Source organism: Streptomyces sp. NPDC018947, assembly GCF_044390505.1.
GTDB lineage: Bacteria > Actinomycetota > Actinomycetes > Streptomycetales > Streptomycetaceae > Streptomyces.
On sequence record NZ_JBIRZD010000006.1, the window covers coordinates 1 to 56740 of the forward strand.

A 56740-nucleotide genomic window follows, 5' to 3' on the forward strand; every position below is an offset into this window, starting at 1 on the left:
CGGTCCGGGAGCAACGGCTCGATCCGCGCCCACTGCGCATCAGTCAACGGCACACACGGACCAACGACCGGCTGATCCAAACGAAACTGCCTAGGCCAGGGCGCTGAGATCAATGCCGGTGGCTTTGGCGTACTGCCGGGACCAGTACGCGACAGCAGGCCGGACTCAGAAGACTAGACCACGTCGTCCGGGAAGGTGAGGACCGTGGTGCTGCCGGCCCTGAGCGCCAGTTCGTTCGCCGAGTAGCGCTGGCCGTCGGCCGAGTAGGAGACGTCCCACGTACCGCGCTCCGGAGTGACGAGATAGGTCGCGGTGTCGCTCGGGGTGAGCTGACGCGAGAGTCCGACCGTCGGACCGGTCGTCGGCTGCACGTCGAGGAAGCCGGTCCGTGTGGCGCGGACCTTCAGGGTGGCCAGCTCCTTCGGCGCCGGCCGCAGGGTGAGGCCGGTCAGAGCGCGGTCGCCGGTGACCGTGCGGCCCAGACCGTAGTCGGCCGTCGCGCCCTCCCAGTATGCGTCGTACCACTGCTTCACCGAGTCCGGCTCGGCCGTAGGGCCCAGGTGGGCGACCCGCAACGTGGGAGCGGCCACGATCCGGTTGAGCAGGCGCTCCGCGCCGCCGTGCGTGACCTTGACGAACATCGCGCTGTGCAGGAAGCGCGCCGAGTCGTCAGGCGGGCGGACGTCGACGGGCCGCGCTGTCCGCGCGTCGACCGTGATGGTGGTGTCGCGGTCGAGGTCGAGCCGCGGCTGGACGATCCAGTCGGTGCCGCCGTCCGCGCTCCCGGTCACCGCGCTGTCCAGCACGTACCGGCCGCGCGGCAGCTGCACGGTCGTCGTGCCGTCGGTGTCGTGAGGTTGGACGACCTCGTCCGCGCCCGCGCCGGAGAGGCCGGTGACGGTGGTCTCGTAATCCCCGGTTGCGCGGCCGGCCCGGTCGAGGTGCTTGATCGTGAGCGTGTAGGTCTCGGACTGGGGAGACACGGCGACCGCGGGTGTCCCGGCCACGCCGAGAACGACGGCGGCGGCGACGGCGAGCGTCCCGAGGACGCTGCGGCGGCGGAGTGAGGAAGTGTTCATGTACCTGCTCTGCCTCCGGCGCGCCCCGGGTTCCAGTGACGTACATCACCGGAACCCGGACAACTGGCGTGGCAGAGCCAAGTGTGGATTCACTCATGAGGGATCGCTTCCGCCGCGGAGACACCGACGCCCTGGCAGAGCTCTACGACGAGCACGCCCAAGTGCTCTACCGCTACGCGCTGCGTGTAACAGGGAACTGGGCGGAGGCCGAGGACGTCGTCTCGGCGACTTTCCTGGAGGCCTGGCGCGGCCGGGAGAAGCTGCGCCCCGAGGGGGACGGGCTGCGCCCGTGGCTGCTCGGCATCGCCACCAACGTCATACGCCGCAACGCCCGCACCCGCCGGCTCCGCGACATCGCGCACGCCCGGATTCCTGAGCGCGACTCGGTGCCGGACTTCGCCGACGACCTGGTCGCGCATCTCGCCGACGCCGAGCAACTGCGCGCCGCGCACGCGGCGCTTGCCTGTCTGCGGCGGCGGGACCGGGAGGTCTTCACGCTGGTCGTGTGGACGGGCCTGGACTACGCCGCCGCGGCCGAGGCGCTCGGCATACCCGTCGGCACCGTCCGCTCCCGCCTGTCCCGCGCCCGCACCCGCCTCCGCGAACTCGCCGGCGCCAAGACCCGCCGCGCCGTCCCTCGCTGCGCCCCCCGCGCCCTCCCCCAGGAGAACCACGGATGAACGACGACCGTCTCAGGGACCCCGACCTTCTGCCTGCGCCGACGGTGCCCGGGCTGGCCCGGGACCGGGAACTGCTGTTGAAGCAGGCGTTGCTGCACAAGATCTCCCAACCGGAGAAGGCCGCCCGCCCGCTTCTCGGCCGGCTCATCGCGCCCGCGCTCGCCTGCGCCCTTGCCGCAGGCGGCGTCGTAGCGGTGAACCTCGCCGGCATGGATGCTCCGCGCACGCACAAGCAGACGGCCGTCGCCCCCGACGCGACCCGGCTCCTGGACCGGATCGCGCTCGCCGCTGCGGACGGGCGGCCTCCCGCCGTCCGGGGGAACCAATTCGTGTACGTCGAGAGCAAGGTCGCCTACGCCGGTCAGAGCGCCGACGGCGGCCCGGTCGTCCTCACCCCCGTACGCACCCGCCAGGTCTGGTTCTCCGCCGACGGCAGCCGTCCCGGCCTCGTCCGCCAGTCCGGCGAGGCCGACTCGACCGTCGTTGCACTGCGCTCCGACGCCCCGTCCGTCTCCCACCCGACCCACACCTACGTCGCGTCGCTGCCCACCGACCCCGACGCCCTGCTGGCCCTGATCCGCGAGCAGACCCGCGGCCAGGGGCAAGACCCGGACCAGCGGGCCTTCACCGCGATCGGCGAGCTGCTGACCGAGACCTGGGCCCCGCCGCAGGTGTCCGCAGCGCTCTACCGGGCGGCGGCGAAGATCCCGGGTGTGACGGTCGCCGGCACGGCTAAGGACGCCGTGGGCCGCGAGGGCGTCACCGTCGCCCGTACCATGCACGGTCAGCAGACCCAGTGGATCTTCGACCACGCCACATACGCATTCCTCGGCGAACGCACCGTCATCGTCGAGACGACCGACGCCGGCCCAGTTGGCACGGTGACCAGCGCCTCCGCGATCCTTACCACGGCCGCCGCCGACCGCGCGGGCGAAACCCCCGGCAGCCGACGCCAATCGCGGCGCTCGGGGATGGAGAAGTCCCAGGCGCCCGGGTCGCCGATGTAGACGTACGGCTGCGGAGGCGGAGCGCGGACGGTGTCCAGCAGGCCGCCCTGCAAATGCAGCCCGAGTCGGCGGCATTGATCTGCTTCGGCTTCCGTTGCCACCTGCTGCCCGCTCCCCCACCGGCATCTCCTCGCTCGCTCCTTCTGCGGCGGATATCGGGGGGACTGGTGGTCGGCGAGAGCGTCGACGAGCCGGTGGAGCGGTACGAGGACGGGGTCGTGGGCGGAGGTGGAGCGCGACCGAGTGGTCTTTGCAGACGATCTCTGGTCTCCTGAGTCAGGAATACGCTTCAGACGTGAGGCGAGGCGTTCGAGGATCTCGTCGGCGGGCTTCACCCAGACATACGGTCTGGGGTCTTCGTTCCAGGTCTTGACGGCCGCAGTCTTGTGGGTGGCGTAGTTGTCCAGCACCAAGTGCACCTGCAGCCCGGCCGGCACCTCGCGGTCGAGCTTGGCCAGAACCGCTCGCATTCTGCGGTGCGGTGCGGGCGGTGCACGGAGCCCATCACCTTCCCCGTGGCCACCTCCAGCGGCGAACAAGATGGTGGTTCCCACCCGCACGTAGTCGGTGGGTGAGGCGCTGCGGGACATCCGGCATCATCGGCAGCACCGGCTGGGGCCGTTCAGGGCCTGGATCTGCGACTTCTCCTCCAAACAGCACACCAGCGCCTGCCCGGGCGGGTCCAGAAACTGTCCGACGACGTCGGGGACCTTGTCGATGAAGTACGGGTCCGTGGTCGCTTCAACGTCTCGGTGCGGGGCGTCTGGAGGCCGAAGGCCCGCCAGATCCGCGACACGGTCGACTGCGACAGACCCATCTCCTTCGCCATCGCCCGCGTCGACCAGTGCGTGGCGCTCTTCGGAGCCGACTCCAGTGGACGGCAACGGTGCTTGCCGTGACTGATAGGCGAGCCGGCGAGGAAAGCCAGCCCGGTGCCGGCCTCGACGGCGAGGCGTGGGAGTACCTGGGCGGAGGACAGAGGCCGGGGACGGTGACGCGCCGGATCACGCGGGCTCCGATCTGGTCGGCAAGGTGAGATGGAGAGGTACGGACAACCCTCCGGTCCTTCCACCACGGTCTCGCGTCCGCCGCATCCGCATTCACACGGGCGTGCGCGACCGTGAGACCGCCCCGGGAGTCGGGGGCAAAGACGAGCCCGTCCCGCGTCGGACGCGGGACGGGCCGTGGTGCTCAGTGCCGGGTACCGACAACGAAAGACCGGGTCACGAAAGGTCGGGGCGTTCGGTGACACGGATGGCGTTCACCAGCGTCTTGCCCGAGTCCGCGACGAAGCGGACGTTGAGCTCGCCGTCGGTGACCGTCACCCTGTACGTTCGCTGCAGAGCCTTGTACGTGCCGGCTTCCCGGGCGATGTCCAGACTCGGCTCGACCTCCGTGCCCTCGGCGATCACGTCGAAGACCCGGGAGGTCGGCTTCGTGGAGGACAGCTCCGCGAAGTCCAGCTCCACGGTGTACACGCCGTCCGGTACGTTGCCGAAGCGGTACTCGTACATGCCCTCGCGGGCCGTCGAGAACCGCTGGGGGTCCTGGGTACCGGCGATCGCGTTCTTGGTGGACGTCGTCTTCGTGGTGCCGAGGAACCCGAACGGCCCGTCGCCGTAGGCCCGGTCCGGCTGCCAGCTGTCGCCGCGGGCGTCCGTCGACGAGGAGCCGCTGCCGCTGTCGAGTGCCTGCTGGTAGCCGGGGACGACCAGCGTTACCGGAACGGTGACCTCCGGGGCGCGCCCGCTGTCCGAGCGCACCAGCAGTTCCGCCGAGAGCACGGTGCCGGGTTCGTGGCCCGTCGTGTCGAAGCCGAGCGTCGCCTTCTGCTCGGTGCCCTTGCCGAGGTCGCCCTCGGTGGGCGAGACCGTGAGCCACGGCACGTCCCGCGCCGCGCCGTCGACGGCCTCGACGATCGTGTACGGCGTCGCGGAACCGGTGTTGGTCAGGGTCACCGACCGTTCACGTGTCTGGCCGCCGGGGGCGACGACCGTGACCCGGTTCTGGTCGAGCGTGACCCGGCCGGTGGCCAGGGCGGTGCTCGCGTCGGCCACCCGGCCCGCCTCCACGGTGACGGCCTTCTCCTCGCCGGTGTAACCCGTGGCGGAGTACGCCAGCGTGTGCGTGCCCGTGCCCAGCTGCAGCGCGTACCTGCCGTCGGCGTCCGTCGTGGTGCTCGCCGAGCCCGTGGTCACCTCGACGCCGGACACCGGTCCGTTGTCGTTGTCGTCCGTGACCGTGCCGAGCACGACACCGGACTTCGTGGTGCGGAAGGCGACGCTGAGACCGTCCCAGATCACCTCGGAGTTGAGGGAGTACTGCAGAGCGTCCGTACCGGTGGCGTTCTCGACGCCCACGGTGGCGCTCCTGCCGGTGGAGTAACCGCCGGAGGTGTCGGTGATGTCCTTGTAGCGGTAGGTGACGGAGCCGTCCTCGCCGATCTCGGCGGAGAAGGAGAACGGGACGCCCTGGTCGTACCAGCTCACGACGTCCCGCCACTCGACGACGAGCGACCGGTTCGGGTACTCGCCCCGGACCGCGGTGTAGACGCCGCCGGCGTCGGCGCGGACGAGCAGGTCGTCCCAGAACGGGTAGAGAGCCGCGTTCGGGGCCGTAGTGCCGGGCAGCGCGCCGTTGGAGTTGCTGGAGTTGGCGGCGAGGAAGTTCAGGTAGCCGTTGGTGCTGACCCAGGCCGACTGGTAGGTCTTGCCGTAGAACGGGACGGGGAACGGCAGGTCAATCTTGACGTTGCCGGAGTCGCCGCTCAGGTTCAGCTTGTCGGTGCCTGCCGCCCAGGACTCGGATCCGGTGGCGCACGCCGTGCCGAAGGCGTCGAGGCGGTCGGGCAGGCGCACGTCGGCGACCGTGTCACCGGACACCGACACCTCCGCGCTCCCCGGCGACACGCAGCGCGAGGCGTGTGTGGCGTTCACCGTGTACGTACCGTGCGGCAGGGTCGCCTCGTAGCGGCCCTGGGCGTCGGCGGTGGCGGTCACCGGCGTGCCGGCGAAGGACAGTTCGGCACCGCCCGCGGGCCCCGCCGAGGAGGTGACGGTGCCTGACACCTTGGCGGACGGAGCGGCGACGAGAGAGAAGTCCCGCACTGTGTTCTGGTCCTCGCCGACGGCTGCGGTGCCGGTCGCGTCGGTGTGGCCGAACTTCTTGACCGTCAGGGCGTAGTCGCCCACCGACAGGGCGGGGAAGCTGTAGTCGCCGTCGGCGTCGGTGACGACGGTACGGTCGATCGGTCCGTCGGCGACGACCTGGGCGCCCGCGACGGCGTCGCCGCCGGCGGTCACGGTGCCGCTCAGGGAGCCGGTCGCGCCGCGCGGGGCATCGCTCACCGCGGCGTAGGCGTCGAGCCGGCCCTCACCGAAGACGTTGTTGTCGTCTTCGGTGCCTCCGCAGGTCAGCGCGGACACGTTGATCGCGCTGTCGTCGAGGAGCGCTTCGGTGGCCGAGACGTCGCCGTGGAGGGAGGCCGACGCGGACCAGATCAGGGCGACGGTGCCCGCGGTGTGCGGGGACGCCATCGACGTACCGCTGAGCGAGCTGTAGCCGCCACCGGTGTAGGCGGAGCGGACGTTCACGCCGGGGGCGGCCAGGTTCGGCTTGATGGTGCCGTTCTCGCCCGTTCCGCGTGAGGAGAAGCTCGCGATGGTGTTGCTGCTGTCGAACGCGCCGCTCGCGTAGCTGCTGATGTAGGAGCCGGGAGAGCCCGCCGTGTTGCAGCCGGGACCGTTGTTGCCGTTGGAGAAGGCGGGGAAGATGCCCGCCGTCCGCCAGGAGGCCACCACTTCCTGGTACCAGGGGTCCTGGGCGCTCGAGCCCCAGGAGTTGTTCACGATGTCGGGGGCGAGGTCGGGCCGGGGGTTGGCGCCGCTCGCGTCGGTCGGCGCGACCACCCACTGCCCGGAGGCGAGCAGGGACTCGCGTGAGCAGCTGCTGCTCTCGCAGCCCTTGGCGGCTATCCAGGTGGCGCCGGGTGCCGCACCGATCTGGTTGCCGTTGCCGTCGTCGCCGACCATGGTGCCCATGGTGTGGGTGCCGTGGCCGTTGTTGTCGCACGGGTTGTCACCCGCGCACACGTCGGCCGGGTCGAACCAGTTGTAGGCGTGCGAGAAGGAGCCGTCGGCGTTGCGGCCCCGGTACTGGTTGACGAGGGCCGGGTGGTTGTACTGGACGCCACTGTCGATGTTGGCGATGACGATGCCCTCGCCGCGGACGCCGTAAGTGCTCCACACCTGAGGGGCGTTGATCCGGTCGACGCCCCACTCGACGCCGTCGACGGTCGGCTCGCTGCCGCCCTCGACCGGGGCGTCGAGCTTGATCGTCTGGTCGGCCTCGATCGCCTCCACCTCGGGCAGCTCGGCGATCTTCGTGGCGAGTTCGATGTCGCCGACGACCTTGACGGAGTTGTCGATCCAGTACGAGACGGCGTCGGATCCGGCTGCTCTGGCCGTCGCGAGGACGCGTGACTGGGTTTCCTGTGCGACCTTTTTCTTGGCCGTGATCACTGCCGTGGCCTTGGCCGTCTTGTCCGGTGCTCGCTCGGCGGAGGACAGGTCGGCTTCCTTGCTCATGACGACCCAGAAGGACGTCTTGTCCTTCTCGTCGAACTGCTTCATCAGCGTCTGTTCGGCCTTGTCGCTCAGTAACTCCTGTGCCGTCGGCGCGGCCGGCCCGGCGGCCGCCGCGGTTCCGGCGCCCCAGGGCAGCAGCACCACGGCCGTCAGGGAAGCCAGAGCGATCCGGCGTGGAGATCTTCGAGAGGGTGCCACGGGTCTCCTTGGTCTGGGGGTGGGGTTCTCCCACCGGGGCCTGCAAGGACTTCGCGGTATGCCGCCCGGTACGACGCATCACTCACGGGTGATGGGTGATGCGCGGAACGTGACGACGCCTAAGGTGACCATGTTGCGTCGTTCATGACAAGAGCACCCTTTACCGTCGAGACTGGAAGGTGACGTGCGTGCCAACCCCCGCATCGGGCGATGCGCGGTGTCACGCCCCGCTCCCCCGCCCGGAATGCGAGGCGGCCGGCAGGCACCCCGCCGCGTCGTGCCGCCGTGACATATCCCGTTCGACCGTGCGCAATTGTCCCCGAACCGTGTTCACGGACCGGCTCGCCGCCCTGCCCGCCATCCGGGCCGTCGCCCTCGGCGGCCCCCGGCTGGCTGGACGAGAACCGGATGCTGCTGGAACGTGTCCGAGCGGCCCAGGTGGGGATGTCGTACTCGAAACGCCTGCTCGGCTCTCATCCGGACCGGCCCACAGCAATACCGGCGTGCTTCTGGTGCCGGAGACTCAGGACTTGGCCGCAGCCCTCCCGCTCTTCGGGACGAAGGTCGTCTCTGCGGTCGCTTTCAAGTTCGGCACGCTTCGGATGGTGTTCCAGGATGGCACGCATCTGACGTGTCCAACCGATGCGGCGTTCGAGGTACGGCAGATCACAGGACCTGGAGGATGGCGGTTCGTGTCCCTGCCGGGAGGCGACCTCGGCGTCTGGTCCGTCTCGGCGGCAAATGAGAATCCGCAAGGTTGGTCTGCAGAGCATTGAGAACCTGCCAACTGGAATACGGCGGGACAGCGCCCGTGAAGGCCCTGTACTCCCGAAGCTGTGGCGAAGTGACAGCGCCGTCGAGTTCATGGTGCTCACGGACGGGGACGGCCTGAAGCATGCGAACCTCAATCTACTTGGCCGCGACAGCATCCGTCCTTCGGTCCCCCGACGGGCGGCCGGCGCCCACCGGGCGACCCGGTCGCGACCGGCTCGACGACGAGGAACAGCGCGGAGGGCTGACGGGCCTTCTGCTCAGGCCTTTAGGCTCTCCTCCAGCCAGGTCGGGTCCTCGATGAAAGCCTGCAACTCGTTGACCAGCCGTGTCGAGTGAAACCCGTCTGCGACGCCGTGGTGCACCTGCACTGCCAGAGGGAGCAGGACCCGGCCGTCTCGCTCGGTGTAGCGGCCGAGCGTGAAAATGGGCGCGAGGTGGTCCCAGGCGTTGCCGCCGATGTTGAGGTTGAACCCGGTGAAGGACCCCCAGGGCAGGCTCGACACGTCGAACACGTTGGCCGGCAGCTCACCCTGCGGGAAGAAGTCGGTGGCCCGACTGTGCTCTGCAAGCAGAGGGGCGGCCACGTCGTGGAACGCGCCGAAGTCGGAATCGTAGGGAGCCCACACGCACGCGAACGTCTCACGTTCGGGGTTGAACACCGTGAAAGCAGGGTGCACGACAGGCCAGACGGCCGGCTCACCCGACGCGGTGAGACACATCCTGAACTCATCATGACGGTTGACAACCGTGGAGATCGCCCATACCTGCGCGATGTAGGACTTGCGCTGCGATCGACGCAGTGCCGCAGCGAACGCGGTGACGTCCAACTCCATCGTCATCGAGTACGTACACGGAACGAGCCGACGGTAGTGCTCGAAGTGCTGGCGGCGCGGCCACGTGTCGAGGTCGATCGGGGTAGGAGCGTCCATCCGCTCATCATGTCAGCCATCGGGATTCGGCCCCAACCGATTGCCGAGACCGCCGGTTCGGACAGAGGGCCGGAAGTGGATCAGCGCCTCCCCTCGCGAGCGTCGGCCACGACCTGACACCAGGTCACTGTCAGAAACGACCCCTTCCCGAGTCGAACGACTCGCCCATCCCCTCGCTGTCCCCCTCTTCGGTCGCGGCGCAAGCGGCGGTGTAGGCCTCCCAGCCCTCCCGGGCCTCCCAAAGGCGTCCGAGTCACCGGTCAGCCGCTCAGACGCCCTCGATGACACAAAATGGAGGTTCTCATCGAAGATGACGTCCTGGTCCCCGGCGGCCGCCGCGATACGCACGGCAGGATGATCAGCGAGTGCGTCAGGGCACGCAGCGGCCCGTTGGCACCACTCACGTCCGAGCGCCACAAGACCCGCCGTGAAGTCGCTGAACCGGTCATGGGAGCAGCCCCCGCCGATGCGGTAGGCGGCCGCCCAGACGTTCCAGCGGTAGACCACGTCGCGTAGACGGGAGAAGCGGTGTTCGAAGGCGAGGATCTCTTCTGCGGGCAGGGCCGACAGATGGTCGTCGACAGCAACGTCGAGCGGCTTGGCACTGTCCTTAGCGGCGTCGAGCACGTGCCAGAACGCTTCGGTGCCCATGGCGGGCAGTCCGCCAGGGGCTACGACAGCCTCCTCCGCGCGGGCGCGGAGGTTGGAACTCAAGCTAAGAGGTCATCGCGTTTGGGGCCGTCCTTGCCAGTGGTGCCAGAGCCTCACATGCCTCGGTCTGGGCCGTACCAAGGCTCGGGACGTTCGCTGGCAGACATCGGGAGGTGCTGCAGTTTCACAGGGCCTGGATGGAAAGCTGAGCTGTTGGGGCCGGTCATGTCTTCGCCGATCAGGTAGCGGTAGAGCCATTCGGTGAAGCGCATGCGGTGCTCTGCCCAGGTCTCGTTAAAGTTGACCACGAGCCTGGTGGCATCGGCGGCTGCGTCAAGGAAGACCGTCTCTCCTCGGTCGGTGCTCGCGAGGGGCCACAGGCCGTTGCGAGTGCCGAACCTCAGCTCCTCGAGTCCGAGGAGTTGCCGGGGGTCCTCGTCCGCGTCGAGGTCGAGCTCATCCCAGGGCACTTCTGACCACGCCTGGATGGTGGCTCGGATCTCCTGACCCAGGTTCCACCGCTCGGTCGCGGGGTGGCCCAAGCGAAGATGCCCGTTGAGTTGTACCGGGGCGTATGCGTCGACGATCAACTGGTAGTCGGCCGGCAGCCGTATGCCGAGATCGGCGTGGAGGCGGTCCCATGCCGAGGGCTCTGCGTAGCGGTTCTGGGCCGGTCCGAGCATTGCCATGGTGGCAGCCAGGTAGTCGGTCATGGGTTACCTCGTCGGTATGGATCGCTGCTGGGCAGCAGGCCAGCGGCAGGGCGGGATCGTCCGAATGCGTTATGGATCATGCCAGCCTGCCGTCCTCGCCGGTCAGGTCGCCATCCTGCGGTAGCAGATCAGGGCGGCGGCAATCCCGGCGAAGGCCAGGAAGTGGTCCGCCGTGCGTTCGTAGCGACGGTGCAGGCGGCGGCACCCGGCCAGCCATGCCACCGTCCGCTCCACGGTCCAGCGGTGGCGGCCCAGCCGCTGGGAGGACTCGATGCCCTTGCGAGCGATGCGCGGGACGGTGTGTCGGGTGCGGAGCCATCGGCGCAGGTGGTCGTAGTCGTAGCCGTGATCAAGTGGATCTTTGAGCCCTTCTTGCCGCGATCTACGGGATTCGGGCTCGTCAGGTCCCCCCTTTCATCGCCCTCATGTTCACCGAGTCGATCGCGCACCGCGACCAGTCCAACTCGCCGCGGGCGCCGAGCTCGTCCAGCACCAGGCGGTGAAGCTATCCCCACACCCGGGCCCGACTCCACTCGGTGAACCGTCGGTGCGCGGTCGGTCCGGAGGGGCCGAAACCCGTCGGCAGCTGGCGCCACGTACAGCCCGTCGTGGCCACGAAGATGATCGACCCGGTAGTCGGAGGGGCTGATCTCTCGGGTACGGGAGTCATGGTCGTGCTCGTCGTGGTGTTGAGGCCGCGCGGTGGGGTGGTCAGCGGGTCGGAGGCCGGTGGCCTGGGCGGTGCACGTCGGGGCCGGCACGGTGGTGGTGGCGCCGGTAGTCGCCGATGGCGGTGAGGAGCCGGGTGTAGGTGCTGCTGCTCGTCCTCGTCGTCCTCGCCGGGCGCGGTGATCTCCTCCGTCCAGGATTCGGGCAGGGCTTCCCAGGCGAGGACGGTGACTTCGTGGGTGAGCGCGGCGATGCTGTGCCGGGCGGCGTCCGACAGCGGGGTCTGCCTGTCTGGGCGCGGCGGATTTGCGGACGGGCGTGGGCCAGTTGGGCGGCGAGTGCGCTGCGGGAGAGGTCCCCCATCGGGCACTGGTCCCAGGCGGGGTGGGTGTGACCAGCACGGGTGGTGACGTCGGCGGGCAGGTGGGTGAAAGCGGCGTCGGCGGCCTTGAGCGCCTCGCGGGCCGCGGCTCGGTGGATGGCAGCGAGCCGGTTCAGCGTGTGGAGTTGCGTCAGTGTGACGCTTCGCCGTCGAGTACGGCGCCGACGATGTCGCCTGGCCCGGCGACCTGCTGCCGCCGGACGGTGACCATGTCGCCGTCGCGGATGGCTGCCTCGATCATGCTTTCCCCGGACACCTTCAGGGCGAAGAGCTCGCCTTCACCGACCATCTGGCGAGGCAGAACATAGGTGTCTTCAACCGTCTCCTCGGCGAGGATCGGTGTGCCGGCCGCGATCCGGCCGACCACGGGACTTCCGCCGCCTCGGGCTCGCTCTCCGGCAGCTCGTCTCCAGGGGACTCGGGGCCGCACGGGCACGGCCGACGAGGTCGCGCCGCTGGTCGTGTTCCTGCTGTCGGACGAGTCCTCCTTCATCGGTCCCGTGGCGGATCGGGGGGAGCCGGCAGAGGCAGCGTGGGAGCGGATGGTGCCCCAGCACGCCGCCGGCGCCCGCGCGAAGTGGCGACGCCGGGCGGACTGACTGGCAGAGCCCGCATGTGCGATACCGGCCGACCGCTTCACCGGCCCCGCCGCGGGCTGACCACCCACCTCACCTCGCCTGCGTCGTACGGGGCCCACCTCCGGTCGTCGTCGCAGGTGCCGGATACTCGATGTTCACGATCTGCTCCGCCCGGAATTGCGTGCGTCGTGGATCGCCGTCCTCCGGTGCGAGCATCAGGCGCGCGGACAGAGGCTTCGCCCACCGTGCCGACAGGGCCGCCATGTCCTCGATCATGGCGACGACCTCCTGCTGCGGGGTCGAACCGGGCAGGGGAATGGTGTCCATTCCGGCCCCGCAGACCGACGAGTACGCAAGTACCGAGTCGGCGCCGATCCGGCCCTCCTGCCAGGCACGCGCCAGCACCCAGTCCTCGAGCACCGGAAGCATGAGGCCCGCGTAGCCGACGGTGGGACGCCCCACCGACCGGATGCCGGCCGTCACCGCGGCGCAGGTCGCCAGCGTGCCGGGGCGGCCGAACCGGATCCCTCCGGCGATCTCCAGGAACTCCCCGATACTGACGTCCGGGGCGCAGGCCGGCGACGGATCGAACCCGTGGAACAGCAGGCCGTGCCGCTCGCACTCCGGCTCCAGCAACGCCGCAAACCTGTCCAGTTGGTCCCGCAGACAAGCCCGCGTCAGCTCCGTCGCCCCGGCGAGACCGCGGGGCGGGTTGGCCCGGGCGCGTGCGAGCAGGGCGCCGGTCGACTGGAGCCCCACGCTCACGCCGGCCCTCCCCCCGTCGCTGAACGAGCCCGGGAACAGCGGCGCGTTGGGGCCCAGATTGGCGACCGCCGCGAACCGGAAGTTGGCCTCGCTGTCACGGTCCGCCAGTTCGCGCATCACGCCGCCGCTGAACTCGGCGGCGTCGTGGTCCACTTCGGTCCCCTCGGCGACGACAACCGCCAAGAACAGCGAAGGGTGTTCGACCAGTACTTCGGCGACGTCCGAGGGCTTGGTCGCCGCGAGCGCGGTGGGCCGCAGCGCGCTCAGGGCGGCACTGCCCACGCCCGCGCGTCGGCAGCCCTCGACGAGACCGGCGGCTCGGGCCCGGAGGTCGTCGCGGGTCACGGGCTCGTCGAGCGCCGGGCTGGAGAGCCGGACGGTCTGGACGTCGAAACCGGCGCGCACGAGCCGGTCACCGATCTCCACCGCCTGCTCACCGTATCGGGCGACACCGGCGACATCGACGCGTGCGCCCTCGAAGACGTCGTCGGGAAGGCAGAGGGTCACGGCGCGTACGGGGGAAGCGGACATGGTCTCTCTCAGGCGCGAAGGAACCCTGCTCGGAACGGTCGTGTGCGGAACGCTCGTACCCGGTGACCTCATGCGCGAAGCACCACCGGAAGTTCATTCAATCCCCAGGTGAAATTCGACCCGTTGTAGCGCGGCTCGCCTTCGAGTCCGACGGTGCTCACCATCGTGCGCAGCGCCCGGAGATACGCCGTGATCTCCAACCGCGCGAGCCGGCTGCCCAGACACAGGTGGCGGCCCGCGCCGAAGCTCAGATGCCGGTTTCCGCTGCGTCCGACGTCAAAGGTGTCCGGGTCGTCGAACACCTCGGGGTCCCGGTTGGCCGAGCCGATCCACGTCACGACGCGTTGGCCGGGACCGATCTCGACGTCGCCGACGCGGACGGTCTCGGTCGTGGTCCGCATGACGTGCATGCCGGGCACCGACCAGCGCAGGCCTTCCTCGGTGGCGTCGGCGGGCCCGACCTCTCCCCCGGCGATGCGACGCCACTGGTCCGGGTGCTCCGCCAGTTGGTGGGTGAGCGCGGCCAGCGTGTACCGGGTGGTCTCGTTCCCGCCGGCCAGCACCCCGCTGAGGTTGAACACGAGTTCCTCGTCGGTCAGTTGCGTGCCGCCGTCATTCCGGGCGGTGAGGCCGCTGATGAAGTCGTTCGTACCCGTCCCGCGGTTCTCGCGCACCATGTCGGTGAAGTACTTGAAGATGTCACCGTTCGCCATGATGCGCTGCACCTCCGAGGGAGATTCGAACGCCTCGGTGGTCTTCGCTCCGATCCACGCCCAGTCGGACGGGGGAATGTCCATGATCGCGCAGATGACGTCGGTCGGGATGCGGGCGAGGTGCGTGATCAGGTCCGGTGCCGGGTGCCGTACGGCTTTGGCGACGACGTCGGCGACGACCCGGTCCACGTACTCCTCCGCCCTCGCGAGAACCTCGTTGGAGAACGGCTGTATGAGCACGCGTTTCATGCGCGTGTGGTCGGGCGGGTCGGAGACGATGAGCATCTTGTTCGCGACGGCGGCGACGGCGGATTCCGTCGAGCCCAGGCGCATGCCCTTCGTCGAGCTCAACCGAGTGGTGTCCCGGTGTACGGCCACGACGTCGCGGTACTTGGTGACGCTCCAGAAGCCCTCCGGTTCCCCGGCGGGGTGCTGCCAGGACACCGGTTCGTTCTCCCGGTACCAGGCGAAGACGTCGTAGAACCCGGTTCCCTCGAACAGGCCGGGCTCGAACAGGTCGGGTGCCGTCCGCTGCTTCACGCGCGCACCGCCCGGCCCGCGACGGCCTCGGACGCAATCTTCGTGAGCATGTCGGCCAGGACGTCCTGGCTCATGAACGCGTGGTGGTCCGCATCGATCACTTGATGGCCTCGGTAGTCGGTCGTTCGGTCACGCCACCCGGACATCTGCGCGGTGGTGGCGACACTGTCGTGGCGCCCCGACACGGACCGCAGCGAGGTGCGCGTCAGTCCGGTGGGCGGGACGTCGTAGCCGGCCATCAGACGCAGGTCCGCGCGCATCGTCGCGGCGGCGTAGCGGGCGAAGGCGGACTCGCGGACCGAGGGATGCAGCAGGGCCGTCACCTGTTCGGGCGATGGGTCGGCCGCGGGGAACGTTCTCCAGTGCTCCGGCGACCGGGCCGCGGCCACCACCAGTGAACGGGCCGCCGCACCCTCGGATTCGAGCTTCCGTGCGACCTCATAGGCGATGACCGCGCCGAGGCTGACGCCGAGGAGGAGCAGTGGTCCACGTCGTGCGGCGGCCGTCGACCGGGTGCGGGCGAAGCATTCGGCCGCGATGCGGTCGACCACCTCGGACAGGTCGTGCGCCGGAGCGTCCGCCAACCGGTCCTCACGCCCGGGCAACTGCACCCCCAGCAGGTTCACCCCGGGCGGCAGCACGGGCACGACGGCGTGCAGGCGGAGACAGCCGGCGCCGGCCTGCGGGAACACGACCACCGTCGGGGACGCGTCGCCGCCCCCGGCCTCCTGCGTCCCGCTTCCCGTGCCCGCCGTGAAGTGCCGCAGATACGTCACGCCGCCCTCCTCTCGTCGATCCGGTCGGCCAGTGCCCGGGGCGTCCTGGCCGTGAGGACGTCGGCGATGGACACGGCGACCTCCAGGTGGAGCTCGATGCGGGAGACCAGTTGGGCCGCGAGGAGGGAGTGCCCGCCGATGGCGAAGAAGTCGTCGTCCTCGGCGACGCTCCGCCCGAACACGCTGTTCCATGCCTCCATGACCGAGTCGAGAACCGGCTGCCGGGACACGTCCCCGAGCATGGGCCGGGCGATGTCCGCGCCCCCGCCCTCGGCGCCGTCCCCGTTCCAGTCCCCGTTCCCGTCATGTCCGCCGCCGGACACTTCGCGGTCACCGAGTTCGGCCACCTCGTGGCGCGAGACCTTGCCGGTCGCTTCGAGCGGCACCTCGGCCATGCGGTGCAGCCGCGTCGGGCACAACTGGCGCGGCAGGCGCGAGGCGAACTCGTGGGTCAGCCGCTCGCGCAGGTCGTCGTCCAGCGGGCCGCCCGATGCCGTGAGGAGGCCGAGCGCGAGCGTGCCCGGCTCACCGCGCACGTAGGCCACGGCGCGCTCGATGCCGGGTACCGCGCAGGCGATGCGCTCGATCTCCTCCAGCTCGACGCGGAAGCCGCCTATCTTGACCTGGTTGTCCATCCTGCCGAGACAGCTCACCTGTCCGTCCGCGCGCAGCATCCCGCGGTCGCCCGTCCGGAAGTACCTGGCGCCGTCCCGGTCGAGGAACCGGTCGGCGCCCGGCGCGTCCGCGCCGACGTAGCCGAGGGCGACGCCCGCGCCGCCGATCAGGAGCTCTCCGGTGACGCCCGGGGGGACCTCGTTCAGGTCGGCGTCGACAACCGTGACCGTGCAGCCGGGCATCGGGCGGCCGATCGTTCGGGGGTCGTCACCGCGTGCGGTGTCGGCCATGGTGGTGGCGATCGTAGCCTCGGTCGGCCCGTAGACGTTGAGCACGCGATCCGCGCTCTCCCGAAGCCGGGCGACGAGGGCCTCCGGGCAGCGCTCCCCGGCCACCACGGCGACCTCGGCCCTCGGCAGCTTCTCGATCGCGGCGTACAGCGAGGGCGTCATGCAGAGGTTGTCGATCTCCTGGGCGGCCAGGGCGTCTTCGAGTTGCCCGAAGGCGGGATCGACCGCGACGCACGTGACACCGTTGACGAAGGGGGTGAGGACCGACCAGAGCCAGCCGTCGAAGCCCGGCGAGACGACGCAGACGGCACGGCTGCCCGGCCGGTACCCCAGTGTCTCGGCGTTGGCCAGGAAGCACTCAAGGGCGGCGGTACCGATCCGAACCCCCTTGGGGCGGCCGGTGGTTCCCGAGGTGTAGACGACGTACGCCTCCGACTCGCCCTGCCCAAGGGTCCACTCGTCGAGACCGGTCCCGGCGAGCAGCCGCCCCGCACCTTCAGCCCCGGTCCCGGTCGCTGTCCCTGCCACGGCCCCGGTCTCGGAGCCGCTCGTCTCGATCAACGCGAGGCCCAGCTCCGCGGCGTTCGGTTCCGACTCCGACGACACCAGTGCGGAACACCCGGCGTCCCGCACGGTCCAGCGCAGGCGTTCGGCCGGGTGGCGTTCATCGAGGAGGACCGCCGACGACCCGTTGGCCCAGACCGCCAGCAGGCTGCTGAGCGCGTACCGCGACCGGCCGGCCATGACGGCGATCCGGTCGCCGGGGCCCGCTCCGGCCTGCCGGAGTTCGCCGGCCAGGGTGCGCACCGACGTGGCGATGTCCCGCCACGTCAGACCGCTGCCGTCGATGCCCACCGACCCGACGTGGTCGGGGTATTGGGACACCCAGCGCTCCAATGCCCTCTTGGCAAACGGTATGTCGTGCGCGGAAACAGGTCTGGTCACAGGTTTTCCCCCCTAGTTCGCCAGGAATGACTCCTGGCACGTCACCTCGGTTTGGTGGCCCAGAGAATTACGTTCGTGCCGAAGAACTTCTTTCGCCACCCGATGTCCTGGAAGCCGAGACCCTTGAGGACGCCGGCGACATGCTGGGGTGACTGGAAGGCCAGGGTGCTCGATTCGAGATAGGTGTACGACGACCGGTCACGTGCCACGACCTGGCCCAGCAGCGGAACAAGAACGCGTACGCCCAGGGTCACGACCGGCTTAACCAGGCCGCTCGGGGGGCACGTCTCCAGAATGACGATCCGGCCACCGGGTTTGAGAACTCGGTGCTGTTCGCGCAGTGACTGGTCCAGGTCTTCGACATTCCTGAGGAGATATCCCTCGGTGATCCCGTCGAAGGACTCGTCCTCGAACGGCAGGCGGGTCGCGTCCGCCTGCAGCCAGCAAACGGAGTCCGCCCCGGGCTTGGTTTCTGCGCGACGCAGCATCTCCTCGGAGAAGTCGGCGCCCGTCACCGTCACGGCGGGGTACATCCCGGCCGCCTTCAGGGCGATGGCACCCGTCCCCGTGGCCAGGTCCAGGACCTGGCCGTTCGCGGGCGGGGCGACTCGTTCGGCCACCTCGCGGCACCACTTCTCATGACGCCCGAGCGTCATGACGAAGTTCATCCGGTCGTAGTACCCGGCGATCTTCTCGAAGATCCCGTGCACTTCGGATCCCTTGCCTCGGGGCATGCGATCAACTGTCACTTGTCGGGCCTCCTCCACCTGGAATACTCATGCCGACTCGGCCCCGGCGAGATGGCGACTCGCTCTGGAGTCCCTTCCCGATACGTCACTCCAGACCATGACCGCGACAGCGCAGAGCCCGACCAGCGCCGAGCCGACCGACGGCCGCCATCCGAAGAGCAGAAGGCCGAGGAAAACGACGGACACATACATGTCCCGTTGGCCGACTCGGTTGTACTCGAGCGGAGTTCGGGCCAGGACCATGCCGGCCATGTTACCCACGGCCGGCAGCACCATCAGGCCGACGAAAACCAGCCGGTCGGGTATGACACTGACGAGAACGAGAACCGGGAAGGCGACATAGACGAGCGTGGTCGCGGCGGCGGCGGCCCAGGCGGCGGACTGTTTCGACGACATGAGCGCGGGAATAGTCCGCAGCCCGGCCGCCTTGTCCCCTTCGTAGTCGGGGACGTTCTTCATGATTCCCTTGGCGAAGTACCAGCAGAACAGGAACACCCCGAGGACGACCGGCTGGTGCGAGTCGTACTGAGGGATCTCCCACCAGGACTCACCGAGCAGTGCCCCCGCGATGTACGGCTCGGTGACGGCCATCGAGAACACGGCCATTCCTATGATCGGCCGGCCCTTCAGGCGGAGCCTCGGCGAGGAGTAGCCGAGGACCAGGAACGCGCTGAATATCCAGAGCAGGCTCTGAGCGAACGAGATCATCAGCGACAGGGCGAGCATGACGCCGAGTCCCGCGTACACGATTCTCTGCAGCGTTTCGACGCCCGCTGTTTCGACCAGTTTCAGGCGGCCGGGTACGTTCTTGCCGTCCTCGACGAGATCGGTCACCGCGTTGTGGGCGTTGGCGGCCAGGGGTGCCGCGATGTGAATGATGACGCCGAGCAGCACGGTGAAGTCGAGGCGGTGATCCGCCACGGCGGCACCCACGCAGTATGAGAGAGGGGAGACGAGCAGTGTGCGCGGACGCACGAGCTCGACTGTTGCGTTGAAACGTGCCAGGCGGCGCATCGGTCAACCTCTCTCATGATGTCGCGCGTTTCGGACGGCAAGCGGGACAAGCGGCGGTTTCAGATCCTGGTGAGTGTCAGCCCGAAACCGTCGCGGGGCCTGAGGGTGATGAGGGCCTTGGGGTCCGGACCCGCGGAATCGCGCAGCGATAGCCGGAACTTGACAACCATGCTCGCCACGAGCATGGACATCTCCATCATGGCGAACCCCTTGCCGATGCACATATGGGCACCGGCACCGAACGGCAGATACTCGCCCCTTCCGGGAGTGCTGTGTATGAAGCGCTCGGGCAGAAATGCGTCGGGCCGTTCCCAGACGTCCGGGTCCCGGTGGATGGCCGCGACGTTGAGCATGACGAGAGCCCCCTCGGGGGCCCTGGCCGAGCCGATCAGAGCGTCCTTCTTGGCCTGGCGCGGAATCGTCGGGGACGGGGGGAAAAGCCGCATGGCCTCGTTGATGACGCATTCCAGGAGGGAGCCCCGCCGCGGCTCTCCACGCTCGGGCGAGCCCGACCGGCCCACCTCCTCCCGCACCTGCTGCTGAACGCCCGGGTAGCAGGCGAGGAGGTAGAGAATCCACGTCAGCGCGCTGGCCGTGGTCTCGTAGGCGGCGAGGAACGTGGTCAGGACCTCGTCACGCACCTCGGTGTCGGTCAAGCGCGCGGCGCCGTCGCCGACTCTGGCTTCCAGCAGCAGGTCCAGCAGGTCACCGTGGTGTTCGCCGGTGCGTCGGCGCTCGTCGATCAGCCGGTGGACGAGTTCGTCGAGGTTCTTCAAGGTGGCGGCGAGTCGGCGATTGCGCGGGCTCGGCGCACCGACCGGCAGGGAGAACGGGCCCCGCAGCCGGCGCTCGACGAAGTCGAGCAGGAAGGACGCGGTCTGCGGCGTGATGATGTCCGCCACGGTGTCGCCGTACCGGCTGAACATGCACACGGAAACGGTGTCCAGGGTGAACGACAGCATTTCCTCGTGGAGGTTCAGATCGGTGCGGTCGTGACGTTCCCAGCGTTGTGTGCGGTCGGCGACCACGTCGGCCATCTTCTCCCGCATCGTCGCGAGACTGGATCGGCTGTACATAGGCTGCAGCGCCCTGCGGCGCCGCAGCCAGTTGTCGTGGTCGGGATTGCTGATCAGACCGTCCCCGAGCACCAGCCTCAGCGGATTCTCGCCGCCCGGCTTTCCGAACGTGTGGATGTCGGAAAGCACCACATCCGCGGCGGCGCTCCGGTTGATGAAGATCATGCTCTTGGAACCGAGGGTGAAGGACGACACCTCATCGCCGGACGACGCGGCGTGCTGAATGGCATTCAGCAGGTCGGAGCGCAGTCGTAAAAGGGGGCCGACGACCGGAACGCGGATGCGCGGTGCTTTCGGTGCCGCGAGAACTCCGCTGTCGTGCCGTATCGGCCGCGTCGGCAGCGCGCTCGTGACAGGCCCTTCCATTGCCGCTCCCCCTCGGTCAGCCGGCGTGTCGTGCAGTGCGCCGAATATGGAGCACATATCGAGTGCCGGGAGGTCCCGTTGTCGCGGCCTGAAGCAGGCATGCCGACCTCCCCTCCTCCGTTGCAGGATCTTCCTACGCTCAGCTTGTCGATCGGTGCAAGAACTTGTCAGGAAGTGGCCAAGGAGGTCCAGGCCCGCCGTGTCCCTTTGCAACTACCTGCGAATCCCGCATTCACGGAAATTGGAGTGCGCCGACAAGGCCCCGGCGAAGCCCCGGCCGGCCGACCCGCATAAGGTCTGACCGGCTCGCAGGAGCCGCCCGCAAGGACGGCAGGTGGCCTGTGGCCTGCCCCCGTCACCGGGACCAGCCCTTCGTCGACCGACCCCCGTACGCCCCGCGCGTAGGGGGTCGGTGCTGTGCCGGTGCCGACAAACGGTGGAGGCGCAAGGCGAGTTGTATCTCCATCACGCCGGCCGGGCTCTGCCAGTCGTCGCTCAGCAGGCGGCCCACGCGCTCCAGCCGCTGGGCGACCGTCCAGCAGGCGGGCCAAGTATTTCGCCGGGGAGACGCGCTGGTGAACCGCTTCCAGTCCTGGATTCGGGGTCAAGGCCCCAGGTCGTGGACCTGCTGGGTGGTGCCGTCGGCTTCCCACTTGGCGCAGTAGTCGTAGACGGTCTTGTACGGCGGGAAGTCGTGGGGCAGGTACTCCCACGGAATGCCGGTGCGGTTGACGTACAGGATCGCGTTGACGATCTCCCGCGGGTCGCGCACTCGGGCCGCTGCGCCGGGTCCGGTTCGCCTGGCTCGCCAGGCGGCGAAGACCGGTTCGCTCAAGGCCCAGCGGGCGTCGGAGACATCACTGGTACGGACGACGAGCACTCACACCCCGCCCAACACACCGTGCGCGATGACGTGCGCAAGTACGTGCTGGAACATCTGCACGACGACGATACGATGCTGGTCGTCGATGAGACCGGGGACGTGAAGAAGGGCACGCACACCGTGGGTGTCCGGCGCCAGTACACCGGCACGGCCGGGAGGATCGAAAACGGTCAGGTCGCTATCCACCTCGTCTGTACAGGCCGCTGCGGACACGCGGCGATCGACCGCGCTTGATACGGCAAGCAACGCTACCCGCCAGGTATACGACATCGTGGCCGCCATCACACGGGTCATCGAGCAGCGGCGTCCGGCATCTACGCAGTCCCCCTCCGGGGGCCAGGTAGCGAAGCAGCATCATGCGGTCTCGCCACCCCTTACCGAACGGAGTGGATATGGGAGACATGACCGCCAAGGCGCGAGTGGCGGGCCTTGTCATCGCGTACGCGGCCCTGGTCGACGCGACCAACGCGTGCGACGCCCTGGACGAGGTGGTGGTGGCCGCCGGCAGTTGGGCCTCGGCCACGGATCTCCTCCGAGCCTGTGGCTACCTCAAGGTCCCCAGGCAGGCCATGAGCAAGAAGATCCCGGCAGAGGCAATCGAAGCAGCCCTCACCAGTCCCGGAACGGTTTTCCGGAAGCGCTTCATGACGGACACACCGTGGACACCCGCCACCAAGTGAGAGAAAGGCTCTCCAAGAACGTCGGCCTCGTTCAACTGGCGCTGCGCCGCCCGGCCGCACCGCGCCCGGCGCACAGGGGGTATCGCGGTTTGGAGGCCCGGAGGCCTGCGATCGTACTTGCGGGGGCGCAGGTTCCGGGCGTTCTTCCGTCGTGCGGATAGCACAGCAGGGGTGCCGCTCTCCGTCCCACTCACCGAGGCACCAAGGCCTCATGCGACGTCTGCGCGGCGTCCCGCGATCGCCTCGGGCCGTGCGGCGCAGCGCGGCGTACCCGGCGACCGGGATCTCGACGTGCCGGCGCACCTCGAGCAGGTCGCTCGCGGCATAGTCACCGAAGGTTGGTTCCTCGACCGTGTTCGCCACCACGAAGGTTCCCTTGCGGTCTTCGAGACAGTGAGGGCCCATGACCTGGAGGGCCCGAAGCGCTTCGCGCAACACGGGCCGGCTGACCCCGAGAGTCTTGAAAGTCCAGAGCCTGTCCAGGCCCTGGAATTCGGCGGTCAGCAGGCCACGCCTGGTCGATGGAGATCAGGGCCAAGCCAGCAGGGGGGAGGTCGGCTGAGCGCGCAGGCGCAGACGCAGGCGGGCACCGAGGACGGCGGAGGCAAGTCGAGGGGCGGCGTCACCGTGCGTGGGGCGCAAGGCGCCCTCCAGCGCGGTGATGCCCTCCGCGACCAGCGCGGCAACCTTTGGGTCGCGGGGAGCGCGTTCGGCGGCGGCAAGGAGGAGAAGTCCGGAGGCCGGACCGTTGTCGTACGACGCAATGGCTGCCGTCAGTGCCTGCGTAGGGTCGGTGAGGGTGGCGATGGCGGCGCTGATGGGGTGGATTTCGTGGTCGAGGTGGTTGCGCAGGGCGATCAGATGCAGGCCCCGTTTGGAGCCGAAGAATCTGTAGATACTGCCTCGGTGGATGCCTGTGGCTGCGACCAGGTTGTCCATCGAGGTGCCCTCGTAGCCATGGGTGGCGAAGAGGGCGGCCGCGATGCTGACGGCTCGATCGGCGCCGAAGGCGCGTGGTCGTCCCATGCCCATGACCGTACGCAATTAAAGAACGATCAGTCAAGAACGGTCGTTCCTTTACGGGCGGTGCAGGGCCCGGCCCGTATCTGCGGGGACGCCCCCTGGACATGACGCGACGCTGTTCCCGGCCGGGCGAGCGGGCACGTCTTCGTGCTGAGGCCTGGAGCTCCGCGGCTGTGGCCTTGCGTGCACCCAGTGGCAGGCGCGGCCGACGGACAGCATTCGCCGTGGTCGTGACCAGCACATGTCGCCCCGGCCGACGATCCGGTACTCAGCGAACCGCTTCCGCCACCGGCCCGCCGCATGCGGCGTGGAGCCCAACTCCGCAGCCACGACGCACCGCTCGCGCAGGCCGGGATGATCCGGCAGCGCAGCGCCCATGCCGTGGCCGGAGTAACGGAAGACTAGCCGTGCCCGCACTGGCGGCAGCGCACCGTACGTGTCTGGCTGTTGAGGGGACCGAGGAGGGGCCCCCGCCTGGAACCGGCCGCAATCCTGACGTGGTCCTGGCAGACGGCGGCTCCGCAGGTCACACAGAGGCCGACGGCGGTGTTGGCCGTTCCCTCCATGCGGCAGTCGAGACAACGCATCGGTACTCCTCGAGTAAGAGCTGTGGTGCGTGCCCGCCGTTCTCATGCTGCGGAGATCGGCGGTGTGAGCTGGGCGGAGGTGGCGTATCCGCCGTTGTGGCGTATCAGCGCCGGGGCGTCCGCCCGTACCCCGCCGGCGTCGACCTCGCCGATCACCAGGATGTGGTCACCGGCGGGATACCGGGCAACGACCTGGGCGGTGAGCCAGGCCGGCACCGAGGTGAGGATCGGCAGCCCGTCCTGCTCGTGCAGACGGTCCAACCCGGCGAACCGGTCGACACCCCTGCGCGCGAACCGGTCCGCCAGCCCGGCGTCACCGGCACCCAGAAGATGGACGGCGAACCGGTCGGCCCGGCCCACCGCCGCCGCGACCGAGGCACCCCTGGCCACGCAGAAGGAGATCAGGGCGGGATCCAGCGAGACGGAACTGAAGGAGGTGACGGTGAATCCCGCGGGCCCGGGCACGGTGATCACCGTGACACCGGCCGCGTGACGCCGCAGAGTCCTGCGCAGCAGCGCCGACTTGGCGGCAGGTGGAACAATGCGTCGATGATGCGTCACAGGGGCATGGCCTGACATGGCTATCCTTCACTCTGCGAGCAGGGGGGACGTGTTGCCCGTTCCCCCTGTACGGCGTGTGTGTCCGTGAAGCAGTGGTGCCGGGCCTGAGCCGCTCGCTCCGCCGGCGGAGCGGGCGGCTCAGGGACTCAGGCGGCCGGACACACCAGGGGGTGGGAGGCCAACCGGTCGAGTATCTCGCCGAGTTGCCTGGTCTCCTTGTCGGGCAGCGGCAGCAGGGGCGCCCGTGGCAGACCGACGTCGCGCTGCTGCAGTTCGAGGCCTGCCTTGATGGCTCGCGGCAGGCCGAAGCCGACGATGAACTGGAGGAAGGGCAGGAGCTCGGCCAGGATGGCCTCGGCCCGCTCGTCCTGTCCGCCGGTCGCCGCGTCGTGCAGGGCCAGGGCCCACTGCGGGACCAGACAGGGCGACGCGGTGCACCAGCCGGCGGCGCCGGAGCGGAAGGCGTCGAGGGCCACCGGGTTGTTGCCGTTGTAGACCGACAGGGCACCGTCTGACAGGTCCTGAATGGTCCGGAAGCGGTCGACGATGCCGGAGCTTTCCTTGACCATGGTCAAGTTGGGAATCTTGCGGGCGAGCGCGACCACCGTTTCCGGCGGCAGGTCCACGCCGCTGGTGCCCGGGTTGTTGTAGAGCATCATGGGGAGGTCGGTCGCTGCTGCCACCGTGCTGTAGTGGTGCGCGAGTTCGGCCTCGGTCAGCTTCCAGTACACCTGCGGCAGGACCATGATCGCGGTGGCCCCGTTGCGTGCGGCAACCCGGGCACGGCGCACCGTGCCCTCCGTGCTCCAGTGCGACACACCGACCAGGGTGGGGACCCTCTTCGCGACCGTCTGCAGAGTGGTCTCGCAGACGGCGTCCCACTCGATCTCGCGCAGATACGCGCTCTCACCCGTGCTGCCCAGCGGGGCGATGCCGTGGCTGCCCGCCTCCACCAGGTCGTTGGTGAGCCGGCTCAGCGCAGTGAGGTCGACCTCGCCGGTGGCGGAGTCGAAGGGGGTGACAGGGTAGGAGATGATGCCCTTGAGCGGCGGGTTCGCCATCACAGCTCCACCTGACCCGAGAGGACGTCGGGGTGGTTGCGCAGTGCCCGGCGGGCGTAGTAGGCGAAGTTGGCCTTGCTGCGGCGGTCGGAGCCGGTCCAGTCGTGGGCCTCGCGGGCGAGGACCGGGTCGAGGGTCTGGACGGTTCCCGCCGCCATGGCGAGCAGTTGGAGGCGCGCGGCGCGCTCGATGAGGATCGCCAGGTTGCAGGCCTCTTCGACGGTGGCTCCCGTGACCAGCTGGCCGTGGTGGGCCAGGATGATGGCGCGCTTGTCGCCGAGGGCCGCGGAGATGATCTCGCCCTCCTCGTTGCCCACGGGAACGCCCGGCCATTCCTTGAGGAAGGCGCAGTCGTCGTACAGGGGCGTGGTGTCCATCTGGGAGATGACAAGCGGGACTTCCAGCATGGCGAGCGCCGCGGTGTGCAGGGAGTGGGTGTGGACGATGCAGTTGACGTCCTTGCGCGTGCGGTAGATCCAGGTGTGGAACCGGTTGGCGGGGTTGGGCATACCGTCGCCCTCGAGGACCTGGAGGTCCTCGTCGACGAGCAGCAGGTTGTCCTCGGTGATTTCGTCGAAACCGAGGCCCAGGCGCTGGGTGTAATAGGTGCCGGCCTTCTGCCCGCGGGCGCTGATCTGGCCCGCGAGTCCCGAATCGTGCCCGCCGTCGAAGGCGATGCGGCAGGTCAGGGCCAGCTTCTGGCGTGTGGTCAGCTTCGAGTCCTCGAAGTGGTCGTTCATCAGCCGCTGGGCGCGGTCGACGAGCACGTCCTTCGAGTCCCGCAGGGTCTTTGCCATGTCTTTCGCTCCAGTCCCGGGGACCGGCCTGTCGGCTGGTCCCGCGTTCGAGTGGGTGCCGTCCCGAGGAGGGCACCGCGTGGAAACGTTGTTCACCATAGGACACGTTGTGTCATGAGGCAAGGATGGCGCATCCCGGCAGACACGACGCCCCTTGCCACAGCGGACGATTGCGGTCATTGGGAGTGCCAGATTTTGAAGCGCCGCGTGAAACCGCCCCTTTGGTGGCGTCGCCACGGCCTACATCGACTTCCTGGCACCCCTGGACGAACGGCATGAGCTGGGCCGCAGGATGGTGAACGACGGGCGGAACTCGCGACCGAGATCGTCGACGCGAGTGGCGGCGCCGAACGTGCGGCTGCTGAACCAGCCGTAGCGTCGGGCGCCACGATCCTCATCCGCGGCACCCACGTCGATGCGGTCGCCGGTGATCAGGCGCACCGGCGCCAGAAGTGACCAGCTGGTCCCGGGACACGAGTTCGCGGCCGTGGCCCCGCCCCCTGTCGATCAGATCGACAGGGACACCGCGCGAAGCCGGCGTTCCAGCGGTTCCGCCTTCACGAAGGCCGACCAGGACGAACGGACCGGCCCCCGAGGCGGGTCCGGCCCGTCACTCGAGATGCGGTCCAGCACTGGACGTCGGCCGCACGGGGGCGCCATGCGGTCGCCGGTGAGCAGCCGAAGTTACCGTCCTCCTCGCGGGGATGCGGATCGGCGATGGTGGCAACGCTCACCCGAGGGCTTCGACGGTAGGAAACGTCGTTTAAAATAAGACACCGAGTGTCTTTCCACAAGCGGTCCAGCATGCGGGAGAGCACCTGAGGCTCGTCGGTCGTCGGACACAGCAGGGCCATTCGCGCCTACCCTGTCCACGGGAATGCGAAGGGAAGTAGCAGTGATCAACCGGGTACGGCAGCTGCGCAAGGAGCGACTCATGACACTGGAGGTGCTCGCCGAGCGGGCCGGTGTCACCAAGAGTTACCTCTCCAAGATCGAGCGCGGACAAAGCGTCCCCTCGATCGCCATCAGCGCCTCACTCGCGAAGGCGCTCGCCGTTCCCCTGGACAACCTCTTCGCCGACGCCGAGGAACTCAACGACGTCACCGTGACCCGGGCCGGAGAACGCCAGCCTCTCACCGCCGCTGACGAACCCGGCACCCGCTATGAAGGCATGGCCCTCCAGGCCGGCACCAAGAGCATGACGCCCTTCATGCTCTACCCCTCGCACGACGCAGACTCCGTCCCCTTCCGCGACCACCCCGGCGAGGAGTTCATCTTCGTCCACGACGGACAAGCCGAACTCATCTTCCCCTCCCGCACCATCACCCTCGAGCCCGGCGACTGCGCCTACTTCAAAGCCACCAACCCCCACAAGGTCCGCTCCCTCAGCCCCCAACGCGCCACCGTCCTCCTCCTCGTCTCCGAGGACCGCTCCCACCCGAGCGCGGCGCACACGCCACACCCGCACACCCCCTGACGCGGGATGGGAGATCGGGCACGGCAACGATTCCCTTCGCCAGGGCTGTCATCGCCACCCGCGGCTTCGTCTGAGTTCGGCCAGACGGGAGGTGGTCAGCGGGCGTGCGGCGCCGTCGGCGGCGACGTACACGCTCTGTGGGTCCGAGGCACCGGTGGGCACGGAGCGGGCTATCTCGACGGCCGTCACCGCTGAATCTGTGTGCGCCTGACCTCGCTCCTGGCCGTAGTCCATCCGCATCCTCAGCATCCCCGCCGCCAGTGCGGCCAGACAGACCGCTGCGGCCACCGCGACGAGCGCCGGGCGCCGGGCCAGACCGCTGGTGAGCCGGGCGAGCGCAGCCGACGGCCGGTCCTGTCGCCAGGTACGCGAGGGCCAGAACATGCGGCGGCCGCAGACGGCCAGCAGGGCGGGCATGAGGGTGAGACTGGCCGCGAGCATGACCAGCACCGACACGGCGATCGCAGGGCCCAGCACCCGGAACTGGCCGAAACTCGCGGTACCCAGGGTGGCGAACGCGGCCACGATGGTCTCCGCGCTGCGGGATCTGACGCCCCGCGAAGTGGAGGTGCTGCGGCTCGTCGCCCACGGGCCTGGACAACAGGGAGATCGCCCAGGGCCTGTGCATCAGCGTCTTCACCGTGAAGAAGCACGTGGCGAGCCTCTTCGACAAACTTGCGGTCCGGGATCGCGCCCAGGCGGTGATCGCCGCCTATGAGTCCGGGCTCGTTCGGGTGGGAACCACCGTGGTGTGACTCCCCCGCTGTTCGAGCACCGTTCCGCGGTCTGCGTGGCTGCGAAACAGCGAAGGGTGGTTCGAGTACGTGCCTGAACTGCCCGGTGCCCGTTGCGGCGCGGGGCCGAAGACCGGCGGCATCGCTCGCACGGACCTTGCCTTCCCCGGACGAACCAGGATGTTCACCACGACGTTCCGGGCGCCGGCAGTGCCTGCTCGGCCCAGATCACCTTTCCCCGGGCCATGTACCGGGTGCCCCAGCGCTCGGTCATCTGTGACACGAGGAACAGGCCCCGGCCTCCCTCGTCGGTCGTCGCGGCGTACCGCAGGTGCGGTGAGGTGCTGCTGCCGTCGGACACCTCACAGATCAGCGTGCGGTCGTAGACCAGCCGGACGTGGATCGGCTCGGAGCCGTACCGGATGGCGTTGGTGATGAGCTCGCTCAGCACGAGTTCCATGCCGAAGCCCAGCTCGGACAGATTCCACTCGTCGAGCTTGGTGGACAGGACACCGCGCATTCCGGCTACGGCGGCCGGGTCGGCCGGCACGTCCCAGTCGGCGATCCGGTCGGGCGGCACCGCCCGGGTGCGGGCGATGAGCAGGGCCACGTCGTCCCTGGGCCGCGCGGGCAGCAGCTCGCCCAGCACGGCCTGGCAGCTCTGCTCCGGCGACCGGCCGGGATGGCCCGTCAGCGCGGCGCGCAGCATCTCCATGCCCACGTCCAGGTCGCGTGTGCGGTCCTCGACGAGACCGTCCGTGTAGAGGACGAGTTGGGAGCCCTCCGCGAGGTCCAGCTCGGCATTCTGGAACGGCATACCGCCGAGACCCAGTGGCGGCCCGGCGGGCAGGTCGACGAAGGCCGCGCTGCCGTCCGGCTGGACCCGCACGGGCGACAGATGGCCGGCGCGTGCCATGGTGCAGCGACGCGTCACCGGGTCGTAGATCGCGTACAGGCAGGTCGCGCCCACGACGCCGGCGGCGGGCTCCGTACTCGCCTCCTCCTGGTCGATGCGTCCCACCAGGTCGTCCACGTGGCTCAGCAACTCGTCGGGCGGCAGGTCGAGCGAGGAGAAGTTGTGCACGGCTGTGCGCAGTCGCCCCATCGTGGCGGCGGCGTGCAGACCGTGGCCGACCACGTCACCCACGACCAGTGCCACTCGGCTCCCCGGTAGCGGGATCACGTCGAACCAGTCCCCGCTCACGCCCGACTGTGCGGGGAGGTAGCGGTGGCCGACCTCCAGGGCGCTCTGCTCGGGCAGGGCGCGGGGCAGCAGGCTGCGCTGGAGGGTGACGGCCAGGGCGTGTTCGCGGGTGTATCGGCGGGCGTTGTCGATGCTGACCGCGGCGCGTGCCACCAGTTCGTCCGCCAGGTTCAGATCCTCCTCGTCGAAGAGGGTGTGCTGCTTGGTACGCCAGAACTCGGCCATGCCCAGTGTGACGCCACGGGCCTGGATCGGGGCGGCGATGAGGGAGTGGATGCCGTGGGAAAGCAGTTCCTCGCAGTGTTCCGGGTCCTGCGCGTACCAGTCCGGGTCGTTCGACAGGTCGGCGATCAGCACCGAGCGGCCGGTGCGCAAACTGCGCGCATCGGGGGTGGCCGACACGAAGTCGATCAGCGTGCCCCTTCCGTACAGGGGATGGTGGTCCCCGATGCCGCGCACGGCGGTGCGCCGCATGGCCAGTGTGCCGTGGGCCGGTTCCTCGCCGCGCAGTACGGGCTCGGCCAGGTCCACGGTGACGAAGTCGGCGAAGCGGGGGACGGCGACCTCCGCCAGTTCCTCGGCGGTGCGGACCACGTCGAGGCTTGTACCGATGCCGAGGCCGGCGTCGTAGAGCAGTTCGAGCCGTGCCCGTGCGACCTCCGCCCTGCCGGACGCCGCCTGCAGTTCGGTCGAGTCACGCAGCGTCACCACCGTGCCCTCGGGGCCTCCCTTACGGTCTGTGGCACGTTGGTTGACCACCAGCAGCCGCTCCCCGACGAGGTGCACTTCGTCAGCGGCCTCGCGCCCGGAGGCGAGCAACTCGACCGTGTTCGGGCCGAGGTTCAGCTGCGACACCTGCCGCCCCTCGGCGTCGGGGGGCAGTTCCAGCAGCCGCCTGGCTTCGTCGTTGGCCAGCAGCAGGCGGTGGTCGACGCCGACGAGGAGCACCCCTTCGCGTACGGAGTGCAGCACCGTGTCGTGGTGCTCGTACATACTGGCCAGTTTGTCCGCGGCGAGGCTGTGGGTCTGCCGTTGCAGCCGCCTGCCCACCAGCGCGGTTCCGCCGGTTGCGACCACGAGCCCACCGGCCCCCGCGGCCAGGATCACGGACAGCTGCCGATCGACCTGGTTGTTTACGCTCTTGACCTTCAACCCGGCGGTGACGAGGCCCACCACCTTGCCGCCGTTCTCGACCGGAACGGTTGCCTGCATCTCCGAGCCCAGGGGGCCGTGGACGGTCTGGGTGGAGACCTTTCCGGCCAGTGCGGGTCCGATCACGCCGACGAACCGCTTGCCGATCAGGCTCGGGACGGGGTGGGTGTAGCGGATGCCCTTGGTGTCCATGATCACTATGAAGTCGACGCGCGTGGCCTTGCGCCCCGCCTCGGTGAGCGGCTGGAGCACCTTCGTCGGATCAGGGCTCCGCAGCGCCGGCACGATGCCCGGCGAGTGCGCAAACGCCTGGGCGACGGCGACGGACCGGCGTTTGGCCTCGGCGTAGTCGTCCCGCTGGGACTGGAGGACCAGGGCGAGAACGCTGGAGACGACGAGTAGCACCACCAACCCCACCTGCAGCAGGAACACCTGCGCGGCGACACTGTGCGGCCTCTTGCCGGCCAGCGACCGCGGCGACACTTGCCGCAATCTGGCGAAAAACCCCGCCATGGCACCTTTCTAGCACAGCGGTCTGGGCACCTCTGATCCGAGCCCCGACGATCTCCGCGGGCCCACGCAAAGGTGGTGAGCGGAAGCGGGCCCGTCAGCCCACCGCTCGCCGACCGCCGAGCACTCCCCGACACAGCAGCACCCCCGCGTCCGGTGGCGCGCGTGCGGGGCCTCGGGCACTCACCGCGACGCGGGGACATCTCGTCCACGTACCGCCCGGAAATTCCTGGCGATCGCGTCGGCGCCCTGTGCTCCGGAGGCTGCTCTCTTCGGGGCACGTCGAGCGGGACCGGCAACCTGGTGCCCCCGGCATCGCTTTCAGCTTGGCGGCACGTGTCCACCGCAATGGTTCGGTGCCCGCCGAAGTGACGCGCCTCTAGGGTCTGAGCACGAAGATCGATCCGCTCTTCTCCCGACCCGCTTCGGCGGTGCGGCCGCCCGCCTCCCAGCCCGACGAACCAGCACATCAGCCTGCTCATGCAGGCCCGGCGGGGCGGACGGACTCACTGGTTCCTGCACATTCATCGAGGTGAGCCTTGCGTAAACAAGTGAAGAGAACATTGCCGACCGCCGTGGTCACGGCGGTCGCCGTGGCACTCGCGGCAGGCGTGGCGGTCCCGGCTGCTGCGAGCGGAAGCAACACACGGCACGCCTTCTTAGGATCGAGGGACGCCGGGTCGCCCCCCTCGGACATCGCCAGGCGCAGCATCACGCTGATCACCGGCGACCGAGTCCTTGTCGACGCCACCGGACGAGCTGTCGGATTCGAGCGGGCGAAGGGCCGTGAACACATACCCGTCCGGACGCAGACTGTCCGGGGCCACACCCTCGTGGTGCCCTTCGACGCCGCACGGCTCATCAACTCCGGCCGGCTCGACCAACGACTCTTCGATGTCACCGAGCTCGACCGACCCGCCGTTCGCAAGGCCCAGAACAAGGGCCTGAAGGTGATTGTCGGCTACCAGGGCGCGACCGCCGCGGCCGCCCGTGACAACGTACGCACAACAGGCGACACCCGGGTCCGCAGGACTCTGGAGAAGCTGGACGCGGACGCCGTCGTCGTCCCCCGCAACGATGCCAAGGACCTGTGGGACGCACTCACCCGCGAGCAGGCGGGCGGCTTCCGCACCACCGCTTCCGGAATCTCGCAGATCTGGCTGGACGGTGTGCGCAGGGCGAGCCTGGACGAGAGCGTCCCGCAGACAGGCGCGCCGAGCGCCTGGTCGGCGGGGTACGACGGCAAGGGCGTGAAGATCGCCGTGCTGGACACGGGCGTCGACGCCACACACCCTGACCTGAAGAACCAGGTGGTCGCCGAGAAGAACTTCACCGCGTCGGCCGATGCCCGGGACCGCCAGGGGCACGGCACACATGTCGCCTCCACCGCGGCCGGCACGGGGGCCAAGTCCGGCGGCACGCACAGGGGCGTGGCGCCGGGCGCCAAGCTGCTCAACGGCAAGGTCCTCGACGACGACGGCGTGGGCGACGACTCCGGCATCCTCGCAGGCATGGAATGGGCGGCCGAGCAGGGCGCCGACATCGTCAACCTCTCCCTCGGCAGCCAGGACAGCCCCGGAGTCGACCCACTGGAGGCGGAGGTCAACAAGCTCTCCGCGCAGAAGGGCATCCTCTTCACCGTCGCGGCGGGCAACAACGGCCCCCAGACCGTGACGTCACCCGGCACAGCGGACGCCGCGCTGACCGTCGGGGCGGTCGACGGCAATGACAGGCTGGCGGACTTCTCCAGCACCGGCCCACGCGTCGGTGACGGCGCGATCAAGCCCGATGTCACCGCACCGGGCGTGGACATCACCGCGGCCGCGGCACCGGGCAGCACCCTCGTACGGGAGGTCGGCGAGAACCCTCCGGGTTATCTGACGGTCTCCGGCACGTCGATGGCGACCCCGCACGTCGCCGGCGCCGCCGCGATCCTCAAGCAGGAGCACCCGGACTGGACGTACGCCGAGTTGAAGGGCGCGCTGACGGGATCGGCCAAGAGTGGTGGTTACACGCCGTTTGAGCAGGGTGCGGGCCGGCTCTCCGTCGACAACGCCGTCAAGCAGTCCGTGGTCGCCGAACCGGTGTCTCTCAACTTCGGCACACAGAAGTGGCCGCACACCGACGACGCCGCGATCACCAGGAAGTTGACGTACCGCAACCTGGGCAGGACGGAGATCACGCTCGGCCTGACCGTCACCGCGAAGGACCCCGAGGGACAGGCTGCACCGGACGGCTTCTTCCAGCTCGGCGCGCAGACCGTCACGGTTCCGGCCGGCGGCACGGCGTCCGTCACCGTCACCGCCGACACCAGGAAGGGAACCCTGGACGGTACCTACTCGGCGTACGTCACCGCCACACACGGCGGACAGTCCGTGCGCACGGCCGCGACGGTGACCCGCGAGGTCGAATCCTACGATGTGACGGTCAAGCACATCGGTCGCGACGGGCGGCCCTCGTCCGAGTACACCACGGGACTGCAGGGCCACTCCGGCCTGGCGGAGGGGACCGAACTCACTCCCTACGACCCGTCCGGCACGGTCAGGGTCCGCGTCCCCAAAGGCGACTACCTCCTTGACTCGCAGATCGTGATGGATCCGAACGACGCGCGCAAGGGCGTGGACTGGCTGGCCCAGCCCAAGCTGAGTGTCACCAAGGACGAGACGATCACCCTGGACGCCCGGACCACCAAGCCGGTGGACATCACGGTGCCGGACGCCGCGGCGGAGCCGGTCCTCGCCTCGGCGCTCTATACGCTCCGCGCAGGCGGCGAGGTGCTCATCCACGGCGCCTGGCTCGAGAGCTACACCAACTTCCGCACCCGTCACCTCGGTCCGCAGATCACCGACGGTTCACTGTTCCAGCAGTTCGACGGACACTGGACCAAGGGTGCGTTGGCCCAGTACGACACAACGGCCGCCACGCCGGTGAAGCAGCTCGCCACGGGCTTCACCAAGCACTACAAGGCCACTGACCTCGCCACTGTCCGGGTCGGGCTGGGCGCCTCCTCGGCGGGCAAGGAGGGGGCGGTCACGGCTGTGTTCGATCCGCCGGGGCTGGGCGTCGCCTCGGCGATCTACGTCACACAGAAGCTCCCCAGCACGCGCACGCTGTACCTGTCCACGGATGTGGGGTGGACCTTCGGCTTCAAACAGCACGGCGCTTTGGACAGTGACGGCCGTCCCAGCACCGAAGCGGCCTACTGGAGCGGTACACCGGAGACCTTCGAGGCGGGCAAGACGTACCGGAAGACCTTCAACACAGGCGTCTTCGGCCCCTTGATGAGCGGGAACCACGGTGTCTTCCGGGACGGCAACACCATCGTGGGCCGCCTGCCGGTCTACGCCGACGGCCACGGCCACGACGGCACGTCGATGATCTCGTCGGTCAGGACGGTGCTCCACCGGAACGGCACCAAGCTCGTCGAGAACGCCGACCCGCTCGACGGAACGGGCCAGTTCGAGGTACCGGCAGAGGACGCCGAGTACAGGCTGACATCGTCCGTCCAGCGCAGCGCCGAGGTCGGAACGGCCTCCACACGCATCGACACCAGCTGGACGTTCCGCTCCGGGAAGACGACAGCACAGACGCAGCTGCCACTGTCCACCGCGCGCTTCAATACGGCACTGGACCTGGACAGTACGGCGCCCGCCGGCAAGACGCAGAGCGTCGGGGTGAGCGTCCAGGGCGCGGCGGGGGGCAGTAACCTGAAGTCCCTCACCGTCCGCGTCTCCTACGACGACGGCCGCAGCTGGAGCAGGGCAACCGTCACGGATGACAGGATCACCGTGAGGAACCCCGCCAAGGGCAAGGGCATCTCCTTGCGCGCCGAGATCACCGACAAGCAGGGCAACACCTCGAAGGTCTCGATCCACAACGCCTACTACGGCAAGTGACACCGCGCCCTGACGAGGCGCACCACTGCGTGCGGGGCGGCATGACCTGCCGCCCCGCACGTCGGCACAGGCCGCCGGTCGGCCCGCTACGACCCCACCGTCCGGCTGCACCGGCGGCTGGAGCCCGCCGACACCGAGGCTGCCGACGGGCGGGAAGAGGATACGGTCGCCATCCGGAGGTCATGTCCCTGCTGTAGTGGTGTATCGACGGCCCGGACGGCCGGCTCGTGATCGAGCAGGAGGTGAAGCGGAGAGAGTGCCGAGGTGGAGGGCCGGCCCCGTCGTCCACACCAAGTTCGGGCAGGGCTAACGCGCCATGAATGGCCTTTCCCCCGCCGGCGGAACTCAGCGGTTCCCGGCGCGTTCGGCGGGAACTCGCCGCACTTCCGGTCCCGCCGTAGTTGACCGTCGGCTTAGCTGTCCGGGATCAGGTCACCGGCGTCGCCGGTCTGCCCGCCGCGGCCTGACCACGACAGCCGGAATCCGGATCCGGACCCACCGCACCCGACACCCCGTCAGATACTCATACACTCCACAGCATCACAGCACCGGGCGGCTGGGTGCGCGGACACCGTTAACGTAAAATCTTTACCAAGTCGATCGGTTGCGGCGCTAGGGGACGGAGCAGCATGAGTCAGGGCTCAGGGGAAGCGATTTCGGCGTTGATTGTGCTCCTGGCGGTAGTCGCTCTGTTGGGCTCCGCCGTTGGTTACGGCCGCCGCGCCGACAAGGCCGCGCTGGATGTGGACAGCACCGTGGGTCTCCTCTGTGTCACACCGCACAAAGCGCTGAAGCTGTTGTCATTCCGCAGCCGGATCACCGTGCCGCTGGATTCCATCACCGAGGTATCTGTAAACCCGAAGATCTGGCAGCAGTGCACTGTGCGGCGGCGACGCGCTGGCCTGGCTCTGCCTGGCATCCGCTACGGCGGCTTCATCGGAGATGACGGCCACTCCTTCTGGCTTGCAGGTCCAGTGGCTTCTGGTGCGCCTCTGGTACTTCGCCTGACCGGGCAGCCCTTCGACTACCTGGTCATCGACCAGGCCGACCCCGGTAGCACTGCCCTCCGGCTACGCAATGCCCTCCGCGGAAACCGTCGGTAACGCCCCTCGGCCGCGCCCGGACCGTTTCCTCTCGCACCGGTCCGACGGTTCGAGCGGCCTCTACGACGTTCTGGAACTCGTTCAAGCAAGGTCACGCCCGGCACGAACACGTTGCGACCACGAAGGAGACGACGCCTCACCCAAGGCCGCCTCCAACCACTTCATCTCTGGCACGACCAGACAGTCTCATGTCCCACGAAGAAGATCGAACCCGGACCGAAGCTGCCCACACGTTTGACGAAGAACATAGAGGCACCCCCGGCCGGGACCACCGGCGACCGGGAGGCAGCCGACAAGGGCCCCGGGCTCCACGCGCACGGCGTACTCAGCCGCCCTGGAGCCTCAGCCGGAAAGCGGGGCAGACGTCGGGGTCGTCGTCCGCGTAGAGGAAGGTGCGCCCGTCGCTCTGGGCGATCGACAGGGAGTCGAGTGTGTCCCCCTCCAGGAAGCGCTCCGGCGCAGTGAAGGAGAGGGACAGGCGCGCGAACTCGGTGGCCGAGGTACCGCCCTGCACCACGGACCAGGTGCCGGACCCGTCGAAGGTCTCGCCGAGTTCGCTCCGGGACCAGTCACCGGTCCGCCAGTCGTGCACGGTGACCGTGCCGCTGCCCGGCTTGTTCTCGGACGCCTTCAGGGTGAGCGTCACGCCCTTCGCGTCGCCCTCGCCCTGGTAGGTGCCGGCGAGTTGTCCGGAGGTCGCGCCGACCGCCTGCTTCCCCATGCAGCCCTCGACGGGGGTGGTCGCCGACGAGCAGCCCGGGAGGAAGGTCAGCAGTGCCAGCACCGCGGTCGCCGCCGGCGTACGTACTCGGGACACCGACTCACTTCTCCTTCGCCGGAATGCGCTCGGTCCAGATGATCTTCTGGTCCACGGACGAGAAGACGCCCTCTTCGTGGGGTTGGTCTTCTCCAGCCAGTCGTAGTAGCCGATGTAGTGCAGGAACGACTCGTTGCTGGTGTTGTTCTTCAGGGTGTACTCGACCACCAGGTATCCGTCGGGGTCCTGGCCCTTGACCGTGTAGTTCAGGTTGTACGAGCCGGTGAACGCCTCGCCCAGATGCTCCTCGTCGCCGGTGACGATCGCCGGCAGGTCCGTGGTGACGAGCTTCTTGAACGCGCCCAGCTTGCCGCTCTCCGAGATCGAATACGCCACGCTGCCCTGCGGCGGCAGCCGCACCTGCGTGGACCAGGGCATGCACTTCGACCAACCGCGGCTCATAAGGGCGATCACCGAGGGCCGCAGCGGCTCGGGGCCGGCTCGCGGGGCGGGAGCCGCCGGAGCCGGTGCAGGGCGGTGTGCCGTGGTGGGCTCAGCGGTTGACGAAGGTGAGGCTGGTCGCGTCGTAGCGGGTGCCCGCGATCTGCTCGGCCGGGGCGGCCACCTCGATGGCGGCGAGGTCTTCGGGTGACAGCTCGACCGTGAGGGCCGCGATGTTCTCCTGCAGGTATTGCTGCCGCCGAGTGCCGGGGATCGGGACCACGTCGTCGCCCTGGTGCTGCACCCAGGCGAGGGCGAGCTGGCCGACGGTGATGCCCTTGGCCTTGGCCAGCCCGTTCAGCCTGGACACGATCGTCAGGTTGCGTTCGAGGTTGCCGTCGGCGAAACGTGGCTGGCTCCGCCGCACGTCACTCTGCGCCATCCCCTCGACCGAGCGGTAGCGGCCGGTCAGGAAGCCGCGCCCGAGCGGGGAGAACGGGACCATGCCGATGCCGAGTTCACGGCAGACCGGGACGGTCTCCGCCTCCAGGTCGCGGGTCCACAATGACCACTCGCTCTGCAGTGCGGCGATCGGATGCACGGCGTGCGCCCGCCGGATGGTCTGCGTGCTGGCCTCGGACAACCCGATGTGGCGGATCTTGCCCGCCTGGACCAACTCGGCCATGGCGCCGACCGTTTCCTCGATCGGAACCTGCGGATCGACCCGGTGCTGGTAGTAGAGGTCGATGTGGTCGACTCCGAGACGGCGCAGCGATGCTTCGCACGCCTGCCGCACGTAGGCTGCGTCACCGCGGATGAGGGTGGGCTCGCCCAGGCGGTTGGCGAAGCCGAACTTCGTGGCCAGCACCACCTCGTCCCGGCGCCCGGAGATGGCCCGTCCGATCAGCTCCTCGTTGTGCCCGGAGCCGTAGAAGTCGGAGGTGTCCAGGAGGCTCACCCCGAGGTCGAGGGCGTGGTGCAGCGTCGCGATCGACTGCGTGTCGTCCGTGGCACCGTAGCCGTGGCTCATTCCCATGCACCCCAAGCCTTGTGCGGAGACTGCCAGTTCACCGAGGTGCCGGGTGGGGACGGTGGTCATGATGCTGCCTCCTGGGCTCGTCGGAACCGTCACCGAGACGCTACGAATTGGAGCGCACTCGATGTCAAACGACGGCAAGGCCCGACGGCGCGCCGCCCACCGAAGGTCATGTGCAGATGGAGATCGATCCGATCGCCCACGTTGGAACTTCGTGAAGGATTCAGCGCGCTGCACGCGGCGCTGGTTGTTTGATTTGCCGGAACATCTGGTCAGACCGCCATCGTGAGCGGACGTCCGCCCCACCGGATGCCCTTCTCGCTTCGGATGCGGGCGCGTTCCTTGTGTTCGGCGGCCAGGACGTCGCGGTGGCGGGCGTTGGCGTTGCGCCAGCGCAGGTAGGCGTGCCCGACCTTGTGTTTCTTCGCCCAGTGGCGGATGCCGGCGCTCTTGTGAGCGGAGAGGTTGTCCATGATTGCGTAGATCGGTGCGCCGTCGGGGCGGGCGGCACGGATCGACTTGAGCGCGGCCAGCGTGTTCCCGGCGCCCCTCTTGCGCCGGTTGGCGCCCCTACAGGCGGTCGTCGCCGACCGAGTGCAGCCATGGAAATCGCGCACCCGTGGGTGCGGTGGTAGGTGGCGGGCAGCCGGTCGGGGCGCTTCCGTTCGGCCCAGCCCGAGCCGGCAGTGGGCCGGATCCCGAGCGGGCCGAACTCGTCGTAGGCTAACGCCCGGTCAGGAAAGCGGTGAATACCTCTTCGACCCGGTCCAGCTTCGCCTCGCGGTCCGGGTGGAGGGACTCCTTCCACGCAGCCAACGCACCTCCAGCAGTCGGAACGGACGTCACCGCACATCCAACCGCCACAACCCTCACCCCGGCGAACCTATGCGGTCAGAGCACTGGCCGTGGAAGGTCGTGACCTCTTCGAGCGCGGCCCGCTCGGTCGTGACGTGGTTCACCGGCGCGGCCTCGTCGGCGTAGCCGAAGGAGATTCCCACGAGAAGTCGCCCTGCCGTGACTGCGAGTTCGGAGCGGACCGTGTCGGCGTAGAAGCTCAGCAGCCCTTGCGGGCAGCTCGCCACGCCGTACGCGGTCATCGCCAGGAGCAGCGTCTGCATGTAGGCGCCGACGTCGGCGGCCAGCCGGGGCCCGCCGTCCCCGGTGACGAACAGGAACGCGGCGTGCGGCGCGCCGTAGAAGCGCAGGCTCTGCTCGTCGTAGGCCGCTCGCGCCTCGCGATCGTCGGGGCCGATGCCCAGCGCTCCGTACAGCTGGGCGCCGAACGCCGCCCGGCGCGCCTGGTGCACCTGTGCGTACATGCCCTCGGAGTACGGGAAGTCGGCCGAGGTGCGGTGTGCGGCGTGGGCCGCCTGCAAGGCGTCCGCCAGGCGCTCACGCACGGCGCCACTGACCACCTCCACCCGCCACGGCTGTGCGTTGGAGTTGGACGGCGCGGCGCCGGCCAGCGAGAAGATCGCGCGCATCGTGTCCTCGGGTACGGCGTCCGGACGGAACGCGCGGGTCGCGTGACGGCCGCGTATCAGCTTCTCCGCGCAGCCGCTCAGCTCGGTGGGTACCAGCAGGCTCATGAAACGCTCCTCGACAAAAGATGTAAACGATCCCGTTTACCTCGCGGGACGATGGGACCGTAGCAGACCCCGCCCGCCCGGGTAAACGCAGACGTATACTTGGTGCATGTGTGCGACGACTACGGCCTCTGGGGGGCGCGGGCGCGGCGGACGGGAGCGCATCCTGGCCGCCGCCGCGCGACTGTTCGCGGTCCAGGGGATCAACGCGACTGGCATGGAGCAGGTCGCGGAGGCGGCACCGGTGTCCAAGCGGACGCTCTACGCGCATTTCCGGACCAAGAGCGACCTGGTGATCGCCCACCTCCAGGACCTCGCCTCGTCCGGGGCGACCCTGGAGAACGTGTTGACCCGCGAGGACATCCCACCGCGGGAGCGGATCCTTGGGCTGTTCGACCAGCCCGCGCCGGACGCGGTACCGGTGCGCGGGTGCCCGTTCATCGATGCCGCGGCGGAGTTTCCCGACCCGGACAGCACGGTCCACTCCTACGCCCGCGAGCAGAAACTGCGGATGGTGGGGCTCGTCACCGCACTGGTGACGGAGCTGGGGTGCCGTGAGCCGACCGTACTCGCCGAACAGCTTGTCACCCTCGCGGACGGGGCAGCCAGCCGGGCCATGGTGCTGGGCGAAGCGGACTACGGTCGGCACGCACGGACGGCAGCGGAGACTCTTCTCTCACACGCCCTCGCGGGGTGACCCATCGGCCTCCAGCCGCAGCCCCTCCCTTTTGCCCGCCGCTGTCCGCCCGTTCGCGGATACCCGTTCTCACAGCACGCGGCAGGTTCCCATGCCGCTCCAGGAGTCGGGCCGACCGTGCACAGCGCGAGGCGGTCGCCGGGCGCCGAGGTGCGGGCCTTGTGCCGGATCTGAACGGTGAGGCCCCGGGGCCCGGTCCGCGTCCGGTGAGGCCCGCCACCGCGCGGAGCCCCTGAGTTGATCATTCCCGTCGGGCTGTGCCGCAGGGACGCCGGGGAATGCTCTCCGCCTTGACGGTGTAGTGGATGTGGGTGCGCGGGGTCGTCTTCACGGCCGGGTACAGGCCAGGGGCGGCGGCATCTCTGGCTGCGGCGGAATCCGCGAACCGCTGCCGGATGTGACGGCGAGGTTGATCAGGGTCCGGGTCGCAGTCCGGACGTCGGCCGCGCTCTCGCCGTCCTCCGGGACCCTTGCGTCGAGGCAGGTGTGTGGTCCGGTCCGGGACCTGGTTGGCCGCTGCGGAGATGACCAGCCCGGCACTGTGTCGCGAGGGGGTGGGATGCCGGTGAGGGCCCGGTGAACCGACGCGCCGGCCCTCACCGGTTCCTCCTGTCCAGGCCGCCGGGGGGGCGGCCGCCGCCGGCCGGCGGTCAGGACGCCGGGCCGACGGTTACCGCGGCGCCGGAGGAGGGCCGGACGGCGTCGGCGCCCCGCACGCCGATCTCCGCGCGTGGGATTCCCGGGGAAGGGCGGTGGCTGACCGCGCTCAGCGCGCAGGCCGCTGCGGTAGCCGCTCACGGCCACCGCAGCGGGAGCAACGGCGTGCAGGCAGCCGCCCTCTGATCCGCCCTGAGTGCCGACCTCGTGACCACCTTCGCCGAAGCCGCTACTCGCAGAACCGGAGCGCGGGCGGATCCAGCGGGGGCTCGGGCGCGACTGTCGCTGCCGGGGTGGTCCCGATCGCACACGCCACCGACGCCGCCGGCTCGCTGCGCATCCCCGCCGCCTACAACGACCTGTTCGGGCTGAAGCCCACCCGTGGCAGGGTCTCCATGGGCCCCGGTGTCGACGAGGTCTTCAACGGCCTGGCCGTGCACGGCAGCGTCAGCAGAACGGTACGCGACAGTGCGGCACTGCTCGACCAGATCCGCGGCCCGGAACCGGGCGACCCCTACTTCGCCCAGCAGCCGTCCCGGCCGTACGCACAGGAGGTGACCCGCCCCCCGGTCCCGCTGCGGATCGGTGTCCTCACCCAGGCGCGGGGCGGACGCCGCACCACCCCACCCGTGACCGACGCACTCTCTCGGACCGTACGTCTGCTTGAATCCCTCGGCCACCAGGTGGAGGAGGCCGAGGTCGACCTCGGGGTCGACTGGGAGGACTTCGTCCTGGCCAACGCCCGTCTGATGACGGCGAATCTCACGGCACAGGCCGACGAACTGGCTGCCGCCTTCGACCGGCCCGTCGACTCCTCAACCCTCGAGCCGCTCACCCTTGCCGGCTACCACTACGGACAGCGGGTCAGCGGCGCACAGTTCGTCACCGCTCTTACGATCCGGAACCGGGTCGCTCGAAGCCTGGCACGGTACTTCGACGCCCACGACATGCTGCTCACCCCCACTATGCCGGAACTGCCCGTGCCCCTGGGCACCTATGCCGAGGGCGCAGAGGCACTGGACGGACTCGGCTGGATCGACCGCCTCAACGACCGCTCACCGTTCACCATGGTGTTCAACGTGGCGGGCACGCCCGCCATGTCCGTGCCCGTGACAGCCGACGCCGAGACGGGGCTCCCGATTGGTATGCAGTTCGCCGCCGGTTACGGACTCGAAGGCCGCCTCTTCCGTCTCGCCGGACAACTTGAACAGGCAAGCCCCTGGTCGGACCGAACCCCCACCGTGTGGGCAGGGAGTTGCACCGCCCCCTGAGGAGCGCTTCTGAAGATCCCGGAGCCACGGGCGAGGGCCAAGCACCGAGCGACTGGGTCTGCCGGTCCCGCACGCCGAGGGGGTGCCCATATGCCCTTGGTCAAGGGAAGCGGGGGTGCGTGGGGTGACGTGTTCTGCGGCCTCCTTCGGGAGATCGGACGGTGGTTGGGCAAACCGGCGCTGATGGATCCGGAGGGCGAATACGGCCACGGTACGGCGCAGACCAGGACGGTGACGTTCGCGGATCAGTGGGCCGAAAGCCACTCCCCGACGTAGAAGAGCTCCAACTGACCGTAGAACTCATCGATATTCGACAGCTCGCGAGACATGTTGTGCAGGACCGAGACCGCACGCACGAATCCGTGGACGTCGGCACGGAGGAACGCGGGAGCCGAGGTGAACACGATGGCAATGGCCCAGGGAGTACTTGCGCCGCGTTCCTTGAGCAGGTCGCGCAGCGCGTCCCAGTTGTCGGCGTAGTGGGCGGGCTTGTCCAGGGCGTGTCCGAGTGCGGCCTGGAGATCGCTCTCCTGTCGGGCGTGCACCAGGTCGATCTCGAGTACGGACAGGCCGGAGCCGGGCAACGTCTCCAGCAGGCGGCCGTGCCGTTCCTGGGCGATGAAGTAGGGCTCCGCCGGCAGCCAGGGTAATGCGTCTTCCACATCCACCCACGTGTCGAGGGACTCGTCCTGTGCACTCATCGAACCCGCACCTTCGCACGGCACCGGGCCTTCGGCTCCCAGAGCACGAGCCTGTCGATGTTGATCGGGGCAGGTGGCCAGGCGGCCACACGGAACTCAGTCACACCGGCCAGCCAATCAGCAGCCCCGGCAGCGATCAAGACGCGCAGACGGTCACTCCCGTGCGACGAGACCACGAAGCAGGAGGTGGCTTGTCAACGTCCCTGCCCTGAGCGCCGGGGCGCGATCGCTGGGTGCGGGAGCGCCGCGCGGGTGCGGGCTTGCCGACGTCGAGGGCGCCGGGAGAGGAAGACCCCGCGACCGACGGCCGAGCGGGCGCCGGCGCCTGGGTGGTGGGGCGGTCCGAGGCGCGGCGGGGTCGCTCAGCGCGGGCCAGGATGGTGGCGTTGGGGATCAGCGGGGCTCAGGTTTCGCAGACTTCTTCGACGCTCCAGACGCGGCGCATGACGGGGTCGTGACGCAGGATCATGAGGACGGCGCTGGCGCAGTGGGTCTGGGTGTCGGGGTGGGCGCCGCAGCGCTGGGAGCCGCAGTGGCAGCGGGCGTTGGGGCGGACGGTGGCCGCTTTCGCGTGGGCGGCGGCGTGGCGGGCGGCGAAGGCCCGCAGCGCGGCGAGGTCCGTGGAGCGGGCGGCATCCGGCAGGCTGTCGTGCTGCAGATGACCGAGGCGGAGGAAGGCTTCGGACTCGTCGACGGCGCGTCCTGAGCGCGGTGCCGCAGGTGCGGAGAAGGGCGTAGCAGCGTGGCGGGGCTGGGGACGCGCACTGCCGTGGAGCAGAACTGACTCTCGGGCGAAGGCGCCGGGATCACACCCCTCTGTCGGAATGTCCAGCGGGCCGGGGACCGTCCGGACCGGGTCGCCCGGGACTGCCGTGCCGCGCAACGTCGTAGTGCAGACGGTAAGTTGGCGAGCACCTGTTCGACTATGGGGAGATTCTCGTCGAACTCACGGAACCAGACGGCCGGATCGTCCTCCGGCTGTCGTCCAGGGTCCAGGGCGGGCCCCAGGAGAAGGAGCCCTGGTTCTCGACACCGAAGACCAGTAGCTCTCCGGCAGGGTCGGGTCGGCGTTGCCACGGACCTTGTCCTTCTGCCACCTGGCGCCGGGGCTGTACCGCTCCCTCAGTCTCTTGATGCACAGCCCTTCCAGGCCGGCGGCTGTCCAGACGACGGGGCGGGCCGGGTACGCGGCCGCCAGGGCCCGACGTCGCGGCGTCGGGCCAAGCACTGCTGGAGCCGTTCGAAGCGAGGCGCCCGGCCCTCCCACACCACCGGCTCGCGATTTGTGCGGGATACCGCGACTGTCTCATGGAAGCCCTTCTCCGAGGCGGTGTGCAGGGTGGAGCAGATCTGCGAAGTTCAGCACCCGCTCGTCGAATCCTGGGAGGGGGAGATGGAGCCTCTGGGTCCAGTGGGCGGGGATTGCGTCCAGTCCGTAGCAGGTCCCTGCGAGGCCTCCGGTCACGGCGGCGACGGTGTCCGTGTCGCCGCCGAGGTCGATAGCCGCGCGTACGGCGTCTTCGAGCTGGTGGTGGTGCGCAGGGCCCAGACGGCGGAGCCCAGGCAGGGCGAGACGGCGCCGTTGGCTGGAGCGAGGGGAAGTTTGACGCCCAGGAACGGGGCTGCGTAGGGGGCCTTGAGGTTGCGGACGCTGACGCGCGTGCCGGCGACGGCGAGGATTTACGTGTCCGTGGACGTGAGTTCGTAGCCTGCTTCCTCGACCGCGGCGCGTACGTCAGCGGTTTCCACGACCCTGTCGCTGGTCACCACGACCGTGCCGCTGTCGACGTCCACTGTCACGGCGATAACGCCAGCGATGCCTTCGAGCTCCTCCGTGACCGACTCCGCACAGTGCCCGCAGGCCATGCCCTCGACGGTGTACGTGCTCTCGGTCACGACATCGCTTCTTCCTTCTCGTCGTTGCCTTTCGCGGGGACAGTCCGGGTGGTCATGTGTGCCTGGCGCATACGCCCGTCGGGGGCGAACCGGCCGAAGAAGTAGACCTCGGTGGCGAGGTTCTTGCCGCGCTGGGAGGAGTGCAGGGTGTAGCGGGCGGCGAGCCGGTCGCCGTCGGCGACGGCCTCGTGCACCTCCATGCGCATGGTGGGCCGGTTCTTGCGGACTGGGCGGGTATGCGCGATGAGCTTGTCGCGGTCCATCCGGTGTCCGTCGGCGACCTCGACGATGTCCGGGGTGTGATAGCGGTCGACGATCAGCGCCGCGTCCTCGTCCGTCTGCAGCAGGTCCTCGGTGAAGGAGGTATAGAAGTCGGCGATGAACTGCTTGGGGTCGGTGTTGCCGAGTGGGCTCATGTCACTCCCGTCGGTCGATGCTCACCCTCGATCTTTTACACTCTGTAAGATATGCAGCCTCCGATAAATTTGGCAACATGTAAGAGATGACGTCTTCCCCCGCCCGCAACCGCCGTGCTGACGCCCACCGCAGCAGAGCCGCGATCCTGGATGCCGCGACCCGGGTCCTCAACGCCGAACCCGACGCCAGCATGGAGACGATCGCCAGCGCTGCGGGCGTGACCCGCCCGACCGTCTATGCCCACTTCCCTTCACGGGAGCAGCTGCTGCTGGCTGTGGTCGAGCGGATCACCCACGAGGCCGTCGCCGCCATGGACGCCGCCGACCTCGACACCGGCCCCGCCGCGGACGCCCTGATGCGCATGCTCGACGCCGGCGCACAGGTGACCGGGCGCTACCCCGCACTGGTTCAGCTGCTCAGCGCCTGCCCCGTCAGCCCGGAGGCCGACCACGACCGGCACACGCCCGTCGCCGACCGGATCAGACGGGTGATCCAACGCGGCCGGGAGACCGGAGAGTTCGACGCCCGGCTTCCCGTCGACTGGCTCGTCACGGCGACCATCAGACTCGGCCATGCCGCGGCCGAGGAGGAGGACACCGGCCGACTGCCCGCCCCGGCTGCGCGGGATGCCCTGCGCATCAGCCTTCTCCGCATGCTCGGTGCCACCACACAAGGGGACTCCTCATCTCGGTATCGGTGAGCGCAACGGGCTTCGCCAACGATCACTGAGCATGAACCGTGCGCAGCACGGATGATTCGACCTGATCACCTCCACCCGCCACCTGACAGACCTGGACGTGAGGTCAGGACGGCAGTCAGAGCCAGGGGCCGGCCGCCCGGCACAGTGGCGGCCTTCTTCCAGGTTCTGCCGCCGTCACTGCGGTGGACGCCGCCGGAGGTGTCGATGCCGTACAAGGCGTCCTTCGCCGCCCAGGAGGGGAAGGCCATCATCGGCTTCTCGCCCTTGGCGAAGGTTCTGCCCCATCGGCGCTCCGGGCTATGCCGTCGGCGGTGGTCGCGAGCACGAGGTCGGAATTCTGTGGGCTGACCGCGATGTCGATGGCTTCCAGCCGCGCGCCGTCCTTCCATGGGACGCCGTCCTTTCCGGCCGTGTTCCGGCCGAACGCGCTCGGCTCGCCGCGGGCAGCAGACCCCCCGCGTTCTGCATCCACCCCGGGCAGGACCGACTGCTCTCCTCCCCCGCCACCGCTGCCCGGCCATGACGCGCGGGCGGCTCGGGATCGCGCGAGAGCCGACGTGAGGTGCCCCTCGACCGGCTCTTCCGTCTCTTCCGTAACCTCCACCGTCATCAGTGCCGGACGGGAGCGTCAACAACTCAAGCGCCAGATGTACGGCCGCGTGACGAGGGGTGGGGTACCGTCCGGTGCCCCACCCCTGTGCCGGTGAGCCAGTGGTCAGACGGTGGCGGGAAGCGGCTCGGAGCGGGGCGGCGCCGCCAGTCGGCCGGTGCGGTGCAGGACGTAGAGGGCGGCCGCACACACCAGGCCGAGCGCGGACAGCGTGATCCATGGCAGTGCGGGCATCCCGGCCGCGCGGGCGGCGTCGAGTGCGGCGCCCGTGCCCAGGTTCCCGACGGTGATGCCGACGCCGCAGACCGTGTTGTACAGCCCGTAGTGGGTGGCGACGAGACGGTCACCGGAGAGGCGGACGATGGTGTCCATCTCGAATGGGTAGGCGATCATCGTGCCGATGGCCAGCAACAGCGCGGCGAGTGTGGGCGGAACCGCCGCGAGCAGTGACAGCGCGATCCCTGACTCGGGTACGGGCACCGCGGTGGCGAGCAGGAGGGGTACGAAGGCCAGGCCCATGACAGCGAGCCCCCGCACGAGCGCCTGACCGGGCTCGTACCGCGCCTTGCACCATGCCGTCACCCGTGTCTGTCCGAGGATCGTACTCAGTCCGGAGACGGCGAAGAGCACCGCCACCGCCGCCGTGCCGAACCCGCCGTCGCCTCCGAGCCGGCGTACTTCCAGCGGCAGCGCCAGATAGACCTGGAAGGTCAGGACGTACGAGCCGATCATGGCGACGGAGAAGAGCAGGAAGGGCCGGTTGGCGAGGATGTCGCGCCACTGGGCGAGCACGCCCCGACCGCCGTCACTGCCCTTCCGCTTCGCCTCCTCGGCCTGCCGGGTGGGCAGCGCACGGATCTGCACAGCGCTCAGCAGCGCGAAGATCCCGGCCGCCACCAGGCAGGTGATGCGGAAGTCCACCCCGGTCAGCACCATGCCGACCAGCGGGCCCAGCAGGATGCCGGCCTGGTAGAACACGTTGAACAGGGCGAAGGCCTCGACCCTTCGCTCCCCCGCGTCTGCCGCGAGGTATGCCCGTACGGCGGGGTTGAACAGCGCCCCGGCCAGCCCGGTGGCCGCGGAGGCGGCGAGCAGTGCGGGCAGTGAGTCGACGAGCCCGAGCGTCGCGAAGGCGAGGGTGCGCAGCGCACACCCGGCGACGATCATCGGCTTGTAGCCGATCCGGTCGGCCAGCGTGCCGCCGACCAGGAACATGCCCTGCTGGCTGAAGTTCCGTACGCCGAGGATGAGTCCGACGATCCATCCGGCCAGCCCGAGCGTGCCGGACAGGTGGGCGGCCAGGTAGGGCATCAGCATGTAGAAGCCGACGTTGATGGTGAACTGGTTCACCATCAACAGCTGGACGCTGCGTTCGTAGGACCGGACCTGGGTGAGCAGTCCCTTCACCGGCCCTCCTCCGAGGTGTCGGGCCGGGCGCCCGCAGCGTCCTCGGCAGCGGGTTGCTCTGCGCCATGCAGAGTGAGGGGATCGACCACTGCGGTGCACCGGGTCCAGCAGGTGACCTCTTTCTCGTCCAGGCGGCCGATCAGCTCCGGTTCGGGTGCCGGTGGTGAGTCCAGCAGGCCGTGGGCGGTGCAGTAGTCGTCGTCGTAGACGGTTCCCAGGTACCGCTGCGGGCCGTCGGGGAAGACCGCGACGATCCGTGCGTCCGCGGGCATCGTCCGGGCCAGCCAGCCCGCCACCAGCGCGACGGCGCCGACACTCCACCCACCGGTGGCGTAGTGGGAGGCAGCCAGCTGGCGGCACGTCCACACAGCCTCGTGCGACGCGACCCAGTGCACCTCGGAGAACTGCTCGTAGGCGACGTTACGGGGATAGATGCTGGAGCCGAGTCCACGCATCAGGCGGGGCCTGGCGGGCTGGCCGAAGATCGTCGAACCGGTCGTGTCCACGCCGACGACGGTCAGCTCCGGATAGAGCTGGCGCAGTACGCGTGAGACGCCGGCCGAATGGCCACCGGTGCCGACGCTGCATACCAGTACGTCGATGTGGCCCATGTCCGAGGCGAGTTCCAGAGCCAGGGGGGTGTAGGCGGCGACGTTGTCCGGGTTGTTGTACTGGTCCGGGCACCAGGAGCCGGGGTGCTGCTCCAGCAGCCGTTGTACGCGTTCGCGGCGGGCCTGCTGCCAGCCGCCCGTGGGATGCGGCTCGGAGACGACGTTGACCTGGGCGCCGTATGCGGTCAGCAGCCGGGTCATGGACAACTCCAGCCCCGGATCGGTGACCAGGGTGACCGGGTGGCCGTACACCATCCCGGCCAGCGCCAGCCCCAGGCCCAGGGTGCCGCTCGTGGACTCGATGATCCGTCCGCCGGGCCGCAGGTCGCCACGGGCCCTGGCCCGCTCCACCATATGCAGCCCCGGGCGGTCCTTGATGCCGCCGGGGTTGAACCCCTCGAGTTTGGCCCAGAAGCCACGCCCGGCGGGTGCCAGCGGCTCCGACACCCGCAGTAGCGGGGTGTTGCCCACCAGCCCGGACAGGGCAGGCTGGCCCGAGTCGGCCTTGGTCAATGACTGCATGTCTCTGTTTCACTCTCGCTCGATGAATGCACGTGCAGGCTTCATCTCGCGGCCCATGGCGACAGGACGGACCGGAGGGTCCGCGTTCAGCCACGGGCACGCGGCAGCCGACGACGCCGGTCAGCTGCGGGCGAGTGGTCTAGATCCGCCACCGCGACGTTCGGACGAGCGCGACGCGGCCGGTGCGCGTGCCGCTACGTCTGCGGGTTTCGTGCCCTGCGAGGGGCTTTCCCACCACCAGGGACACGGCGACGAGTACGACCAGGGCCATCGCGCCGAGAGGAAGATCCTCGATCGACTGGTCCGCTGTGCGGGCGATCATGTCCGCGGCGCAGTCCTCAATGCCGTGGGGCATGTGAGGGCCGTGAGGCTCCCCGCCCGCGGCCGTGACCGAAGCAGCGGCAGGAACGGACACCGACCCGTGTGTCTCCTCGGGCATGCCGTGGACGACGGCGCACAGCATGAGCACCACCACGAGGGTGCCGCGGAGGGCCGAGACGAGTCGGCGCCACCGGGTTGTGCCGCAGGAGGCTCCTGCGGCGTGCGCGGGCATACGGGAATGGGTCGGCACAGATCCTCCGCGCTGCCGCCACGTCTTCCGATGAGGACGGAGTGAGGCGGGCAGGCATGTGTGGGGGCAGGAAGATATCGACGAACGTGACGCCCCATCATGGGCATGGGAGACGACGCTCGTCGCGCGGCACCAACCGAACCGGTGACAGCCGGCGGGCCGGTTGGAGGAGCCCGTGCTCCTAGACCTGCTGCACCACGGAGGCTGCTCTCAGTGCTGCCGGCGGGACGCCACCTATAGGCCTATCACCGGCGGCCACTCGGACGATTGAGGTGTCGACGCCACTGAGCGATTCGCGAACCGACGCTGCAAAGCAGAGCGGCACCAGGACAGAACCCTGCTGAGGCTGTCCGGATACACCCTGTTCGCCAGGGTGGGACGGCACATGAGGGGTGTGGTGATCGTCCGCTTCCGTGGCGGACAGTGGCGGCGCCGACTCAACGGCTGTATGGCGGACGTCATCGCCTGAGAGTGTTGTGGGCACCGCTGCGCTGGTGGAAAGGTGCCCCCTGACGCTCTCGGCATGCCCGCCGTGTGTCACGAGGACCCCGAACAGGAGCACGGCCAAGGCCAGCACGCGCAGCAACGGACCCGCTGCGAAGCGGTTCCTGTCCATGCGCGAGGGCGACCAGGCCGTAACCATGCCGTGATCCTAGCGGCTCATCGACGGTGATCGACCAGCGGTCAGAAAACAGCGGGTTAACTGGACAGGTGAATGGCCGGTTTGCTTCGGCGAGTGCGCAGATGGCTCCCAGGGCCTGCGCGGGCCTCGCACCGGAGTCCAGTGCAGGGCCCGCGTCGCAGCTGGCTCCGTTCGCTTTCAGTAGCAGCGTTCGTCTGATTGCTTGAGCCGCGGTGGCCCGTGAGCCAGGAGTGTGGGCAGAGGAAACGGCTTTACGCCCTGTGTGATCGGCATGGATGCTGGCTGGCCGGAGGTACTGAAGATGATCAATGTGGTGTTGAAGCTGTCAGCCCGTGACTTGGTGCATGCGGACCTGGCGTCGTGCGGGTGGGCAGGGTCTGACCTCCACCTGGCCAGCGTCGCCAAGCAGTTGGAACGTGTCCGGACCGGCGAGGTCGACTACCTTGCGGTCTGCCCTGCAACGGACATCCCTGTGGCGAAAGGCGGCGTCGACTACCAGGTCAAGAAGGGGGTCGGCACGTTGTGGCAGCTGGCGGTCCACCCCGCATTGCAGTCGTGCGGGATCGGCACCTTCCTTGTTGAAGCCGCAGAGCTGCGGATCAGGAGCCGCGGTCTGCGGCAGGCCGAGCTCGGTGTGGAGGAAAGCAACCCCCGGGCACGTGCGCTGTACGAAAGGCTGGGTTATGTCGCGTACGACCGTCAGCCGGACTCGTGGGACGAGCAAGCCCCTGATGGGTCGTTGCGCCGTTACGAGACGATATGCACGTTGATGCGAAAGGAACTCACGTAGGCTCAGTCACCTTCGCGGGGTCTCTCAGCGGACGCGGCAGCCCAGGTCATGGTGTCGTCAGATCCGGGCGCCGTACTCCGAGGCTGTCGGCCACGGCGGAGGCTTCTTCCTCAGATCCAGCCAAGCTGTGGTCACGGAGCAGGCTCTTTCCGCACCCAGTTCGCCCTGCCCGTGCATGCCGCGGCACGTGCGTACCCGATGGAACGCAACCAGACCCGCGGGACGGCTTGCCCGACGGCGAGAACGTGCGGACGCGGCGACGTAGCCCGAGCGGTCCCACCGGCGGCGTCGGCCATGCGGCGGCAGAAGTCGTCGTGGCGTAGGCCGCGGGCCGCCCTCGACGCGGGCCGGCGGCGGGTGGTCAGAGCCTGCGGTGTACCGAAACGGCGTACTCCCCCTCGTCGTAGGGCTCCTGGGACCAGGTCGCGTACCTGGCCTCCAGCGTAAGACCCGCCGCCCGGCAGTGGGCGTCGTAGGCGTCCAGGGTGTATCCGCGGTCCAGGGAGAACCCGGCGACCAGACGGCCGTCCGGGCGGACGTGACGCGCCGTCCCGGCCACCAGGTCCGGTTCCGTGCCCGGCGGGGTGAACAGGGGGACGTTGCCCGCCATCACCACGACGTCGAACGACTCCCCCAGATCCAGCTCCACCAGGTCCCGCCGGTACCAGCGGATGTCCGGCGCCCGGCGCCGGGCGGTGGCGAGCATCGATGCGTCGATGTCCACGCCCACGACCGCGATGCCATGACGGGCCAGCTCGATGGCCACCCGCCCGGTGCCGCACCCCGCGTCCAGGACCGTGGCGGGCGCGAAGGAACGGACAAGCCTCGCTTCACCGTGCACGTCTCCTCCGCCGGAGGCGATACGGTCGAACCGGGCCTGGTACTCATCACCGTTCCACGTCATGCGATCACGATGGCACACCCGCCCCTCCGGCCGACGGCCGGTCTCCGCCTCCCCATGCTGATCGTCGGGCACCGGCCGCCACCTCGTGGTGGCGTACGCCGCCGCGACCGCGGGACGGAGCGATCCGCTCGCCACTGTCCCCTGCACGACCACCTCGCCGACCGCGTCGGGGCGCTGCCGGGCGTCGACACGGTCGAGACCGCCCCGATCATCCGCGTCCTCAAGGGCACGGGGCACCCGACCGCGACCCGTTGGACGGCGCACCCCACCGGTGCGCGCCGCGCAGTGCGCGGGGTGTGCGCCCGCCGTCGGCCACGGCGTCGAAGAACGTGAGGCTCAGCCACGGAAGAATGCGCTTTTGTGCCCCCTCGTGCAGGCCGCAGGATGGCCGGGAACCGGCCCACAGGGGAGGAACCATGACGTCAGCCATCGAAACGGGTCTGCTGCCCCTCACGGCCGAGGCCCGCCCCGGCGGACTCGCGGTCGGGGGCGTTGGGCTCCTGGACCTCGCGGAGCGCTTCGGTACTCCGCTGTTCGTCTACGACGAGGAACACCTGCGCCGACGCTGCCGGGAGGCGGTCGCCGCCTTCGGCCCGGACAACGTCGCCTACGCCTCCAAGGCGTTCCTGTGCACGGCCATGGCCCGTCTCGTCCACGAGGAGGGGTTGCTGCTCGACGTCGCCTCCGGCGGCGAGCTGCGGGTGGCTCTGCACGCCGGCGTACCGGCCGACCGGATCGTGCTGCACGGCAACAACAAGAGCGAGCCGGAACTGCGCACGGCGGTGACCGCCGGGCTGCGGCATGTCGTCGTCGACAGCCTCGACGAGATGGACCGCATCGAGCGGCTGCACACCGAGGAGCGACTGCCGCCCGCGCACGTTCAGCTGAGAGTCGCCCCTGGTGTCGCCGCGGGCGCCCACGAGGCGATCAGGACCGGCGGTCACGACTCGAAGTTCGGTTTCGGCCTGGCGGACGGCGCCGCCGCGCACGCCGTGCGCCGCGCCATGGCCTCCCCGGCGATGGTCCTGGAGGGCATCCACGCGCACGTGGGCTCCCAGGTGCTGGACACCGCTGAACTCGCGGCCGGGGCCGCCGCCGTGGCACGGTTCGCGGTCGAGGCGCGCGTCCACCGCCTGACCGTCGGCGGCGGCCTCGGTGTCGCCTACGAGGCGGGTCAGAGCGCGCCCTCGTTCGCCGACTGGGCCGCCGGGGTGCGCCGCGCCGTCCGGAAGGCGGGCTGGCACGGCGAGGTCGCGGTGGAGCCCGGGCGGTCCATAGCCGCCCGCGCCGGGCTGACCCTGTACCGGGTCGGCACCATCAAACGGATCGAGGGCGTGCGCACCTACGTCGGCGTCGACGGCGGGATGAGCGACAACCTACGCCCCGCCCTGTACGGCAGCCGCTACGAGGTGTTCCTGCCGCGCAGTCCGCACGCGCCGCGGCCCTGGCGGGCGCGGCTGGTCGGCAAGCACTGCGAGAGCGGCGACGTGATCGTCGACGACGCCGCCCTGCCCGCAGGGACGGTGGTCGGGGACGTCCTGGCCACGCCGGTCACCGGCGCCTACGGATACGCCATGGCGTCCAACTACAACAAGCTGCCGCGCCCCGCGGTCGTTTTCGTCCGCGACGCCGCGGTGCGCACCGTGGTGCGCCGCGAGACCGAGCGGGACCTGCTGCGCCTGGACGTCGACGAACCCGCGGGGTCCCTGGAGGCGTTCCGCGCCGGTACGGCCTAGTGTGAGCCGATGCTGAACAGCGCCCGACTGCTCGTCCTGCTGGAGATAGCCCGCACGGGGACCATCGTGGCCGCGGGCCGGGCCCTGCACCTGAGCCCGTCCGCCGTCTCGCACCAGCTCGCCCGGCTGGAACAGGAGGTCGGGACCGCCCTGGTGGAACGTCAGCCGCAGAGCCTGCGGCTGACGGCCGCCGGGGCGCGTCTGGCCGAGCACGCGCAGGCCGTGGCCGACCTGATGGCCGTCGCGCAGGACGACCTGCGCGCGCATGCCGAGGGCGAGGCCGGCGTCCTGCGTGTCGGCTTCTTCGCCTCCTCGGGCCTGGAACTGCTGCCGAGGGCGCTGTCCGCCTTCGCCGCCGAGCGGCCCCACGTCGAACTGGAGCTGATTCTCGGACAGCCGCACGAGACGGTGCCCGATCTGGAGGCCGGCCGGCTGGACGCGGCCGTTGTCTTCGAACACCCGCTGGATCCCTGGTGCCGGCACGCGGGCGTCGACGTCGAGATGTTCTTCGACGAACCCCACCTGGTGGTCCTCCCGCTGGGCCACCGCTTCGGCCGCCGCCCCACCGTCCGGCTCGCCGCCCTGGAGGGGGAGACCTGGATCGGGACGCACGGCGGCCGTACCGGCGAACCGGTCCTGGAACGCGCCTGCGCCACCGAAGGGTTCCGTCCCCGGATCCGCTGCCGCACCGACCACTACCAGGTCACGGTCAACCTGGCCCGGGCCGGGATGGGCATCGCGCTCGTCCCGGCCCTCGGCCTCGGCGACAGCACGGGCGTCCACGTCTGCCGGCTGGACCACCCCCGCCTGCACCGGCGGATCGGTGTCGCGACACGGCCCACCAACCGCAACCCGCTGCTGCGGATCTTCCTCGCGGAACTGAGGTCGGCGGCCGAGGAGATCAGGTCGCTGCTGGAGATGCAGTGGTCCTGAGGACTTGCCCGGCAGCCCTCAGGACGTCTCCGCCCCGTCAGGGGGCCGGGCGGTCGGCGCAGGCCGCGAGGGTGCGGCCGACATCCCGCACGGCGTGCACCGCGGCCCGCTCGGCGCCCGGCCCCAGCGCCGTGTCCCAGTGCGCCACCACCGCGTACGCGAGCCGCCGGGCCCCGACGACGAGCCCGGCGTCGGCGCGGACCCCCGTGTCGGTGCCGGTCTTGTTGGCCACCAGCAGGCCGCCCGGCAACGGCTCCGGGAAACCAGGCGCGTAGGGGGCATGGTCCACCAGGGCCGGGACCAGCCCGTGGTCCGTGTTGGCGCGCATCCACCCCAACAGCCGCAGGGAGGCCGCCGGGGAGACCATCGTGCCGCGCGCCGCGTGCGTCACCAGCCGCGCCAGGTCCCTCGCGGTGCCGGTGGCGAAGACGGGCGGCACGTCCGGGCCCCTCACGTCGCGGACCTTGTCGTGGAGCACGAGACGCTCCAGCCCGAGCCTTCGCGCCAGCCGGGCCGTGGACTCACGCCCCACCACGCGCAGCAGGGCGTTGGTCGCGGTGTTGTCGCTGACCGACGCGGTCAACCAGGCCAGGTCCTCCACACTCCAGCCGTCCCTGCTCATCCGCCGCAGCAGCCCCGTGCCGTCCGCGCGGTCCTCGTCGAGAATCTCGACGATCCGATCGGGCGACAGTTCCCCGTCGTCCAGACGGCGGGACACCTCCGCGAGCAACAGCAGCTTGGAGGCCGACGCGACCGGCAGCACCACGTCGTCGTCGACACCCACCGCGCCGCCACCGTCCACGTCGACGGCGCAGACGGCCAAAGTGAGCGGCAGCGCCGCCGACCGCCGCGCCGCCGCGGCCACCTGGGAAAGACTCATCGGACCCTCACCACCTCCCCCGCCCGCGCGGCGGTCGCACTGCCGTCCCTGACCGCGACCCGTCCCGCCACCACGACGGTACAGATGCCCTCGGGCGCCATCAGCGGACGCTCGAACGTGGCACGGTCGCGCACGGCCCCCGGGTCGAACACCACCAGGTCCGCCACGGCCCCGTCACGGACCACACCGCGACCGGCGAGGCCGAACCTCCGGGCAGGCAGCCCCGACATCTTGTGCACGGCCCGCTCCAGCGGCAGCAGCCGCTCGTCGCGGGCGTAGTGACCGAGCACGCGGGCGAAGCTCCCCGCCCAACGCGGGTGCGGGCGGCCGGGCTTGGGCACCCCGTCCGAGCCGATCATCGACAGGGGGCCGGCCAGCACCCGCCGGACGTCGTCCTCGCGCATGGAGTGGCTGATGATGGTCACCTCGCCCCGTTCCGCCAGCAGCAGATCGCACACGTAGTCGACCGGGGCGACGCCGCTCTCGGCGGCGAGGTCGGCGATCCGGCGCCCCTCGGCGGCCGGGCGGGTGCGCGCGGACGCCACCGTGATGAGGTCCCAGCCGCCGTTGCCCACGGTGTTCTCCCACCCCGCGAGGCCCGTGGCGATGTCCGCTCGGATGCGGTCGCGGACGTCGCCGCGGCGCAGCCGGTCCAGCAGCGCCCCGATCCCGCCCTCGCT

The 56740-nt window shown here is 69.5% G+C and carries 45 protein-coding genes and 10 pseudogenes (1 of these 55 cut by a window edge); 16 read left to right on the plus strand and 39 right to left on the minus strand.

The features are described 5' to 3' along the window. Positions 1–173 precede the first annotated feature (173 nt). Entirely contained in the window at positions 174–1079 is a 906-nt protein-coding gene (locus ACH499_RS13420; RefSeq protein ID WP_399015526.1) for a hypothetical protein, read from the minus strand. Positions 1080–1174: 95 nt separating this feature from the next. On the opposite strand from ACH499_RS13420, the gene ACH499_RS13425 reads away from it, so the two are divergent. Beyond that, positions 1175–1759 carry an RNA polymerase sigma factor gene (locus ACH499_RS13425; protein WP_356205533.1) on the plus strand — a complete coding sequence of 195 codons (585 nt, stop codon included), beginning with the start codon at positions 1175–1177 and terminating at the stop codon, positions 1757–1759. Then, positions 1756–2766: a CU044_5270 family protein gene (locus tag ACH499_RS13430; protein WP_399015528.1), complete on the plus strand. Its 1011-nt coding sequence runs from the start codon at positions 1756–1758 to the stop codon at positions 2764–2766. The genes ACH499_RS13425 and ACH499_RS13430 overlap by 4 nt, the downstream gene beginning before the upstream one ends. 1223 nt (positions 2767–3989) lie before the next feature. Here ACH499_RS13430 and ACH499_RS13435 read toward each other — a convergent pair. After that, complete coding sequence (locus ACH499_RS13435) at positions 3990–7496, minus strand: S8 family serine peptidase (RefSeq protein ID WP_399015530.1); 3507 nt, start codon at positions 7494–7496, stop codon at positions 3990–3992. Positions 7497–7876: 380 nt separating this feature from the next. Between ACH499_RS13435 and ACH499_RS13440 the strand changes: the two genes are divergently transcribed. Beyond that, complete coding sequence (locus ACH499_RS13440; protein WP_399015532.1) at positions 7877–8326, plus strand: DUF6188 family protein; 450 nt, start codon at positions 7877–7879, stop codon at positions 8324–8326. A 255-nt stretch (positions 8327–8581) separates the two neighbouring features. On the opposite strand, the gene catA is transcribed toward ACH499_RS13440, so the two are convergent. The 14 genes and pseudogenes from catA to ACH499_RS13510 all read right to left on the minus strand — a co-directional run. After that, complete coding sequence (catA, locus tag ACH499_RS13445; RefSeq protein WP_399015534.1) at positions 8582–9253, minus strand: type A chloramphenicol O-acetyltransferase; 672 nt, start codon at positions 9251–9253, stop codon at positions 8582–8584. A 12-nt stretch (positions 9254–9265) separates the two neighbouring features. Further along, on the minus strand, positions 9266–9967 hold the full coding sequence (locus tag ACH499_RS13450; RefSeq protein WP_399015536.1) for a DUF4240 domain-containing protein: 702 nt from the start codon (positions 9965–9967) through the stop codon (positions 9266–9268). A gap of 50 nt (positions 9968–10017) precedes the next feature. Further along, positions 10018–10617, minus strand: a complete 600-nt coding sequence (locus tag ACH499_RS13455) for an SMI1/KNR4 family protein (protein ID WP_399015538.1) — start codon at positions 10615–10617, stop codon at positions 10018–10020. A gap of 102 nt (positions 10618–10719) precedes the next feature. After that, positions 10720–11245 (minus strand): annotated as a pseudogene (locus ACH499_RS13460) (transposase); the annotation flags it as partial. Positions 11246–11804: 559 nt separating this feature from the next. After that, positions 11805–12038: pseudogene (locus ACH499_RS13465) on the minus strand (LexA family protein); the annotation flags it as partial. 298 nt (positions 12039–12336) lie between these two features. Further along, the gene (locus ACH499_RS13470) at positions 12337–13542 is read right to left on the minus strand and encodes a DUF711 family protein (RefSeq protein ID WP_399015541.1); all 1206 of its coding nucleotides are present in this window, start codon (positions 13540–13542) and stop codon (positions 12337–12339) included. Between the two features lie 68 nt (positions 13543–13610). After that, on the minus strand, positions 13611–14795 hold the full coding sequence (locus ACH499_RS13475; RefSeq protein WP_399015543.1) for a cytochrome P450: 1185 nt from the start codon (positions 14793–14795) through the stop codon (positions 13611–13613). Continuing rightward, positions 14792–15571, minus strand: a complete 780-nt coding sequence (locus tag ACH499_RS13480) for a thioesterase II family protein (RefSeq protein WP_399015544.1) — start codon at positions 15569–15571, stop codon at positions 14792–14794. Before ACH499_RS13480 ends, ACH499_RS13475 begins: the two co-directional genes overlap by 4 nt. Then, positions 15568–17361, minus strand: a complete 1794-nt coding sequence (locus ACH499_RS13485; RefSeq protein WP_399015546.1) for an AMP-binding protein — start codon at positions 17359–17361, stop codon at positions 15568–15570. Before ACH499_RS13485 ends, ACH499_RS13480 begins: the two co-directional genes overlap by 4 nt. Before the next feature lie 101 nt (positions 17362–17462). Further along, positions 17463–18131, minus strand: coding sequence for a ubiquinone/menaquinone biosynthesis methyltransferase (locus tag ACH499_RS13490; protein WP_399015548.1), 669 nt, complete (start codon positions 18129–18131; stop codon positions 17463–17465). Between the two features lie 66 nt (positions 18132–18197). Further along, positions 18198–19184 (minus strand): UbiA family prenyltransferase, encoded by a 987-nt coding sequence (locus ACH499_RS13495; RefSeq protein WP_399015550.1) that lies wholly within the window; start codon positions 19182–19184, stop codon positions 18198–18200. 59 nt (positions 19185–19243) lie between these two features. Then, positions 19244–20626, minus strand: a complete 1383-nt coding sequence (locus ACH499_RS13500) for a cytochrome P450 (protein WP_399015552.1) — start codon at positions 20624–20626, stop codon at positions 19244–19246. Between the two features lie 355 nt (positions 20627–20981). After that, positions 20982–21161: pseudogene (locus ACH499_RS13505) on the minus strand (hypothetical protein); the annotation flags it as partial. A gap of 78 nt (positions 21162–21239) precedes the next feature. Beyond that, positions 21240–21510, minus strand: a pseudogene (locus ACH499_RS13510) (transposase); the annotation flags it as partial. A 17-nt stretch (positions 21511–21527) separates the two neighbouring features. On the opposite strand from ACH499_RS13510, the pseudogene ACH499_RS13515 reads away from it, so the two are divergent. Together ACH499_RS13515 and ACH499_RS13520 are read left to right on the plus strand one after the other, a co-directional pair. Continuing rightward, positions 21528–21737: pseudogene (locus ACH499_RS13515) on the plus strand (transposase); the annotation flags it as partial. 173 nt (positions 21738–21910) lie between these two features. Next, positions 21911–22189 (plus strand): hypothetical protein, encoded by a 279-nt coding sequence (locus ACH499_RS13520; protein WP_356205545.1) that lies wholly within the window; start codon positions 21911–21913, stop codon positions 22187–22189. Between the two features lie 249 nt (positions 22190–22438). On the opposite strand, the pseudogene ACH499_RS13525 reads toward ACH499_RS13520, so the two are convergent. The 7 genes and pseudogenes from ACH499_RS13525 to ACH499_RS13555 form a co-directional block, all read right to left on the minus strand. Continuing rightward, positions 22439–22651 (minus strand): annotated as a pseudogene (locus ACH499_RS13525) (GntR family transcriptional regulator); the annotation flags it as partial. Between the two features lie 66 nt (positions 22652–22717). Continuing rightward, the gene (locus ACH499_RS13530; protein ID WP_399015554.1) at positions 22718–23215 is read right to left on the minus strand and encodes a TetR/AcrR family transcriptional regulator; all 498 of its coding nucleotides are present in this window, start codon (positions 23213–23215) and stop codon (positions 22718–22720) included. Between the two features lie 398 nt (positions 23216–23613). After that, complete coding sequence (locus ACH499_RS13535; protein ID WP_399015556.1) at positions 23614–23799, minus strand: DUF2180 family protein; 186 nt, start codon at positions 23797–23799, stop codon at positions 23614–23616. A gap of 42 nt (positions 23800–23841) precedes the next feature. After that, the gene (locus ACH499_RS13540) at positions 23842–24360 is read right to left on the minus strand and encodes a flavin reductase family protein (RefSeq protein ID WP_399015558.1); all 519 of its coding nucleotides are present in this window, start codon (positions 24358–24360) and stop codon (positions 23842–23844) included. A gap of 146 nt (positions 24361–24506) precedes the next feature. Then, complete coding sequence (locus ACH499_RS13545) at positions 24507–25421, minus strand: dihydrodipicolinate synthase family protein (RefSeq protein ID WP_399015561.1); 915 nt, start codon at positions 25419–25421, stop codon at positions 24507–24509. Further along, positions 25421–26218 (minus strand): aldolase, encoded by a 798-nt coding sequence (locus tag ACH499_RS13550; protein WP_356207064.1) that lies wholly within the window; start codon positions 26216–26218, stop codon positions 25421–25423. The genes ACH499_RS13545 and ACH499_RS13550 overlap by 1 nt, the downstream gene beginning before the upstream one ends. Before the next feature lie 240 nt (positions 26219–26458). Then, a complete protein-coding gene (locus tag ACH499_RS13555; RefSeq protein ID WP_399015563.1) occupies positions 26459–26659 on the minus strand; it encodes a hypothetical protein in 201 nt (66 codons plus the stop codon). 436 nt (positions 26660–27095) lie between these two features. Here ACH499_RS13555 and ACH499_RS13560 point away from each other — a divergent pair, with 436 nt between their 5' ends. Then, positions 27096–27695, plus strand: a complete 600-nt coding sequence (locus ACH499_RS13560) for a helix-turn-helix domain-containing protein (protein WP_399015565.1) — start codon at positions 27096–27098, stop codon at positions 27693–27695. A 48-nt stretch (positions 27696–27743) separates the two neighbouring features. Here the strand turns inward: ACH499_RS13560 and ACH499_RS13565 are convergent, their stop codons facing one another. Further along, positions 27744–28220, minus strand: coding sequence for an MMPL family transporter (locus ACH499_RS13565; protein ID WP_399015567.1), 477 nt, complete (start codon positions 28218–28220; stop codon positions 27744–27746). A 19-nt stretch (positions 28221–28239) separates the two neighbouring features. Here ACH499_RS13565 and ACH499_RS13570 point away from each other — a divergent pair. Further along, positions 28240–28450 (plus strand): annotated as a pseudogene (locus ACH499_RS13570) (response regulator transcription factor); the annotation flags it as partial. A gap of 163 nt (positions 28451–28613) precedes the next feature. Here the strand turns inward: ACH499_RS13570 and ACH499_RS13575 are convergent. After that, positions 28614–31298: a SpoIIE family protein phosphatase gene (locus ACH499_RS13575; protein WP_399015569.1), complete on the minus strand. Its 2685-nt coding sequence runs from the start codon at positions 31296–31298 to the stop codon at positions 28614–28616. Positions 31299–31846: 548 nt separating this feature from the next. On the opposite strand from ACH499_RS13575, the gene ACH499_RS13580 reads away from it, so the two are divergent. Continuing rightward, the gene (locus tag ACH499_RS13580; RefSeq protein ID WP_399015571.1) at positions 31847–35191 is read left to right on the plus strand and encodes a S8 family peptidase; all 3345 of its coding nucleotides are present in this window, start codon (positions 31847–31849) and stop codon (positions 35189–35191) included. A gap of 629 nt (positions 35192–35820) precedes the next feature. Continuing rightward, a complete protein-coding gene (locus ACH499_RS13585; RefSeq protein ID WP_399015573.1) occupies positions 35821–36294 on the plus strand; it encodes a hypothetical protein in 474 nt (157 codons plus the stop codon). Between the two features lie 325 nt (positions 36295–36619). Here ACH499_RS13585 and ACH499_RS13590 read toward each other — a convergent pair whose 3' ends face one another. The 4 genes and pseudogenes from ACH499_RS13590 to ACH499_RS13605 all read right to left on the minus strand — a co-directional run bounded on the left by ACH499_RS13590 (position 36620) and on the right by ACH499_RS13605 (position 40117). Continuing rightward, complete coding sequence (locus ACH499_RS13590; RefSeq protein ID WP_399015575.1) at positions 36620–37489, minus strand: hypothetical protein; 870 nt, start codon at positions 37487–37489, stop codon at positions 36620–36622. A 115-nt stretch (positions 37490–37604) separates the two neighbouring features. Further along, positions 37605–38591, minus strand: coding sequence for an aldo/keto reductase (locus ACH499_RS13595; protein ID WP_399015577.1), 987 nt, complete (start codon positions 38589–38591; stop codon positions 37605–37607). A 209-nt stretch (positions 38592–38800) separates the two neighbouring features. Next, positions 38801–39335 (minus strand): annotated as a pseudogene (locus tag ACH499_RS13600) (IS630 family transposase); the annotation flags it as partial. A 62-nt stretch (positions 39336–39397) separates the two neighbouring features. After that, entirely contained in the window at positions 39398–40117 is a 720-nt protein-coding gene (locus ACH499_RS13605) for a nitroreductase (RefSeq protein WP_399015579.1), read from the minus strand. 106 nt (positions 40118–40223) lie between these two features. On the opposite strand from ACH499_RS13605, the gene ACH499_RS13610 reads away from it, so the two are divergent. Together ACH499_RS13610 and ACH499_RS13615 are read left to right on the plus strand one after the other, a co-directional pair. Beyond that, complete coding sequence (locus ACH499_RS13610; RefSeq protein WP_399015581.1) at positions 40224–40811, plus strand: TetR/AcrR family transcriptional regulator; 588 nt, start codon at positions 40224–40226, stop codon at positions 40809–40811. 896 nt (positions 40812–41707) lie between these two features. After that, a pseudogene (locus ACH499_RS13615) lies at positions 41708–42739 on the plus strand (amidase); the annotation flags it as partial. A gap of 245 nt (positions 42740–42984) precedes the next feature. Here ACH499_RS13615 and ACH499_RS13620 read toward each other — a convergent pair. Beyond that, a complete protein-coding gene (locus ACH499_RS13620) occupies positions 42985–43440 on the minus strand; it encodes a barstar family protein (RefSeq protein WP_399015583.1) in 456 nt (151 codons plus the stop codon). 454 nt (positions 43441–43894) lie between these two features. Here ACH499_RS13620 and ACH499_RS13625 point away from each other — a divergent pair, with 454 nt between their 5' ends. Then, on the plus strand, positions 43895–44146 hold the full coding sequence (locus ACH499_RS13625) for a hypothetical protein (RefSeq protein WP_399015585.1): 252 nt from the start codon (positions 43895–43897) through the stop codon (positions 44144–44146). Positions 44147–44746: 600 nt separating this feature from the next. Here the strand turns inward: ACH499_RS13625 and ACH499_RS13630 are convergent. The 3 genes and pseudogenes from ACH499_RS13630 to ACH499_RS13640 form a co-directional block, all read right to left on the minus strand. Further along, positions 44747–45024 (minus strand): annotated as a pseudogene (locus tag ACH499_RS13630) (ADP-ribosylglycohydrolase family protein); the annotation flags it as partial. 96 nt (positions 45025–45120) lie between these two features. Continuing rightward, the gene (locus tag ACH499_RS13635) at positions 45121–45336 is read right to left on the minus strand and encodes a heavy-metal-associated domain-containing protein (RefSeq protein ID WP_399015587.1); all 216 of its coding nucleotides are present in this window, start codon (positions 45334–45336) and stop codon (positions 45121–45123) included. Beyond that, a complete protein-coding gene (locus ACH499_RS13640) occupies positions 45333–45752 on the minus strand; it encodes a nuclear transport factor 2 family protein (protein WP_399015589.1) in 420 nt (139 codons plus the stop codon). The genes ACH499_RS13635 and ACH499_RS13640 overlap by 4 nt, the downstream gene beginning before the upstream one ends. An 86-nt stretch (positions 45753–45838) precedes the next feature. Here ACH499_RS13640 and ACH499_RS13645 point away from each other — a divergent pair, with 86 nt between their 5' ends. After that, positions 45839–46453 carry a TetR/AcrR family transcriptional regulator gene (locus ACH499_RS13645; protein ID WP_399015591.1) on the plus strand — a complete coding sequence of 205 codons (615 nt, stop codon included), beginning with the start codon at positions 45839–45841 and terminating at the stop codon, positions 46451–46453. Between the two features lie 715 nt (positions 46454–47168). Here ACH499_RS13645 and ACH499_RS13650 read toward each other — a convergent pair. From ACH499_RS13650 to ACH499_RS13660, 3 genes are all read right to left on the minus strand, one after another. Continuing rightward, positions 47169–48470 carry an MFS transporter gene (locus tag ACH499_RS13650; RefSeq protein ID WP_399015593.1) on the minus strand — a complete coding sequence of 434 codons (1302 nt, stop codon included), beginning with the start codon at positions 48468–48470 and terminating at the stop codon, positions 47169–47171. After that, positions 48467–49603 carry a PLP-dependent cysteine synthase family protein gene (locus ACH499_RS13655; RefSeq protein ID WP_399015595.1) on the minus strand — a complete coding sequence of 379 codons (1137 nt, stop codon included), beginning with the start codon at positions 49601–49603 and terminating at the stop codon, positions 48467–48469. Before ACH499_RS13655 ends, ACH499_RS13650 begins: the two co-directional genes overlap by 4 nt. Before the next feature lie 139 nt (positions 49604–49742). Continuing rightward, positions 49743–49958, minus strand: coding sequence for a hypothetical protein (locus ACH499_RS13660; protein WP_399015597.1), 216 nt, complete (start codon positions 49956–49958; stop codon positions 49743–49745). A gap of 1130 nt (positions 49959–51088) precedes the next feature. On the opposite strand from ACH499_RS13660, the gene ACH499_RS13665 reads away from it, so the two are divergent. Continuing rightward, positions 51089–51607, plus strand: a complete 519-nt coding sequence (locus ACH499_RS13665; protein ID WP_399016014.1) for a GNAT family N-acetyltransferase — start codon at positions 51089–51091, stop codon at positions 51605–51607. A 361-nt stretch (positions 51608–51968) separates the two neighbouring features. Here ACH499_RS13665 and ACH499_RS13670 read toward each other — a convergent pair whose 3' ends face one another. Further along, on the minus strand, positions 51969–52511 hold the full coding sequence (locus tag ACH499_RS13670) for a class I SAM-dependent DNA methyltransferase (RefSeq protein WP_399015598.1): 543 nt from the start codon (positions 52509–52511) through the stop codon (positions 51969–51971). Between the two features lie 416 nt (positions 52512–52927). Between ACH499_RS13670 and lysA the strand changes: the two genes are divergently transcribed. Both lysA and ACH499_RS13680 read left to right on the plus strand, forming a co-directional pair. Next, the gene (lysA, locus tag ACH499_RS13675; protein WP_399015600.1) at positions 52928–54247 is read left to right on the plus strand and encodes a diaminopimelate decarboxylase; all 1320 of its coding nucleotides are present in this window, start codon (positions 52928–52930) and stop codon (positions 54245–54247) included. Positions 54248–54256: 9 nt separating this feature from the next. After that, a complete protein-coding gene (locus ACH499_RS13680) occupies positions 54257–55180 on the plus strand; it encodes a LysR family transcriptional regulator (RefSeq protein ID WP_356205215.1) in 924 nt (307 codons plus the stop codon). Between the two features lie 37 nt (positions 55181–55217). On the opposite strand, the gene ACH499_RS13685 is transcribed toward ACH499_RS13680, so the two are convergent. After that, a complete protein-coding gene (locus ACH499_RS13685; RefSeq protein WP_356205214.1) occupies positions 55218–56060 on the minus strand; it encodes a serine hydrolase in 843 nt (280 codons plus the stop codon). Next, positions 56057–56740: the end of an amidohydrolase family protein gene (locus ACH499_RS13690; protein ID WP_399015603.1), read on the minus strand. It continues 930 nt past the right edge of the window; 684 of the gene's 1614 nt are visible here — the last part of the coding sequence; its start codon lies off the right edge, out of view — the gene reads right to left on this strand; its stop codon occupies positions 56057–56059. Before ACH499_RS13690 ends, ACH499_RS13685 begins: the two co-directional genes overlap by 4 nt.

What these genes read in the sequence shown, in the direction of transcription:
- ACH499_RS13530 (WP_399015554.1), bottom strand. Translation starts at nt 23,215, where the DNA reads ATGGGACGACCACGCGCCTTCGGCGCCGATCGAGCCGTCAGCATCGCG.
- ACH499_RS13685 (WP_356205214.1), bottom strand. Translation starts at nt 56,060, where the DNA reads ATGAGTCTTTCCCAGGTGGCCGCGGCGGCGCGGCGGTCGGCGGCGCTG.
- ACH499_RS13610 (WP_399015581.1), top strand. Translation starts at nt 40,224, where the DNA reads ATGTGTGCGACGACTACGGCCTCTGGGGGGCGCGGGCGCGGCGGACGG.
- ACH499_RS13670 (WP_399015598.1), bottom strand. Translation starts at nt 52,511, where the DNA reads ATGACGTGGAACGGTGATGAGTACCAGGCCCGGTTCGACCGTATCGCC.
- ACH499_RS13665 (WP_399016014.1), top strand. Translation starts at nt 51,089, where the DNA reads ATGGATGCTGGCTGGCCGGAGGTACTGAAGATGATCAATGTGGTGTTG.
- ACH499_RS13495 (WP_399015550.1), bottom strand. Translation starts at nt 19,184, where the DNA reads ATGCGCCGCCTGGCACGTTTCAACGCAACAGTCGAGCTCGTGCGTCCG.
- ACH499_RS13535 (WP_399015556.1), bottom strand. Translation starts at nt 23,799, where the DNA reads ATGCGTTGTCTCGACTGCCGCATGGAGGGAACGGCCAACACCGCCGTC.
- ACH499_RS13680 (WP_356205215.1), top strand. Translation starts at nt 54,257, where the DNA reads ATGCTGAACAGCGCCCGACTGCTCGTCCTGCTGGAGATAGCCCGCACG.
- ACH499_RS13455 (WP_399015538.1), bottom strand. Translation starts at nt 10,617, where the DNA reads ATGACCGACTACCTGGCTGCCACCATGGCAATGCTCGGACCGGCCCAG.
- ACH499_RS13585 (WP_399015573.1), top strand. Translation starts at nt 35,821, where the DNA reads ATGAGTCAGGGCTCAGGGGAAGCGATTTCGGCGTTGATTGTGCTCCTG.
- ACH499_RS13560 (WP_399015565.1), top strand. Translation starts at nt 27,096, where the DNA reads ATGCGAAGGGAAGTAGCAGTGATCAACCGGGTACGGCAGCTGCGCAAG.
- ACH499_RS13500 (WP_399015552.1), bottom strand. Translation starts at nt 20,626, where the DNA reads ATGGAAGGGCCTGTCACGAGCGCGCTGCCGACGCGGCCGATACGGCAC.
- ACH499_RS13420 (WP_399015526.1), bottom strand. Translation starts at nt 1,079, where the DNA reads ATGAACACTTCCTCACTCCGCCGCCGCAGCGTCCTCGGGACGCTCGCC.
- ACH499_RS13590 (WP_399015575.1), bottom strand. Translation starts at nt 37,489, where the DNA reads ATGCCCTGGTCCACGCAGGTGCGGCTGCCGCCGCAGGGCAGCGTGGCG.
- ACH499_RS13605 (WP_399015579.1), bottom strand. Translation starts at nt 40,117, where the DNA reads ATGAGCCTGCTGGTACCCACCGAGCTGAGCGGCTGCGCGGAGAAGCTG.
- ACH499_RS13655 (WP_399015595.1), bottom strand. Translation starts at nt 49,603, where the DNA reads ATGCAGTCATTGACCAAGGCCGACTCGGGCCAGCCTGCCCTGTCCGGG.
- ACH499_RS13595 (WP_399015577.1), bottom strand. Translation starts at nt 38,591, where the DNA reads ATGACCACCGTCCCCACCCGGCACCTCGGTGAACTGGCAGTCTCCGCA.
- ACH499_RS13575 (WP_399015569.1), bottom strand. Translation starts at nt 31,298, where the DNA reads ATGGCGGGGTTTTTCGCCAGATTGCGGCAAGTGTCGCCGCGGTCGCTG.
- ACH499_RS13620 (WP_399015583.1), bottom strand. Translation starts at nt 43,440, where the DNA reads ATGAGTGCACAGGACGAGTCCCTCGACACGTGGGTGGATGTGGAAGAC.
- ACH499_RS13545 (WP_399015561.1), bottom strand. Translation starts at nt 25,421, where the DNA reads ATGGCGAACCCGCCGCTCAAGGGCATCATCTCCTACCCTGTCACCCCC.
- ACH499_RS13660 (WP_399015597.1), bottom strand. Translation starts at nt 49,958, where the DNA reads ATGCCCCACGGCATTGAGGACTGCGCCGCGGACATGATCGCCCGCACA.
- lysA (WP_399015600.1), top strand. Translation starts at nt 52,928, where the DNA reads ATGACGTCAGCCATCGAAACGGGTCTGCTGCCCCTCACGGCCGAGGCC.
- ACH499_RS13520 (WP_356205545.1), top strand. Translation starts at nt 21,911, where the DNA reads ATGACCGCCAAGGCGCGAGTGGCGGGCCTTGTCATCGCGTACGCGGCC.
- ACH499_RS13430 (WP_399015528.1), top strand. Translation starts at nt 1,756, where the DNA reads ATGAACGACGACCGTCTCAGGGACCCCGACCTTCTGCCTGCGCCGACG.
- ACH499_RS13550 (WP_356207064.1), bottom strand. Translation starts at nt 26,218, where the DNA reads ATGGCAAAGACCCTGCGGGACTCGAAGGACGTGCTCGTCGACCGCGCC.
- ACH499_RS13640 (WP_399015589.1), bottom strand. Translation starts at nt 45,752, where the DNA reads ATGAGCCCACTCGGCAACACCGACCCCAAGCAGTTCATCGCCGACTTC.
- ACH499_RS13645 (WP_399015591.1), top strand. Translation starts at nt 45,839, where the DNA reads ATGACGTCTTCCCCCGCCCGCAACCGCCGTGCTGACGCCCACCGCAGC.
- catA (WP_399015534.1), bottom strand. Translation starts at nt 9,253, where the DNA reads ATGGACGCTCCTACCCCGATCGACCTCGACACGTGGCCGCGCCGCCAG.
- ACH499_RS13470 (WP_399015541.1), bottom strand. Translation starts at nt 13,542, where the DNA reads ATGTCCGCTTCCCCCGTACGCGCCGTGACCCTCTGCCTTCCCGACGAC.
- ACH499_RS13425 (WP_356205533.1), top strand. Translation starts at nt 1,175, where the DNA reads ATGAGGGATCGCTTCCGCCGCGGAGACACCGACGCCCTGGCAGAGCTC.